The organism is Mycoplasma sp. ATU-Cv-703 (assembly GCA_004011965.1).
GTDB lineage: Bacteria > Bacillota_I > Bacilli_A > Mycoplasmatales > Metamycoplasmataceae > RYZV01.
On the sequence record RYZV01000001.1, the window covers coordinates 548,083 to 605,753 of the forward strand.

At 40.6% G+C, this 57,671-nt stretch carries 43 protein-coding genes, 5 tRNA genes and 1 other RNA gene (2 of these 49 only partly in view); 36 read left to right on the forward strand and 13 right to left on the reverse strand.

Going from position 1 to position 57,671, the window contains the following annotated elements:
• The 3 genes from CSE00_RS02580 to CSE00_RS02590 form a co-directional block, all read left to right on the forward strand.
• On the forward strand, positions 1-566 hold the 3' portion of the coding sequence (locus CSE00_RS02580) for a DNA-directed RNA polymerase subunit alpha (RefSeq protein WP_127943024.1). The gene continues 427 nt to the left of window position 1, outside the view; the window shows 566 of its 993 coding nt (coding positions 428-993); its start codon lies beyond the left edge, outside the window; its stop codon occupies positions 564-566.
• A gap of 1 nt (position 567) precedes the next feature.
• The gene (gene rplQ, locus CSE00_RS02585; protein ID WP_127943025.1) at positions 568-927 is read left to right on the forward strand and encodes a 50S ribosomal protein L17; all 360 of its coding nucleotides are present in this window, start codon (positions 568-570) and stop codon (positions 925-927) included.
• A gap of 96 nt (positions 928-1,023) precedes the next feature.
• Positions 1,024-1,728 carry a lipoprotein 17-related variable surface protein gene (locus CSE00_RS02590; protein WP_127943026.1) on the forward strand — a complete coding sequence of 235 codons (705 nt, stop codon included), beginning with the start codon at positions 1,024-1,026 and terminating at the stop codon, positions 1,726-1,728.
• Between the two features lie 3 nt (positions 1,729-1,731).
• Here the strand turns inward: CSE00_RS02590 and CSE00_RS02595 are convergent, their stop codons facing one another.
• A complete protein-coding gene (locus tag CSE00_RS02595) occupies positions 1,732-2,016 on the reverse strand; it encodes a hypothetical protein (protein ID WP_127943027.1) in 285 nt (94 codons plus the stop codon).
• A gap of 1 nt (position 2,017) precedes the next feature.
• Positions 2,018-3,373: a leucyl aminopeptidase family protein gene (locus tag CSE00_RS02600; RefSeq protein ID WP_127943028.1), complete on the reverse strand. Its 1,356-nt coding sequence runs from the start codon at positions 3,371-3,373 to the stop codon at positions 2,018-2,020.
• 70 nt (positions 3,374-3,443) lie between these two features.
• Here CSE00_RS02600 and CSE00_RS02605 point away from each other — a divergent pair, with 70 nt between their 5' ends.
• The 29 genes from CSE00_RS02605 to CSE00_RS02745 all read left to right on the forward strand — a co-directional run bounded on the left by CSE00_RS02605 (position 3,444) and on the right by CSE00_RS02745 (position 31,383).
• Positions 3,444-3,782, forward strand: coding sequence for a DivIVA domain-containing protein (locus tag CSE00_RS02605; RefSeq protein ID WP_127943029.1), 339 nt, complete (start codon positions 3,444-3,446; stop codon positions 3,780-3,782).
• A gap of 222 nt (positions 3,783-4,004) precedes the next feature.
• Positions 4,005-4,312, forward strand: an RNA gene (rnpB, locus tag CSE00_RS02610) — RNase P RNA component class B.
• 68 nt (positions 4,313-4,380) lie between these two features.
• Positions 4,381-4,884, forward strand: coding sequence for an MHJ_0274 family protein (locus CSE00_RS02615; RefSeq protein ID WP_127943030.1), 504 nt, complete (start codon positions 4,381-4,383; stop codon positions 4,882-4,884).
• Positions 4,871-5,503, forward strand: a complete 633-nt coding sequence (gene pgsA, locus CSE00_RS02620) for a CDP-diacylglycerol--glycerol-3-phosphate 3-phosphatidyltransferase (RefSeq protein ID WP_127943031.1) — start codon at positions 4,871-4,873, stop codon at positions 5,501-5,503. The genes CSE00_RS02615 and pgsA overlap by 14 nt, the downstream gene beginning before the upstream one ends.
• Positions 5,490-7,058: an alpha-amylase family glycosyl hydrolase gene (locus CSE00_RS02625; RefSeq protein WP_127943032.1), complete on the forward strand. Its 1,569-nt coding sequence runs from the start codon at positions 5,490-5,492 to the stop codon at positions 7,056-7,058. Before pgsA ends, CSE00_RS02625 begins: the two co-directional genes overlap by 14 nt.
• A gap of 25 nt (positions 7,059-7,083) precedes the next feature.
• On the forward strand, positions 7,084-7,383 hold the full coding sequence (locus CSE00_RS02630) for a hypothetical protein (RefSeq protein WP_127943033.1): 300 nt from the start codon (positions 7,084-7,086) through the stop codon (positions 7,381-7,383).
• Positions 7,384-7,540: 157 nt separating this feature from the next.
• Positions 7,541-8,494 (forward strand): ATP-binding protein, encoded by a 954-nt coding sequence (locus CSE00_RS02635; protein WP_161565548.1) that lies wholly within the window; start codon positions 7,541-7,543, stop codon positions 8,492-8,494.
• Positions 8,487-10,664 carry a S8 family peptidase gene (locus CSE00_RS02640; protein ID WP_127943035.1) on the forward strand — a complete coding sequence of 726 codons (2,178 nt, stop codon included), beginning with the start codon at positions 8,487-8,489 and terminating at the stop codon, positions 10,662-10,664. Before CSE00_RS02635 ends, CSE00_RS02640 begins: the two co-directional genes overlap by 8 nt.
• Positions 10,665-10,874: 210 nt before the next feature.
• The gene (rplM, locus tag CSE00_RS02645) at positions 10,875-11,309 is read left to right on the forward strand and encodes a 50S ribosomal protein L13 (RefSeq protein ID WP_127943036.1); all 435 of its coding nucleotides are present in this window, start codon (positions 10,875-10,877) and stop codon (positions 11,307-11,309) included.
• Positions 11,309-11,704, forward strand: coding sequence for a 30S ribosomal protein S9 (rpsI, locus tag CSE00_RS02650; protein ID WP_127943037.1), 396 nt, complete (start codon positions 11,309-11,311; stop codon positions 11,702-11,704). Before rplM ends, rpsI begins: the two co-directional genes overlap by 1 nt.
• Before the next feature lie 13 nt (positions 11,705-11,717).
• Positions 11,718-11,794 (forward strand) — tRNA-Ile (locus CSE00_RS02655).
• A gap of 79 nt (positions 11,795-11,873) precedes the next feature.
• Positions 11,874-12,788: a UTP--glucose-1-phosphate uridylyltransferase gene (locus CSE00_RS02660; protein ID WP_127943038.1), complete on the forward strand. Its 915-nt coding sequence runs from the start codon at positions 11,874-11,876 to the stop codon at positions 12,786-12,788.
• Positions 12,789-12,828: 40 nt separating this feature from the next.
• Positions 12,829-14,763: a DNA topoisomerase IV subunit B gene (gene parE, locus CSE00_RS02665; protein ID WP_127943039.1), complete on the forward strand. Its 1,935-nt coding sequence runs from the start codon at positions 12,829-12,831 to the stop codon at positions 14,761-14,763.
• The gene (gene parC / locus CSE00_RS02670; protein WP_161565549.1) at positions 14,756-17,299 is read left to right on the forward strand and encodes a DNA topoisomerase IV subunit A; all 2,544 of its coding nucleotides are present in this window, start codon (positions 14,756-14,758) and stop codon (positions 17,297-17,299) included. Before parE ends, parC begins: the two co-directional genes overlap by 8 nt.
• A 70-nt stretch (positions 17,300-17,369) precedes the next feature.
• Positions 17,370-18,476, forward strand: a complete 1,107-nt coding sequence (argF, locus tag CSE00_RS02675) for an ornithine carbamoyltransferase (RefSeq protein WP_127943041.1) — start codon at positions 17,370-17,372, stop codon at positions 18,474-18,476.
• Positions 18,448-19,869 carry an APC family permease gene (locus CSE00_RS02680; RefSeq protein WP_127943042.1) on the forward strand — a complete coding sequence of 474 codons (1,422 nt, stop codon included), beginning with the start codon at positions 18,448-18,450 and terminating at the stop codon, positions 19,867-19,869. The genes argF and CSE00_RS02680 overlap by 29 nt, the downstream gene beginning before the upstream one ends.
• Entirely contained in the window at positions 19,862-20,962 is a 1,101-nt protein-coding gene (gene aguA, locus CSE00_RS02685) for an agmatine deiminase (protein ID WP_127943043.1), read from the forward strand. The genes CSE00_RS02680 and aguA overlap by 8 nt, the downstream gene beginning before the upstream one ends.
• A 19-nt stretch (positions 20,963-20,981) precedes the next feature.
• Positions 20,982-22,826, forward strand: coding sequence for a tRNA uridine-5-carboxymethylaminomethyl(34) synthesis enzyme MnmG (gene mnmG / locus CSE00_RS02690; protein WP_127943044.1), 1,845 nt, complete (start codon positions 20,982-20,984; stop codon positions 22,824-22,826).
• An 83-nt stretch (positions 22,827-22,909) separates the two neighbouring features.
• Positions 22,910-23,734 carry an ECF transporter S component gene (locus CSE00_RS02695; protein ID WP_127943045.1) on the forward strand — a complete coding sequence of 275 codons (825 nt, stop codon included), beginning with the start codon at positions 22,910-22,912 and terminating at the stop codon, positions 23,732-23,734.
• A complete protein-coding gene (locus CSE00_RS02700) occupies positions 23,724-24,965 on the forward strand; it encodes a class I tRNA ligase family protein (RefSeq protein ID WP_127943046.1) in 1,242 nt (413 codons plus the stop codon). The genes CSE00_RS02695 and CSE00_RS02700 overlap by 11 nt, the downstream gene beginning before the upstream one ends.
• Before the next feature lie 10 nt (positions 24,966-24,975).
• Entirely contained in the window at positions 24,976-25,659 is a 684-nt protein-coding gene (gene rlmB, locus CSE00_RS02705; protein WP_127943047.1) for a 23S rRNA (guanosine(2251)-2'-O)-methyltransferase RlmB, read from the forward strand.
• Positions 25,660-25,666: 7 nt separating this feature from the next.
• Entirely contained in the window at positions 25,667-26,182 is a 516-nt protein-coding gene (locus tag CSE00_RS02710; RefSeq protein WP_127943048.1) for a sigma-70 family RNA polymerase sigma factor, read from the forward strand.
• 7 nt (positions 26,183-26,189) lie between these two features.
• Positions 26,190-26,366 carry a preprotein translocase subunit SecE gene (gene secE, locus CSE00_RS02715; protein ID WP_127943049.1) on the forward strand — a complete coding sequence of 59 codons (177 nt, stop codon included), beginning with the start codon at positions 26,190-26,192 and terminating at the stop codon, positions 26,364-26,366.
• 6 nt (positions 26,367-26,372) lie between these two features.
• Positions 26,373-26,945: a transcription termination/antitermination protein NusG gene (nusG, locus tag CSE00_RS02720; protein ID WP_127943050.1), complete on the forward strand. Its 573-nt coding sequence runs from the start codon at positions 26,373-26,375 to the stop codon at positions 26,943-26,945.
• 51 nt (positions 26,946-26,996) lie between these two features.
• A tRNA-Tyr gene (locus tag CSE00_RS02725) sits at positions 26,997-27,080 on the forward strand.
• A gap of 5 nt (positions 27,081-27,085) precedes the next feature.
• Positions 27,086-27,160, forward strand: a tRNA-Gln gene (locus tag CSE00_RS02730).
• A 51-nt stretch (positions 27,161-27,211) separates the two neighbouring features.
• Entirely contained in the window at positions 27,212-29,011 is a 1,800-nt protein-coding gene (gene lepA / locus CSE00_RS02735) for a translation elongation factor 4 (RefSeq protein ID WP_127943051.1), read from the forward strand.
• A 43-nt stretch (positions 29,012-29,054) separates the two neighbouring features.
• A complete protein-coding gene (locus CSE00_RS02740; RefSeq protein ID WP_161565550.1) occupies positions 29,055-30,344 on the forward strand; it encodes a hypothetical protein in 1,290 nt (429 codons plus the stop codon).
• A 34-nt stretch (positions 30,345-30,378) separates the two neighbouring features.
• Entirely contained in the window at positions 30,379-31,383 is a 1,005-nt protein-coding gene (locus tag CSE00_RS02745; protein WP_127943053.1) for a hypothetical protein, read from the forward strand.
• Position 31,384: 1 nt separating this feature from the next.
• Here the strand turns inward: CSE00_RS02745 and CSE00_RS02750 are convergent, their stop codons facing one another.
• Positions 31,385-38,134 (reverse strand): lipoprotein 17-related variable surface protein, encoded by a 6,750-nt coding sequence (locus tag CSE00_RS02750; protein WP_127943054.1) that lies wholly within the window; start codon positions 38,132-38,134, stop codon positions 31,385-31,387.
• Between the two features lie 55 nt (positions 38,135-38,189).
• Positions 38,190-40,784 carry a hypothetical protein gene (locus tag CSE00_RS02755; RefSeq protein WP_161565551.1) on the reverse strand — a complete coding sequence of 865 codons (2,595 nt, stop codon included), beginning with the start codon at positions 40,782-40,784 and terminating at the stop codon, positions 38,190-38,192.
• Between the two features lie 249 nt (positions 40,785-41,033).
• On the opposite strand from CSE00_RS02755, the gene CSE00_RS02760 reads away from it, so the two are divergent.
• Positions 41,034-41,840, forward strand: a complete 807-nt coding sequence (locus tag CSE00_RS02760; RefSeq protein WP_127943056.1) for an SIS domain-containing protein — start codon at positions 41,034-41,036, stop codon at positions 41,838-41,840.
• Between the two features lie 79 nt (positions 41,841-41,919).
• Here the strand turns inward: CSE00_RS02760 and CSE00_RS02765 are convergent, their stop codons facing one another.
• The 4 genes from CSE00_RS02765 to CSE00_RS02780 form a co-directional block, all read right to left on the reverse strand.
• The gene (locus CSE00_RS02765) at positions 41,920-42,453 is read right to left on the reverse strand and encodes a hypothetical protein (protein WP_127943057.1); all 534 of its coding nucleotides are present in this window, start codon (positions 42,451-42,453) and stop codon (positions 41,920-41,922) included.
• 299 nt (positions 42,454-42,752) lie between these two features.
• A complete protein-coding gene (locus CSE00_RS02770) occupies positions 42,753-44,207 on the reverse strand; it encodes a P-loop NTPase fold protein (protein ID WP_127943058.1) in 1,455 nt (484 codons plus the stop codon).
• 30 nt (positions 44,208-44,237) lie between these two features.
• A tRNA-Leu gene (locus CSE00_RS02775) sits at positions 44,238-44,323 on the reverse strand.
• A gap of 1 nt (position 44,324) precedes the next feature.
• Positions 44,325-44,398, reverse strand: a tRNA-Trp gene (locus tag CSE00_RS02780).
• Positions 44,399-45,696: 1,298 nt separating this feature from the next.
• On the opposite strand from CSE00_RS02780, the gene glpO reads away from it, so the two are divergent.
• A complete protein-coding gene (gene glpO, locus CSE00_RS02785) occupies positions 45,697-46,857 on the forward strand; it encodes a type 2 glycerol-3-phosphate oxidase (RefSeq protein ID WP_127943106.1) in 1,161 nt (386 codons plus the stop codon).
• A gap of 109 nt (positions 46,858-46,966) precedes the next feature.
• Here the strand turns inward: glpO and CSE00_RS02790 are convergent, their stop codons facing one another.
• Positions 46,967-48,097 (reverse strand): HNH endonuclease signature motif containing protein, encoded by a 1,131-nt coding sequence (locus CSE00_RS02790; protein WP_127943059.1) that lies wholly within the window; start codon positions 48,095-48,097, stop codon positions 46,967-46,969.
• A gap of 14 nt (positions 48,098-48,111) precedes the next feature.
• On the reverse strand, positions 48,112-49,401 hold the full coding sequence (gene dcm, locus CSE00_RS02795; protein ID WP_127943060.1) for a DNA (cytosine-5-)-methyltransferase: 1,290 nt from the start codon (positions 49,399-49,401) through the stop codon (positions 48,112-48,114).
• 371 nt (positions 49,402-49,772) lie between these two features.
• On the opposite strand from dcm, the gene CSE00_RS02800 reads away from it, so the two are divergent.
• Both CSE00_RS02800 and glpK read left to right on the forward strand, forming a co-directional pair.
• On the forward strand, positions 49,773-50,522 hold the full coding sequence (locus CSE00_RS02800; protein ID WP_127943061.1) for an MIP/aquaporin family protein: 750 nt from the start codon (positions 49,773-49,775) through the stop codon (positions 50,520-50,522).
• Between the two features lie 21 nt (positions 50,523-50,543).
• Positions 50,544-52,076: a glycerol kinase GlpK gene (gene glpK / locus CSE00_RS02805; RefSeq protein WP_127943062.1), complete on the forward strand. Its 1,533-nt coding sequence runs from the start codon at positions 50,544-50,546 to the stop codon at positions 52,074-52,076.
• 863 nt (positions 52,077-52,939) lie between these two features.
• Here glpK and CSE00_RS02810 read toward each other — a convergent pair.
• From CSE00_RS02810 to CSE00_RS02820, 3 genes are all read right to left on the reverse strand, one after another.
• Positions 52,940-54,943, reverse strand: coding sequence for a hypothetical protein (locus tag CSE00_RS02810; RefSeq protein ID WP_127943063.1), 2,004 nt, complete (start codon positions 54,941-54,943; stop codon positions 52,940-52,942).
• Between the two features lie 477 nt (positions 54,944-55,420).
• A complete protein-coding gene (locus CSE00_RS02815) occupies positions 55,421-56,242 on the reverse strand; it encodes a hypothetical protein (RefSeq protein ID WP_127943064.1) in 822 nt (273 codons plus the stop codon).
• Positions 56,243-56,320: 78 nt separating this feature from the next.
• Positions 56,321-57,671: the 3' portion of a hypothetical protein gene (locus tag CSE00_RS02820; RefSeq protein ID WP_127943065.1), read on the reverse strand. It continues 773 nt past the right edge of the window; the window shows 1,351 of its 2,124 coding nt (coding positions 774-2,124); the start codon falls outside the window, past its right edge; it ends in the stop codon at positions 56,321-56,323.

The window sequence follows — 57,671 nt, forward strand, 5'->3', positions numbered from 1 at the left end:
TAGAAATGTTTATTACCACCGGTCGCGGTTACGTTTCTTTTGAGGAAAACAAGCAAGTTATTAAAATGCTCTCTAACAAAATTGAGTCCAAAATTCAACTCGGTTCACTAATTGCGATTGACTCTGATTTTTCTCCGGTTGAGAGAGTGTCTTTTGAAGTGACTGAACTTAACACCTCCTTTGCGATTGTCCAGGAGAGACTAGTTTTAAACGTTAAAACTGACGGTTCAGTTGAGGCCAAAGAAGCACTTGCTCAAGCGGCTAACATTTTGATGTCACACCTAGAAGTGATGGCGCAAGTTTCAAACCTGGAACGCGAAACCGTTTTCATGTCCCACGAGGAAATTCAGAAAAAACCGGTGAACAAAACGATTCCAATTAGTCAACTTGAGTTATCGGTTCGTTCCTTTAATTCGCTCAAACGCGCTGGCTATAACACTTTGGAAGACTTGGCTAGTTTAACGGCTAAGGAATTAAGCGACATTCGTAACTTAGGCAAAAAGTCTGAGCAAGAGATCATTGCTAAGTTAGAGGAATTTGGCATTAACTTGGAGGACGGAGAGTAAGATGGCTAACCCAACCCAAGTCTTTCGCCGCGATACTACGTGAGAAAAAGGAGTCATGCGCAACTTGGCTAGTCAGTTGATTGCTCACGGCCGCATTTTGACAACCGAATCACGAGCCAAAACATTAAGACGTTACGTTGACAAACTAATTACCCAAGCTAAAACAAACACGCTTGCTTCAAGACGTCGTGCCGAAGCTTTCCTAAGACCGATCGAAGTACAAGGTCAACCGATCGGGAAATACCTTTTTGAAAAAATTGGTCCTAAGTACCAAACTCGCAATGGCGGTTACAGCCGAATCATTAAGGCGCCCAGCCGGGTTGGCGATAATGCCAAAATGGCTTACATTGAATTAGTCTAAATTGATCACTGCGCTATTTATCAACTGCTCAGTTGTATAATTTAATTACAGAGTTGTCTAGATTTTGAATGCTTATTAAAGAAAAGACGGTGAGATATGCGCAACAAACTTTTCGGTTTGCTGATGTTGGTGCCTTTTGTAAGTAGCACAGTTTTGTCTTGCGGTGGTACAAGTGGTTGGGAAGAGGATTTTGTTGATTACGCCAAACTCCGCGAAGACGCCCAAGACATGCAAGAGTTACTCAACAAAATTCCCGACAAGATTGCGACCAATTACAAAAGTACTTTACCAAGTTCAATTGGTCAAAAAGGTTTAATTGTTACTCAGGAAATGCTTGGCATTGAAGTGACCATTGAACACCCAACCATTAAACCCGAGTTCCAAATTACCCAAATTAGCAACAAAAAAGGCAAAATTTGGATCCGTCTACGACTTCATAAAAAGTGAATTCACCGCGAGAAGAGAATTGAAATTTATGACTATGACCGCAAAATTCAAATTGAAAATCCCTTCGTGATCGCCTTTATTGAGGAGTTAAAAACCAAGAAGACCAGCAAGACCAAGAGCATCCCATCGGAAGTCAGCGGCAGAGGAAAAACCACGTCCGATCAACTTGGTCTTAATCACATAGAAATTAACGAAAACTGGCACATCGAGTGAACCGTTTTAGGCTATGACGATCCGAAGGGATGCATCTTGCTTAAAATTAGTATCACTGTCAACGGAGAACTAGAGGGGCACCAACAGTTATCAATTTGTGGATACCGTAAAATGAATGTTTCCTCTGACGATTTTGAGTAGCGTTTAGGAAGACTCTTTTTTCTCACGCTCGCGAAGAAATTCGCGAGTTTTTTCGTACTGATCGCGGTCAATGATCTGGCGCTCATAAACTTCTTCGACAAGCGTTTTGTCGCTTTTAGGCATTGATAAGTAGAGAATTTGTCCGATCAGCGGCAAACAAAAACAAATCACTAGTCCTCACCAGCGACTGCGACCCCGCTCATTAGCTAGAGCCAGTCCAACTGCGCCCGAGGCCAGGCAAATCACCAGCGCTACAAAAATAAGTAAGACTATCGTGGTAATCGTCATTTTACTTGCTAACCATTTCGTAAAGCGTGCGAACCATTGGCGCTTGGGGCACTTCGTTAATTTGGGCTGTTCCTGCGATATCAAGGTGTAAAAATTCGCTGTCTTGAGCAAACTCTTTTAAAAACATCGCGGCTGAACACGAGTTACCTTTATTAGGGGCTTTGTAGTCCACATTTTTTAGGTCAGCCACCAAAGATTGACGGATGTTTTTGGCGAAGTTTTCGTGGAAAGGCATTCGTCAAACTAGTTCGTGGGCGTCTTGACTGGCGTAGTAAAGATCTTCCCAAACGCGGTCGCTGCTAGCTCAAGCTCCGGTGTAAGTATCTCCGAGCGAAATTAAAATCGCGCCTGTGAGCGTTGCGATATCAACTACTCGCGTCGCTTTAAGTTTTTCAATTGCGTAAGTGATTCCGTCCGCTAAAACTAGCCGACCTTCGGCATCAGTGTTATTTACTTCGACTGTCTTTCCGTTCATGGAAGTAAAGACTGAGTCGGCCGTGGAGGCAAAGGGCGAAATCATGTTGTCGGTGATCATCATTAATCCGGCTACGTTTGTTTTGGGTTTAAGCGTTGCGACGGCTTTCATAACTCCGGCCACTACGGCTGATCCTGACATGTCAAATTTCATGCCAAGCATGTTGAGAGAGGGCTTAAGGTTCATACCTCCCGAGTCAAACATAATTCCTTTACCGACCAAAACCGTTTTAGTTTTTTTGCTACTTGGCGCGCCGTTGTACTCTAGAATCACTACCCGAGCATCAAAAGCCGATCCAGCGTTGACCGACAAAAGCAGACCCATTTTGAGTTTTTGGATTTGACTTTTATCAAGCACAGTGACTTTGACATTGGGGTGTTTTTGAAAGTCTTTTTTAATTCGGTTAGCTAAATCGGTTGAACGCATTACGTTAGGCGGCGTAATTTGTAAGTCGCGGGTGTAGTTAACTGCTTGGGACAAAATTTCCGCGTGGTTGTGAACTTTTTTCTCTTTGACGTTAACTAGTTCAAGAGTTGGCTTGGCTTGAGTTTTTTGAGTTTTAAGCGAGAAGAGTTTGGCTCTGTCAAAGTTGTAAAGGTGGACAAAATTGTTGACTATTAATCTTTCGCTGACGTTGCTAGCAGTAAAAGACTCCACGTCAATTTGGTATTCTCGGGGCGCTTTTTTAATGATCTCAGCGGCCACTTTTTTGAAAATTTCCTCGTCGTAGGATTTGGCTTTACCAAGGTAAGCAAAAGCTACATTTTTGTTAATGTTTTCCGTGATAGATCCAACTTTAGCCGCGATGTACTTAGGCTGGTCTTTGTCGTAAAAAAAACCTTTTAAAAGCATAATTTTTGGGTTGCGTGTTTTTAATTGCATAATAATCAAACCTTCTCCGGTGTCTGACCCTAATTGTACCACCGAAAAGTTGTCTTATAATTTAGAAACCATGGCTAAAGTAATCACGCGTCCGCTGCTGAATCTTAAACACGAAACTATTTTGAAAAAAAAGTTTGCCGTCGAACTTTCGGGTTATAACGCTGGCGAAGTGGACGGGTTTTTAGACTTAGTCATCAAGGATTACCAACTTTATGACCAGCACATTGCTACGCTTCAGGATATAGTTAGCGAAAAAGTGGCCTTAGTCAACGATAAGGATGAGCAACTTGACAAACTTAAAATTGAAAACGCCAACCTGAAAGAGCAGCTTGATTTTCTTTACAAAAACAGCACCAACCAAGTTCTTCACAAAAGACTTTCTAAACTTGAAAAAGAACTCGGTAAATAGTCGGTTTAACCGCGACCGATAAGTGTTTTTAGCACCTAAATGCGGTATAATTTGGTTGGCACCAACTCAATCGCTGCCGCTGGTCAGGACGTATAAGACGTCTGGCTAAGTTATTTGTCTTACAGTGTAGTCTACAAATAGCAACTCGAACCTTTAAAGTCATCCTATTCTCCTATTAGTTTGGTTTAAATACAACAGTTGCATCTACATAACGAATAACTGATGCCAGCGCAAGACTCTTTGAGTCAGTTCTGATCAAGGTGGTAGAGGAAAGTCCGCGCTAGCACTGCCTGCGATGGCAGTAGTGTTCGTGTCAAACCCAATAAGTTTGAGCCCAGACGACTAGTGCCACAGAGACGAATCTATTAAGTTAGAGTGAAACGCGGTAAACTCCACGAGCTAGAAACTCAAATTAAGGTAGAGGAGTCCCCGAGCGGAAAATGAACTTGCTCAGGGAATGCGATGTTCAACAAACGCGCATAGATAAATGATTGAGCCTTCTTGTAAGGAACAGAACGCGGCTTACTTGGTGTCCAAATAACCCATCCGGGTTATTTTTATTTGGTAAGATTAATGGGACAACCAAGGAGACTCAGAAATGTGAGCTTGAATTGTACTGGGAAGTTTGCTCGGAACTGTGGTGGTTTTTCTGTTAATAAGTGCTTTGAAAGATAAGCGGAAAAATTACGTCGTTAAGAAAGAGACCGAAAAACACGAGGCATTAAAGGAACATGCTCGCCAACTGGTTGGTATTTGAGTGGAAATCGTTGACTGACACAACCAAAAATTGCTGGACCAGTTTGTCCCTTCAATCGGTAAAATTAGAATGAGCGAAATTCGTCACCGAGCTCGAACTGCTCTTGAACTGTTAAGCGAAAAACAAGAGTTTCAAATTATGTCCGAGTCGGAAGCTAACCAGGATATGGTTCAAGCGTTTGAAAAACTGCGCCGATCCAATTCCAACAACTGAACTAAAAATAACCGGGATGAATTAAAACTTTTCCGCTCGGCTGCTGAGCAAGGAATTAACGCTCGTCAAAATCACCCTTTTTACTACCAAGCTCAGCGTGAAATCGAAGGAGTCTACCGTGAATCTACCTAACAAGTTAACTGTTTTTCGTTTAATTTTAGTTTTGCCTTTAATTGTCCTTTTCAGTCTGGCCTTAAGCTTGCCCAGCGAAAAAGCGACTTACCAATTACAAATGACTTACATGTATTCGGCCGGAGGAGTCTTTGCTTTAGCGATGATCACCGATTGACTCGATGGTTGAATTGCCCGCCGTCGCCAAGAAGTGACCACTTTTGGCAAAGTGTTTGACCCAATTGCCGATAAGTTAGTTGTGGTAGTCAGTTTAATTTTCTTGGCTTTGCTCAAGGTAACCCCTTTCTTTGTGCCGATTCTAGTGGTGATGCGCGACATTTGTGTGGACGGCACACGAATTTTGAAAGCTCACCGTCGCGGACAAGTGGCCGCTAACATGCTCGGAAAAATGAAGACTGTCTTACAATCAGTTGGAATTTTAGTGGTCGTTTTTGTCGCGCCTATTTTAAACTGAGGATCTGGCAACCAGTTTGAATTTATCAAAGCTAGCTGACAACTTTGAATGATTAACGCAACACTTTTAGTTTCTCTGCTGCTGGCTTATGTGTCAGGTTTTTGGTACATTCATCAAAACCTTAAAACAAGCAAAGTAACACCGATGGAGCATGAAAACGCTTAAGTCCTTGAGTAAGCAAACTTTTTACATCCTTGATCCGCGCACTTTTAAGGATGGTAATCAAGATGGCTACGGAGATCTAATCGGCTTGGCCCGCCAAGTTGGTTACTTTTCCATGCTCGGCATTGACGCTTTGGTTTTGCGAGGCGTTTGAAAAGACTTGCCTTTGTCGAAACAAACTTTCACGAGTTTAAAACCCGAAGTGGGAACGATTGGTCAGTTAGGCAAACTAATCCGTCTTTTTCAAGATAAAGGCATCAAGGTTTTGCTAGAAATTTCTTTGGCCGGAATTGATCCGCGCCACATTTTTTGTCGTCCTACTTCGGAGAGAACTGTCAAGGAGCAAGACCAACTTGCTCGCCACGGCCAACTGCCAACCCGGGAGCAGTATTTGCTTGGCGACTTAACTACCGACGTAGTTTTAAATCAGCAGCGTGAAAACTTTCTTAGCAACTTAACCCAGTTAATTAATTACTGGAATAAGCACGGTTTGGCCGGATTAGTTGTGAGCGACTTTGAACAACTTTTTGATTTTAAGAAAACCGCTGTAATGGGCGAACAGACTAAAGCGGTTTTAAAACGAATTTACACGATTGTTAAAATGGTGAGCGATCAATTTTTGTGAATTGGCATGGCTCACATGCTCAGTCCTGAGCAAATCCGAACTCAAAATCCGTCTCACGATCCGCTTTTCGATTACTTAGGGACTTACGATTTTTCTTTGCTAGGCAAAGATCACGCGGTTAAAACCAAAGCGCCCAAAGTTAAATTCACACCTCATCAGTATGTTAAATTAGCTCGGAGCTACATAGATCACCGCCGCGGTCTCCACGCGCTTAGTTCGCATTTGGCAGGCAGAATCATTAGTCGCTGAGCAAGTGATTACGCTTACCATAGCGAGGCGGGTAAGAGTTTGCTTTTTTTGCTCTTACTTCACGCCGGATCAAGTCTAATTTACCAGGGTGACGAAATGGCTCAACCTAACCACTTTGCCCTTAACTCCCAAGACTTAAAATTAGTTAAACACGTTGAATTTCCGCGCACTTGGTTAACTAAGGAAAAGGAAAAAGAAGCCGAAACATTGCGTCAACTGCGCTATGCTCACCACGCTGTTCACGCTCACGGTTTAATGACTTGGGATGAAAGCGAATTTAGCGGTTTTAGCAAAACTGCTCCGCGAATTGGTTATGTTTATCCGAGCAAAGAAGTTGTGAGCGTTAAAAAGCAGTTTCAAGATAAAAAATCGGTTTGGCACTTTTTCCGTAGTTTCAACGCCTACCTTAAAAACCAAACGATTGTATCTCTTAAGATTGCTTACCAAAGTAACGGACTAATTGTGTTTCGTGGACGCAGTAACAGGGGTCGTTTCATCGTGCTAGTTAACATCAGTCGTGAGCGTAAAAGAGTGAGGCCATGGAACCGCAGAAAACATGGCACAGTCGTGTTTTCGAGTTATTCACACCGAAACTACTCAGCCTGTCCAAAGCGACTGAACGCTTTTGAAAGCGTGCTTTACTTAATTAAGTCAAGTACCAGTGAAGTGCCTGTTAGTCTTTAAAGTATAATTGAGACAAGGAAACTTTATGTTTGACAAACAGAAAAAAAAGCCTTTTAAGCCAATTGAACCAGAACCTTTAAGTTCGGCTGATGAGTTAGAGCAAGCTAAAGAGCGTGCTCGTCTTGAAAGGGAAATTGCCGCTAAACTTAAACATGATTTAAACGATTATGTTGATCATGAGAGCGATTTGCTTGAGCAGCAGCGCACTACTTTGACTGATGATGATTTAGCCAAAACAACCCAGGTTGATGTGGATGGGGTAGAAAATATTCAAGAATTCATTGAGAAGAATTTGGCGCCGGACTCTAAAAAAATTAAAAAGTAAGACACGATTAATTTAATAATTGAATTTTTGTTAAAAACGCTAACATGGGAAAACCGACCCCCTTTTTTCATATATAATCGGGTTAATTTTTATAAAAAACTGAAAATTTGTAAAAAAACAGATTTTATAAAAAAAAGGGTGCGATGTGGAAACTAACGTGAAAGGCCAACTAAGAAACGGCGTCAGCAAGACTATGCTGGGGATAATTAAAAAATTGGATAACTACCAATTTAACTATCTGAAAGAAGTGCTGAAGAATAGTTTTGACGCGGAGCAAATAAAAAAGTTTGAAGAGTATTACGCTTCCAAGCACCTTGAGGTCTACGCTACCAAGTTTAGGAGCAAGGATTGAGTTTCGCAATACTACAAAAATGAGTTGGGAAAAATAAACTATGCTATCAACAATGAAGATTTCATTAAAGAATTTAAAGGATTAAAAATTATTGTTTACGGTAAAACTGGGACTGGAAAAACATCCTTAGTCAAAAAGATAATTGAATTGAATCGTAACTGCAAATATAGAGATATTGATTTTACAAATTTAGTTTCCCCCAAAATGGGGCAAACCCAAATTAATCTAATGAGCTTAGCTTATGAATTAAACTCTTTTAAGGAAAAGACGATTGTTTTTTTAGATGAACTAGATTCAATTGTAACTTCCAGAGATTCAACAAACGATATGGGGGAACATTTTAGAATAGTGGGTACCTTTATAAAGTTTCTTGATTCACTGAATTCAAACGTAATTTTTATTGCCGCGACTAATGTTCAGAAAAATGTTGATGAAGCAATATTAAGAAGATTTAATATCGCGGTGCAATCTAGGACAATTGGTTTAGATCAAGTTATCAAAATACTAGCCAAAGAGCTTGATTTTACAATTACTACTCAGGAATTAAACTTGCTAAAAACCAACCTTGCGGATGATTGTTTCACATTTTCAGACATTACCTCGTTTATGTCAAAGTACAGGTTGGATCTAATAACCAGTTCTACAAAATATAGATGGGCCAATTTCCTTTTAAACTTCAGAAAAAAATTTAGCGAAAAACTTGAAATTTCATTAACAAGAAGAAAAGAAATTGACATCGAGAGAGTTTTAAATGGGTAACTATAGATTAAATAACGACAAGTTTGAAGTGTACAAAAATCCGCCTCGACCTATTTCTACCGTTTTTGATGAGAGGTTCATAACTTTTAATAAAGTTGTAAGACAATTTTTGGAAGAGAGTCCTTATGATCAAGACCAGCAGGGCGTGTATTTCCAGGTAGTTTATCAATACGAAAACATACCTCCGAAAACATCAAGAATAGATTTTAGAAAAAACATTTTGAGCGTTAACCATGTACCACAGAAAGATATTAAGGTTGAGATTCTGAAAAAAGATGTCAAAGAGTACAAAACAACTCTAACTTATAAAATTTCTGCCGATGAATTAGCGACATTTAAATCTTCGTTAGAAAGTATTAAAGGTAGAAAAATTAATATCGAAAGTGATTTTGCATTACTAGACACAGAACAACGAAAGTTGATAAGAAAATTGTCTTTTATATCACATTTTCAGAAAATTAAATGTAAGGACAAGGTATTAGGTCTAGAGTTAGTAAAGTTTTACAAGATGTATGAAGATATGAATGAATTTTTGCTCTCTATTGGGGTTAAGAAAAAGGTTGATGAAACTCTTTTAACGGCTTATTTGTTGCCCGATGAGTATGCAACAATAAATGAGAAGTGTCCTTGGATTATAAGCTCGGTTGGTCAAGTGGGTTTATTTAGCATCAGAATGCCACAGCATTTGACAAAAGAAATAGGTTTTGAATTGAAAGAGCGAGTCAAAGCAGTCAAAGATTTACCGATTGTTGGGGTAATAGACAGCGCAAATACCCTTGGGGGCAATTTTAAAAGTTACATACTCAAAAATGAGAAACGAGTTAACAATAAGGATGCAATCAGTGATTCAGAACACGGTAATATGGTTGCAAGTTTAATTATTGCTCATGATGAATTGAATAAAACTACTAAGGACTACCTGGGCAATTTTATAATTAAACATTTTGAAGTTTTGAGTAAAGACTCACCAAAAAGCGACGCAGCCACAATAAATTTCGATGATTTAAAATCTGTTTTAGAACAAATAGTCAAAGATAACCCCGAAATAAAGGTATGAAATTTGTCGTTCGGTGTTCCAAAAGAACCCTGGACACCCACAATTTCGTACCTTGGCATTTTACTAGATCGTCTTTCCCAAAAATATGATTGTTTGTTTGTAATTGCTTCTGGCAACGAGGGTCAAGAATTACATGAAAAATCTTTGGCCGCCCCAGGCGATTCTTTAAATGCTCTTACCGTCGGATCTGTAGAAATCAATTCCAGGGGCAAGCCAAGGAGGGCAGATTATTCTTCGTACGGAGCGATTTTGCATTTTTGAAAACCAGAAATTTCGCATTTCGGAGGTCCCAGAAACTACGATTCAAGTCCCTTAATAGTTCATAATGGCAAATCCACAGTGTCGGGCGATACTGTCGCGGGGACATCATTTGCTGCGCCAAGAGTTTCTAGAATTGCTGCGTATTTGATACATTCTGGGTACAGTGTTTTGGAAACCAAGGCCTTTATTATTGGTTATGCCGAGAGACAAACTCCTTCTTCGCAGTCATCGTCTTTTGGGCATATAATCGGAGCAACAGGACCATTTTTTCAAAAGTTACTAACTTTACATACGACCATAAAAATCACTGACAAAAAACCGCTTTACTTAGACCTTGACTTAGAAAACGTTGATCAAATCGTTTTAAGTTCTAGCAACTATGCTAATCCGATACCGTCTTTAGGAGAAGAATATTCAATTTCTAACGCAGAGATTGGTTTAGTCCAATATGACCCAAATTTTGCTTCTCATACATTTAAAGATGCTCGAGGTGAGCATCAAGTTAAAACACCAGAACAAGTTATGAAAAAACTAGTTCCATACAAAAATTCCAAGTCTGGTAAATACGAAAAGGAATGTAATCTAAGATATAACCGTGGCAAGTATTTTACCTCTAAAAAATTCCATTACAATTTGAAAAACGAAAAGAATATACTGAAAAAAGATTGAAGATACGCGCTCAGAGTTAGAAAGCAAAATTTATTTGACATAAAGGAAGAAAATTTGCCTGCTCTCGAGTTAGGAATAATTTTGAATTTACACGGCAAAAAATTGAATGAAGCAGAGTTTATAAAGAGAAACGAAAGTATTATTGAAGTTTACGCTGAACCGGCAATCCTTGTTAAAACATAGTTGAGTTTGTGACGGCATCTTCCATCCTAATTTATCAACGGGAAAATGAACTAGCCTACTTTCAAGTATTTGTTTTATAGGGTTTTTTACGCCCTACCTGGCTTCCAAACTGATTTGTTCGATTAATTTTAAAAGTACATTGACATTTTATAAAATGTAATATAATTACATGGCATTAAACCTCCCTATTTTGGGGAAGAAAGTTGATTTATGCGCCAGACAACGATTGCTAAACCCAAAGAAGTCCACCGCAAGTGGTATTTAATTGACGCCCAAGATCAAACGCTTGGACGCCTAGCTACTTTCGTAGCCAGTTACTTGCGAGGCAAACACAAAGTTGACTTTACTCCTCACGTTGATATGGGTGATTGCATCATTGTTATTAACGCAGCTAAGGTTGGCCTTAGTCCCGAAAAAGAAATCAAAAAACTTTATTACCGCCACTCGGGCTATCCCGGCGGACTAAAGACAATTAACGCTCGTGATTTAAGGGCACGTCATCCGATTCGTTTAGTTGAAAAAGCAGTTCACGGGATGCTGCCCCACACTAAACTTGGTCGTAAACAACGACTTAATCTTTACGTCTACCCCGACGAACAACATAAACACTGGGCTCAAAATCCCCAGCAAATTGAGGTTAAATAATGGAAGCAAAAACAAATTACCGTGGTCTTGGTCGCCGCAAATCTTCAACTGCTCGTGTCTTGCTGATACTTGGTCAGGGTAAGTTTACTATTAACCAAAAACCAGTTGAAGAATACTTAAAGTCGCCGCTTCTAATCAAAGACACTTTGCAACCTTTTACCCTAACTAACACTGAAAACCAATTTGATATTAAAGTTAATGTGAGCGGAGGGGGACTAGCGGGTCAAGCTGGGGCTATTCGTCTTGGCATTGCCCGTGCTCTTTTGGAAGTTTCGCCCGACTACCGTACTCCGCTGAAAAAAGCCAAAATGGTAACTCGTGATCCACGTCGTAAAGAGCGAAAAAAACCTGGTTTACGCAGTGCACGGCGTGCTCGCCAGTTCTCCAAACGTTAAAAGCACGTTACTTGCGGATGTAGCTCAGACGGTCAGAGCACACGACTGATAATCGTGAGGTCGATGGTTCGATTCCATTCATTCGCACCATATCAACGCGCCAAGCCCGACCTAGCGTCGGGTTTTTTTGTTGCTATAATGGCCTTGCTTATCAAGGGAAAGGATAGTCGTGAAAAAAACTTTTAAACCGGTTAAGAAGGCTGTTATCCTCGCTGCCGGATGAGGGACCCGCTTTTTACCTCTTACGAAAACGATTCACAAAGAATTAGTTCCAGTGCTCAATAAACCAATTATTCATTACCTAGCTCAAGAAGCCGCTTCTGCTGGAATTGAGGAAGTAATTTTAGTCATTTCACCTCGCAAGTTAGACATCATTAAATATTTCACGCTTAACGATCCACTTGAATCCGAGCTACGCGAAAAGGGTAAAGTGACTTTGCTCAAAAAAGTCGTTGAAACTAATCAGCTCGTTAAAGTGTCTATCGCGATCCAAAATAAACAACTCGGCATCGGTCACGCTATTTCGGTTGCTTACGATCTATTGCGCGATGAACCTTTTGCTGTCATTTTAGGCGACGACCTTTTTGTTTCTAAACGGCCAGCGATTGGGCAACTAATTGACGCTTATAACCAAACAGGTTCAACGATCATCGGGGTTCAAAATGTTAGCGCTGAAAAAGTTCATTTATACGGAGTAGTCAAGCCAACAGTTAACTCATCCAGAGAAGGCAATCTTTTCCAAATTTCAGGCGCAGTGGAAAAACCTTCTCCCGACAAAGCCCCCAGTCACTACGCGGTGATGGGCCGCTACGTTTTTACACCCAAAGTGATGGAGATTCTGCTTGAACTCAAACGCGGTTGGCAAAGTAAGCGAGGAGAGTTAAACGTTATTGACGCCCTTGATAAACTTCAACAAGGCCACGAAAAAGTTTACGCTTTTGAGTTAGAGGGACAGCGCTACGACCTTGGGTCAATGGAAGGATTTGTCAAAGCTAACATCGATTTAGCCCTCAAAGATCCTGAAATTGGTCCGGCCATTAGCGATCACATTCGCACTAATGCCAAGAAAATCCTGGCCTCCTAGCCTCGGTCGCCACTTTCTAAGTCAGTTATAATTGCAATGTATGGGTAAGTACGACGCTAGTAGTCTCAAATCGCTTGAAGGCTTAGAGGCAGTTCGGAAACGACCTGGAATGTACATCGGCTCGACCGATAACCAGGGTTTGCACCACCTAGTTTGGGAAATGATTGATAACGGCATTGACGAGGTGCTGGCCAAATCTGCCGACAAAATCAAAGTTGTTCTCAAACAAGACGGGTCGATTATCGTGGAAGATAATGGTCGTGGGATACCAGTTGATATTCACAAACCGTCTGGTAAATCGGGCGTTGAACTAGTTTTTAGCGAATTGCACGCCGGCGGCAAATTTGACGAAAAAGGCGCTTACCGCACAGCTGGAGGTTTGCACGGCGTCGGAGCTTCGGTTGTTAACGCTCTTTCAACCAAAGTTATTGTCAGCGTTTTTCGCCAAGGTCACCACTACTTGACCACCTTTGAAAACACGCACATTAAGCAAAAAACTCACCAAGTCGAGACGACCCACAAGACGGGGACCCGCGTTCAGTTTTGACCGGATAAAAGCATTTTCCGTTCGGTTAAATTTGATTACGACCGGATTTGGGAGAAACTGCGCGAGTCAGCCTTTTTAACTGCTGGACTAACGGTTAAGCTTCGCTCGGAAATTGATGGTCGTCAAGACGAGTTAGTGTCACACCACGGCATCGCCGATTTTGTCCACTACATTGACGAATCAAAAAACAACCTCACTAAAGCGTTTGTGTTTAAAGGCGGTCAAGACCGAATTGAAGTAGAAATTGGCTTTCAGTACAACGCCGATTACGCTGAGACAATCGTTTCGTTTGTCAACAACATTAAAACAACTGGTGGCGGAACGCACGAGCAAGGTTTTAAAGTCGCTTGAACCAAAGTGATTAACGAGTACGCTCGTCAGCAAAACCTGATCAAAGCCAAGGAATCTAACTTGGACGGGAGCGATATTCGTGAGGGATTGACGGCGGTAATTTCGCTTCGCGTTCCGGAAAAGATGCTTGAGTTTGTCGGCCAAACCAAAGAATCATTGCGAACGCCGGCCGCCAAAGGCGCCGTGGAAAGCGTGATTAACAATAAACTTGCTTTTTGACTCCAAGAACAAAAAGAATTGGCTCACAAAATTATTCAAAAATCACTCGTCGCTTCGCGAGCTCGTAAAGCAGCTCGTAAAGCTCGCGACGAAGCTCGCAGTGCCAAGAAGACGCTCCAGCAAACGCGGATCATTTCGGGCAAACTAACCCCTGCCCAATCGAAAAACCCGCTTGAACGCGAACTTTTTTTGGTTGAGGGTGATTCGGCTGGTGGCAGTGCCAAGTCGGCGCGCGACCACCGTCACCAAGCTATCTTACCTTTGCGAGGTAAAGTGATTAACTCTGAAAAAGCGCGTTTAGTGGACGTTTTAAAAAACGAAGAAATCGCGACTGTTATTAACACAATTGGCGCCGGAGTCGGGAAAGACTTTAGCATCAAAGATTGTCAGTACGGCAAAGTGATCATTATGACCGACGCTGACACTGACGGAGCGCACATCCAAACTTTGCTCCTCACCTTCTTTTTCCGCTACATGCGACCACTAGTAGCGGCTGGCGGAGTTTACATCGCTTTAGCACCGCTTTACCGCGTTGCCTGGAATGAAAAAGGTCAGAAAACTCACCGCTACGCTTGAACTGACCAAGAACTCTCGACGCTTTTAGATGAGCACCCTAACTCCGAGATTCAACGTTACAAAGGATTAGGAGAAATGAATCCCCACCAACTTTGGGAAACGACCATGGATCCATCAACCCGAACTTTAGTGAAAATTAAAATCGATAACGTGGCCCAAGTTGAGCGCCAAGTTTCGGTTTTAATGGGCGACAAAGTTGAACCGCGCAAAAACTGAATTAACCGTCACGTCAAGTTTACGATGGAAGACGACTTTGCTAAGTCGAAAGGACGCCGTGTTTAATCCGCGCGACGAGCACATTCTCAACCAGAGTTTGGACCGAATTTTGTCCGACCGCTTTGGCCGCTACTCTAAATACATTATCCAAGACCGAGCGTTGCCCGATGCTCGCGACGGTCTTAAACCAGTCCAACGTCGGATTCTTTACGCGATGTATACTCTTGGTCTAACACCCGATAAAGCTTTTAAAAAGTCGGCTCGCGTCGTCGGGGAAGTGATTGGTAAGTATCACCCGCACGGCGATAGTTCCATTTACGACGCGCTAGTTCGAATGGCGCAAGAGTGAAAAACCAACTTCCCACTGGTTGAAATTCACGGTAACAAAGGTTCAATTGACGACGACCCGCCCGCTGCCATGCGTTACACCGAAGCGCGCTTAAGTCCTTTGGCGTTAGAAATGATGCGTAACATTGACAAAGAAACAGTTAAGTTTACGCCTAACTTTGATGACTCGGAAATTGAACCGACAGTTTTACCGGCCCTAGTTCCTAATTTACTAGTTAACGGCGCGCTGGGAATTGCCGCCGGTTACGCGACCGATATGCCTCCCCACAATTTAAAGGAAGTTTTGGAAGGGGTAATCGCTCGAATCCGCAATCCTCATCTCAGTTTGCGCGAACTTAACAAAATCATTAAAGGTCCGGATTTCCCAACCGGCGGAATTGTGCTTGGGAAATCGGGTATTCATGAAGCGTTTGAGCGCGGTTCGGGCAAAATCGCGCTGCGCGCTAAAACCCAAATTAGCCCGCCTGACAGCAAACACCCCTACATTAAAATTACCGAGATCCCTTACGGGGTAGTCAAGTCGCGTCTAATTCGTCAAATTGACGAAATTCGTCTTGACACCAAGGTGGCCGGACTTAAAGAAGTGCGCGACGAAAGCGACCGCCATGGCATTCGGATTATGGTGGAATTAAACAAAGAGAGCGACCCGTCTAAAATTTTGGCTTACCTTTTTAGTAAAACTGACCTTCAAGTTTATTACCACTACAACAACGTTGTCATCGCTAACCGGGCTCCGGTTAAACTCGGCCTAATCGGTTTAATTGACGCTTACCTAGTTCACCAGCGCGAAATACTGCTGCGCGCACTTGAGTACGATTTGGCTAAACACGAGCGCCGACTGGAAATCGTTAAAGGACTAGTTAAAGCGAGCCAAATAATTGACCAAATCATTCAGTTGATTAAGGAGGTGTCTGGCTCCAAGCAAGCTGTGATTGAAGCGCTAGTCGCCAAGCATCATTTTAGCCAACTGCAAGCTCAGGCGATTGCCGAACTGCGTCTTTACCGTTTATCAAACACCGACCAGAGTTTGCTGAGCGAGGAGAAAAAAGAGTTAACTAAACTGATTCACCAAAAACAGGAGCTGATTAATTCCCGGTCTAAGTTTGATGAGTATTTAATTAATTTACTGACCAAGCTCAGCGATCATTTTGGTCAAAAACGTAAAAGTCAAATTGAAGCTCACATTGACACTACCAAAGTTGATTTAGAAGCGCTAGTTAAACACGAAGACGCTTACCTGGGAGTGACGCGCCAAGGTTACATTAAAAGGGTCGGCGTCGCCGAGTACGGAGCCGACCAGTTAATTGATTATCGTTTAAAAGAAAACGACACGCTAGTTTACTTTCACCAAGTTAACACGGCTGACAAACTGCTTGTGTTTACTAATTTGGGTCGCTACATTTTCTTGCCGCTTCACAAAGTTGAAGCCTCTAAGTGGCAAGACTTTGGAAAACATATCAACGACTTTGCTCTAATCGATCCGCACGAAAAAGTCGTCGATGCGATTGCTGTCCACGATTTTAATCTCCACGCTTACATCGTTCTGGTCACCCGCCAGGGCAAAGGCAAAAGAGTTCGTCTCAGCGATTTTCTAGTCACCCGTTACACCAGTCCGCTCCGAGCGATTAATTTGGAAAAAGATGATGAGTTAATTAACGCCCGACCTTCTAACGGTCACCACCAAGTCATCATCATCACGAAGGTCGGCCGGGCTGTGCGTTATGCTGAAACGCAGTTAACGATTTATTCTCCACGTTCAAGCGGAATTCGTGCCGTAGCGCTTAATCAAGATGACCAGGTGGCCAGTTTAGTGATCGGTAAAGGTACCGACGTGATCGGACTCGTTTCTAGTCGGGGTGGTTTAAAACGAATTCGGATTAAAAGCATTGAACCGATGGGGCGTAACACCAAAGGTAAGCCGATTTTCCTCATGCTCAAAAAAACTCCCCACTTAGTTTTAGACGCTAAAATCGTGCTGGCCAAAACGTTAATTTACGTAAGACGCGGGGAAGAAAAACGAATCATTGATTTTAAAGAGGCAGAAATTACCACTAGTCAAACTGGTTTCTCGCTCACTAAGTTCAAACATTTAGATGATGCTTCAATCATGCATTACAACCGTCTCCACCAAGGTTCGTGACTTTTTAGCGAATCGCAAAAAGATAGTTTTGAGGCTGACTTTGCTAAGGCTGAGGAAGATCTTGATAAAGCTAGCCAACTATCGATTGATGACATTTTAGACAGTCTTAAGTAGTTCAGATAGTTTCGCGCTTAGCTGGCTCGGTTATAATTACAAAATCTAATTGAAGAAGAGGTTTGTCCTTATGAATAAGCTTTGTCACTTTGTTGATACCCAAGATTTGTCGCGCCATGACATTTTGGCTCTGCTCAAACTTATGAAGTATTTCAAAGACGCTCGTTACAACGGAGCCGTCCCTGAACTACTTAAAAACCGCACTTTGGCGATGATTTTTGAAGAGCCCTCAACTCGCACTCGCGTCTCGTTTGAGGCTGCTATGACGCTTTTAGGCGGTCACGCTCAGTATTTAAAACCTGGTGAAATTCACCTGGGCGAACGCGAATCACTCTATGACACGGTCAAAGTGCTTTCCCGCATGTGCGACGGGATCTTTTGCCGAGCTCTTAAACACAGCACGATTTTGGAAATTGCCAAGTACAGCGACGTACCTGTTTTTAACGGTCTTTCTGATTACAACCACCCCACGCAAGCAATTTGCGATTTATTCACGATGCTTGAACACGCAGACCCTAGCAAAACTAAAAACCTTTCTTTTGGTCAGTTAAAAGTTGTCTTTATCGGCGACCGCACGAATGTGTGCAGTTCTACTATGCACATTACGACTAGAATGGGAATGAACTTTGTTCACATTGCGCCCAAGAAATACCAGTCGCCCGCCGAGTGAATTAAAATCGCTGAGCAAAACATCACCCAAGCTAAGAGCGGCAGTGTTAAAGTAACCGACGATATGAACGAGGTTGCCGGTGCTGACTTTGTTTACACCGACTTATGGTGGTGAGTAGACCAAGAAAGCGAAGCCGGAGAGCGCGTCAAGGCTTTTAAACCGACTTACCAAGTGACGCCGGCTGTCCTCAAAAAAGCCGGCCCTCAAGCTCGTTTTATGCACTGTCTGCCCGCTTCGCGCGGCGTTGAAGTGTTAGACAGTGTGATGGACGGTCCTCAGTCGATTGTCTTTGACCAGTCGGAAAACCGTTTGACGGCTCAGTTAGCGCTTTTGGCTTACTACATCTATCCGCGTCTTGACCAGGCCGACCATGCCGTGCGGGCTTACCACCGCGGTCTAATTGAGAATTACCTTAACGATCGCCACCGTCCTTGAAAACAGCGCTACACTTACAACCACGCCGTAAGCGAGCCGAGTCATGAACCAAAAACCCGTCAAAAAACTTAAAGTTAGCGACATCGTTCTTTTCACTTTTGCCGCCGTTTTTGTTTTGGATTCTTTTGCCGCGGCAGCGGCAATTGGTTGACAGTCGATCGTTTGACTTTTAATTTTTGCCTTAATTTACTTTTTGCCCTACGGTTTTATTAGCGCCGAACTCGGCGCGGCAATTGGCGATGAAGGCGGCATTTTTGCTTGGGTAAACCGGGCCTTTGGTCGGCGCTGGGCAATTCGCAGCAGTTGGTATTACTGAATTAACGTCGCGCTTTGGATGCCTTCGGTTTTTATCGCTTTTTCCAGCACTTTGTCTTACACCTTCTTTGGCAACCAACTAACGCTTTGAACTCAAATTGGCATCGCAATCAGTTTAATTTTTTTAACGACTTGTTTTAACTTTCTCAGCATTGACAAACTCAAGTGATTGCCCAACTTAAGTTCGATCGCCAAACTAATCGTGACAATCGCTCTAATTGGCGCGGGAATTGTTTGGCTAGTTCAAAACCGCTCGGTTAGCACGCCCGTTCTTGACCCCGACTTTGGTTTTATTCCTAGTTGATCCAAAGGTGTGATGTTTTTGCCAGTTATAATCTACAACTTATCGGGCTTTGAACTATCTTCCAACACATCAAGCGAAATGGATAACCCGAGCCGGGCAATACCTAAGAGCATCATTATCGCTGGTTTAACTACCATAATTGCTTACGTGCTTGGTACCGCCGCAGTTAACATTGTCTTAGATGTGAAGGAAATAGATATTTCAAACGGTCTAATTGACACGATTAAAACCGCTTTCAACTTGCCATGGATAGTTGAGATTATCGCGCTCTTTTTACTTTTCACCTTTTTTGGCAACATGATCACTTGAACCGCCGGTGCCAACCGCACGATTATTGAGTCAGCCCAAAGCGGCGCTTTTCCGGCACTTTTTGCTAGCCGTATTCGCGCTACGAACGGACCGCTTTGGTCTTCCATCATTACCGGTCTAGTTAGCACGCTCGTCGTTCTTTTGGCCGGATCACTTTCAAGCGACGGTAAAATTAGCGACTTATTTTGGTCAATTTACGCTTTTTCGGCCGTCGTCTTCTTACTGCCTTATTTGTTAATTTTCCCGGCGTACCTCAAACTACGAATTCGTGAGCCTGACTTAGCAAGACCTTTTAAAATTCGCGGTCCGCTCTGAGTTCAAGTTATCATTAGCGTTTTACCGACATTAATCGTAGTCTTAAGCATTTTTCTCTATATTTTTGGTGCGGTTGTTGTCGGTGAAAAAACGCTGACTCTAGATGATGGAGGGATGCAAGTACTCTTTTGTCTAGTTGGCACAGCGCTGACAGTCGCGGTCGGTGAAGCACTCATTTTTTGGCAGTCCCGCAGCAAACCTCAAGGAGTTAGCAATGAGTAAATTACTAAAAACCACCCCTTTAAAAGACGGCTTTTACATGCCGGGCGAGTTTGAACCCCACGTTGGTTGTTGAATGGTTTTTCCCGAACGTTTAGACACGTGGCGCGCTAAAGCCGGACCGGCTCAAGCGACTTTCGCCCAAGTGGCTAACGCGATTAGTCAGTTTGAACCAGTTACGATGGTAGTGAGCAAAGCGACGGAAAAAGCGGCTCGCGCAATTTTAAACTCTAAAGTGCGCATCTTGGTCTACCCATCGGATGATTCTTGGATGCGAGACATTGGACCGACTTTTGTCCGTAACAAGGCTGGCGATGTGCGCGGAGTAGACTGAATTTTTAACGCCTGAGGAGGACAAGCATACGAGTCGTGAGACCAGGACGATTTGATGGCTAAAAATGTCTTAGACTATTTAAAGATTGATCGCTACCGAGCACCACTTATTTTGGAAGGAGGTTCAATTCATTCCGACGGCGAAGGAACGATTTACACGACTGAGGAATGTTTGCTTAATCCTAACCGCAACCCCAACCTAACTAAGCAGCAAATAGAAAATTACCTCAAGGAATACTTGGGAGCTGAAAAAGTGATTTGAATTCCCTACGGAGTTTTCAAAGACGAAACGAGCGGTCATGTGGATAACATTTGCTGCGTAATTAAACCCGGCCGGGTGTTCTTGGGATGGTCGGACAACCCCGACGACCCTCAGTACGAGCGAAGTCAGAAAGATTACGAGTACCTTAGCAAAATGACCGATGCTCGCGGACGGAAAATTGAAGTTGTCAAAATGCCTATGCCAACTAAACCGCTTTACCGTAGCAAAGAGCAAGCTTTGGAAATTGAAACGCAACTTGCCAAAGCTCGACCAGTTGGCGAAAGATTAGCGGCTAGTTACGTTAATTTTTACATTGCTAACGGCGGGATTGTCATGCCAACTTTTGGTTTGCCGAGCGACCACGCAGCGATTGAATTAATTAAGCGGGAATTTCCCGACCGCAAAGTAGTTCCGATTCCTTCGATCGAAGTTTTACTCGGCGGCGGAAACTTCCACTGCATTACCCAGCAAGAAATCAAAACACCGCGCCACAAATCTTAAATTTTGTAGAATAAAAAAGATGGAAAAACACTTTGAAGCGATCGTTATCGGCGGAGGCCACGCCGGCGTTGAAGCCGCTTTTGCTTTGGCCAATTCCCGCGTTAAAGCTGCTCTGATTACTCCTAACTTACGTCGCCTGGCTAGCATGCCTTGCAACCCGGCGATCGGCGGTCCGGCCAAGGGGATTTTGACCCGCGAAATTGATGCTCTGGGCGGAGTGCAAGGTTATTTCAGCGATTTAGCGATGATCCAAATTAAAATGCTCAACCAGAGCAAAGGACCAGCCGTGCGGGCTTTGCGGGCTCAAATTGACAAAGATAAGTACAGCCAACTGATTTACGAGGCGGCCAAACGTCATCCGCATTTAAACTTGATGGGGTCCATGGTTGAAGACTTAATCGTTGAGCAGGGACAAATCCAAGGAGTGGTGCTGACTGGCGGCCAAAAGATTTTGGCCCCTGCAGTTTTAATTACGACGGGCACTTACTTAAACGCTCAAATTTTGCAAGGTTTGAAAAAAACTGCCAGCGGCCCCGACGGAGAAAAAGGCAGTTATGGCTTGAGTGCCGCCTTAGCGCGACTTGGTTTTTCACTCCAGAGACTTAAAACCGGCACTCCGCCGCGCATTTTAGCCAGTTCGATTGATTTTAGTCAAGTCCAAGAGGAAGTGTTGCCACCGGAAAAGCACGCTTTTTCTAATCGTTCGGGTCGACAATTAGACGAGCAAATTCACTGCTACTTAACTCACACCAACCAGAAAACTCACGCGGTGATTCGGGAAAATCTGAGTAAGTCGTCGCTTTACAGCGGTTTAATCAAAGGAGTGGGACCGCGCTACTGTCCTTCGATTGAAGACAAAGTTTGCCGCTTTCCCGATCGTCCGAGGCACCAAATTTTTTACGAACCCGAAGACGCTGCCTCCACCACTATTTATTTAAACGGCCTGTCAACTTCTTTGCCGCCCGAAGTGCAAGCCAAGGTAGTTAAAACTTTGCCAGGTTGCGCAAACGCTAAAGTGCTCAAATGGGGTTATGCGATTGAATACGACGCGGTTGACCCGCTGGAATTAAAAGCAACTTTGGAAACTAAGCGCGTGGCAGGTCTTTACTTGGCGGGTCAAATAAACGGCACTTCCGGCTACGAAGAAGCAGCCGCTCAGGGACTGATCGCTGGAATTAACATCGCTTGCAAACTTAACCAGCGCGAACCAGTTGTGCTGGGTCGCGACCAAGCTTATATCGGCGTTTTGATTGATGACCTAGTTACGCGCGGGACACGCGAACCTTACCGAATGCTTACTTCTAGAGCCGAGTACCGCTTGCTTTTACGTCACGATAACGCTGACCAGCGGCTGAGCGAAATCGGCTACCGAGTCGGACTTATTTCGGAGCAAGAAATCAAAAAAATTCGGGCTAAGTACGAAGAAATTGAACAAAGCGTTCGACACTTAGAATCCACTTACCTTTCAACCAAAAGCCAGTTGGCGCTCCGAATTGGCCTGAGCGAATCAACGAGTTTGGCTCAGTTGATTGTCCGCGGGTTAGTTGACCCGAGCGAACTAATTAATTCGCCTTACTTAAGCGAAATTACCACGCGAGTTAAACTGGGCGGTTACATCGCCAAACAAAACCGCGAAGTGAGCAAAATGGTCAAACTGGAAAAGATTTTAATTCCCGAAACTATTAACTACCACGAAGTTAGCAATTTAGCTTCGGAAGCACGTCAAAAACTCAGTTTAATTAGACCGCGTACTATCGGTCAAGCTCGGCGGGTAGCAGGGGTTAATTTGGTTGATATTCAAATGTTAACTTTTTACCTTGTTTCGCAAGGTAAAGTGCGACCCTTTGACCAAAAGCGCTCCTAACTTTAGTCTTAGCTAGGCCACAGTAGTGCGTACTAGGGTGACTAGATTGGTTTAGCGGTGAAATTAGGTACAATTTGGTAGTCATGTGAGTATTTTGAAAGTCGGTCAGAATTCGGGCTTGGAACATCCGTAAGATCGCCTTTGTTTCCATTTTAATTTCAACTTCGGTCACATTCATTTTAATTTTTTCGAGCGTCATTCCGATCGCCGCTTTACCCTCTTTTAAAATCACTTTGGCCGGACTACCAATTAAACTGACTGGCTATATTTTCGGTCCTTTTATCGGCGCGATTACAGGAATTGCTAGCGACATTATTTCCTTCATGTTTCGGCCCACTTTTTTGCACTGGTGGTACACCTTAGCTTTTGCTTTGGTTGGTTTAATTCCCGGAGTGATCGGTTACATCTTCAACCGCCGCTGACTTAACAAGCAAGACGTGGATAAACTTTTTACCCGTAAATACATTGACTCCAACTTTTTGGTCACGGTAGTTATTTTGCTGCTGATTTTAGTGGGAGTGACAACTTTTGTGGTTCTCCAAGGCGACCAAGTTTTTGAGCGTCAGGAACTGATCACTAATAAGTGGGTTTTTCTTGGCATTTCCATGTTTGGAATTTCGACGATGCTAATCGGAATTTTTGTTTTTCGTTTTGCCCTCAAACCGCGTTCTTTTAACGGCGTAATTCCGATCATCGCTTTTTCGGCGATTTTAGAAATTTGCACCACACCGATTTTAACGCTCGGTGACGTGGCAGTTTGGGGATACGATATGAAGCAGTTTGTCACGCTTTTAACTGGCCACCTAATTTTGACTCCGGCTAAAATTTGGTTTAACCTGTTTGTAATTTACTTCGCCTATAAAATCGTTTCGCCTTTAATTTATAATAAGACCAGCAATGGCTGGTAACGAGCTTTTGATTTATGTTTGTGGTCCGACTGTTTATGATGAGGCTCACGTCGGCAACTTTCGCCCCATCTTAACGTTTGATCTTTTTGTTAGGGCTCAAAAAAGTCTGGGTAAAAAAGTCCATTTAATTCACAACATAACTGACATTGATGACAAAATTATCGCCCGGGCCGAACGGGAAAAAACTAGCGCGTCGGAAGTAGCCCGTAAATACACCAAGTTATACAAAGATTTACTGAAGTTTTATAACGTGACTTGCGTCAGCAAAATGCCGCTTGTCACCCGCCACGTCAAAGATATGCAAAACATAATTCAGCAGTTATTGGACAAAAAAAGCGCCTACCAATCTGAGGGCAACGTTTTCTTTAACGTTGAGCGCGCCCGGAAACACTACGGAGAAGTTTCGGCTCAATCTTTTGAACAAATGGTCAGTCCGACTGAATCGTCTGATCCAAGCAAAAAACACCCGTCTGATTTTGCCCTTTGAAAAAAAACTTTGACCGGCCAGCGCTGAAATAGTCCCTGGTCCAAAGGGCGCCCTGGTTGGCACACTGAGTGCGTGGCGCTAATTGAGCGCTGAGCCCAGGGCCATAAACTTGATTGACACGGTGGCGGAGTGGACTTAATTTTCCCCCACCACGAAAACGAAAACATTCAGTTTAGAACTATCCACGGAAAACCAATTACCACCGAGTGAAAACACGTTGGTCTTGTCAATTGGAAAGACACCAAAATGGCTAAAAGTCTTGGTAATTGAGTCAGTGCGGTTGACTTTGGTCAAAAACACGGTTTTGACACGCTCAGAATGATTTACTTAATGACTAGTCCAACTAGTCCCGTCGATCTTGGCCCAGAATTAATTGACCAAGCTAGTTTGCAAGTCAAACGCTGACACCACGTTCACTTACAAAGTCAACTAGAGCGCTCAACCGGTTTTGCCAGCGAGCAAGAAAAGCAAGTTTTTGAGCAGATTAGCCAGCAAATTAGTCAGTGGAATTTTAGCGCCGCGCTCAAAGTGATTCACGCCCAACTCAAACTTTTTCACGAAAAAAAAACGAGCGGTTACTTAATGCGCAAGATTTTTGCTTTGCTCGGTTTTAAATTTTCCGTGGAAAAACTAACCGACAAACAGCGCCAGCTTTATCAGCGGTGAACTTTGCTTCGCACTAAACAAGATTACCAGGCCGCGGATAAAATTCGGGCTTTACTAATTAAACAAGGACTAATTTAAGAAAACAAAAATGGCAAGTGATCCAAAATTAATTTACGGTAAAAACACGGTTTTAGAAGCGATTAAACACGGCTATCCGTTAAAGCTAGTTTACGTTCAAAAACCGCTTTCCAATCACTTAACCAAGGGCGTGCCGGTGCAAGTTAAATCAAAACAGTTTTTAGACCAGCTAACTAGCGCTAACCACCAAGGCTACGTGGCTCTAGCCAAAAATTATCCTTATGCCGAATTGGAGTCTTTTTGAAAAGACCAGCCGCGCCGCGTCTTGGCGCTGGATCACCTCCAAGACCCCCATAACTTAGGAGCGCTTTTAAGGACTGCTAATGCACTAGGTTGAAAACACGTGCTCATTCCCAAAGACCGCTCAGCCCAAGTTAGTCCCGCGGTTTTAAAAGTCGCGAGCGGAGGTCAAAACGGTCTTAAGATCGCTCGGGTTAACTCGCTCCAAAGCGTTTTAGAAAAGTTTAAAAAGCGCGGATACTGAATTTACGGAGCAACGCTGCAAGGTGAGAATTACCGCGCTGCACCCCTCAACTGACCGTTAATTTTGGTGCTGGGCAGCGAAGCGAAAGGGATCAGCACCACTTTAACTAAACAAGTTGATTTTAAAATTAAAATTCCGATGTTTGGCTCGGTGGAATCGCTCAATGTTTCAGTCAGCGGCGGAATTTTGATGAACCATTTAAGCGAGTAAAACGTTAATGGAGATTGAGAAAATCACCGCGTTAGTTAGTTCGCTTTACGCTCGCACTTTGGAAGTCGTCATTCACCAAGTTTTAGCGCTTTACCGGCAAGTGCCGCTCACTTACGAAGACGCCCACTTAGCGTTTTGCGCCCAAATACCTTGGTTAATTTTTCGTTATCGTCCCCAGTTTGGTTTGAGTTTTAAAACTTTTCTAGCTTTAAAATGCAAGTTCATGGTTCGCACTTTAGCCAAAAGTTACTCAACTAAAAACTACCGACTGCTCAACGAAGCTTACAGTTTAAACGACTCAGAAAGCGCTCAGGAATTTGTCTTAAACTTAGACGAGTCAGCCGAACTGGATTTATCAGTTTTAAGCGTTTTGGAAAAGCAAGTTTACGAGCTCCACTTTGTCAAATCACTCAGTCTTAAAAAGGTTGGTCAGACGCTTGGACTTTCTTACGCCAGAATTAAAACGCTAATTAAATCGCTCAAAAGTAAAGTCAACCTTCAAGTTAAAAGTTTGTATAATTAACGAAGTTATGCAAAGAATCAAACGTTTTATTAAGGAACTTAAGCGTGTGCGTTGACCAACGCTTGGTCAGACGGGCAACACCTTTGTCAAAGCGGTTCTTTTCATCGCGGTGAGCGCTTTATTTTTGCTCGGTTTGGCGCTATTTTTTGCGTTTATATGACGCCACATGGGAATTGGATTGTAGGTTAAAATGGATAAAAAGTGGTACATGATTACGACCATTTCAGGTAAAGAAGATAAAGTGATTGAATCGCTCAAAAACAGGGTTGTTTCTGAAAATATGCAAGATGATTTTGACGAGTTTAAAGTGATGCGCATACCTCACTTAACACCCCGCGAGTTAGCTAAAAAAACCGCTAACCAACCGCACCGCGTTCGCGAGGTTAACCTTTACCCCGGTTACATTTTCATTCGCATGCGAATGGGTAACGAAGCGTGGTTTTTAGTTCGCAACACCGAGTACGTGACTGGTCTAGTGGGCTCATCGGGTCAACGCACTAAACCGACCCCAGTTTCAAATTTAGAGATGCGCAAAATGATCAAAAGAGTCGAAAAAATTCGCCACGATTTTGATGCCGGTATCGTTCGCACTAACTTTGTACCAGGCGTAATTGTGGAAATTATTGATGGACCAGCCAAAGGTCAAATTGGTCCGATTTTAGAAAACGATGACCAGCGTCAAGTGGCTATCGTGGAACTGATCATGTTTGAGCGCAAAACTCCGACCGAAATTAGTTACAAAGATTTAAAAATCCGCAAGTAGGTCGGGCAATCGCAGTCGCACTGTTATATAATATTTTCGTTTCCAGTAGGCGGAGAGATAGTGAAGTGGCTAAACACGGGTGGCTGTAAACCATCTCCTTCGGGTTCGGGGGTTCGAATCCCTCTCTCTCCACCAATAATAGCCCATTAGCCAAATAGGCAAGGCAACGGTTTTTGGTGCCGTGACTGTTGGTTCGAGTCCAACATGGGCTGCCATTCCACCCTAGTGACCGACCTTTTTAACCGAGTAAGGCCTACTTATCGCACATGGATAAAAGCAAAATACGTAATTTCGCCATCATTGCTCACATCGACCACGGCAAATCAACTTTGGCCGACCGGATTTTGGAACTTACCCAAACCGTCAGTCAGCGCGAATTAAAAGCCCAGCACCTTGATTCGATGGAACTTGAGCAAGAACGTGGCATCACAATTAAACTCAACGCGGTTCAGATAGTCTACCAAAGTTATTTGTTTCACTTAATTGACACGCCTGGTCACGTTGATTTTGGTTACGAAGTTTCTCGCTCCTTGTCGGCTTGCGAAGGAGTGCTTTTAGTGGTTGACGCGGCTCAGGGCATCCAAGCCCAAACTTTAGCTAACGTTTACTTAGCGATTGAACACAACTTGGCGATCATCCCGGTGATTAACAAAATTGATTTGCCCACGGCTGATCCAGAGTCAGTTAGTCAGCAGTTGAGTGAGACTTTGGGAATTAAACCGCAAGACATCATAGCCATTTCGGCTAAAACCGGTCAAAATTTACCCGCGGTAATGGAGGCGATTATTCAGCGCATTCCGCCGCCGGCCAACGCCGACAATCATTTGCCGCTTCAAGCGCTTGTCTTTGACTCTTACTACGATACTTACCGGGGAGTGATTTGTTTAGTTAGAATTTTCGGCGGACAAATTAAAGTGGGGGACAGTTTTAAATTTATGTCAACCGGCGAAAAGTTTGACGTGACCGAGCTAGGAATCAAAAATCCCCAGGAAGTAAAGCGCGAGCGTCTCCAGGCGGGCGAAGTCGGTTGACTCGCCGCCGCCATTCGCTCGGCCCAAAGCGTGGCGGTTGGCGACACGATTACTTTAGTTGCTAACCCGTCCGAGCAAGCTTTGCCCGGTTTTAAAAAACTCAAACCGGTCGTTTTTACCGGTTTTTATCCGCTTGATAACGGGCAGTACCCTCAACTGCGTGATAGTCTGGAAAAAATTGCTCTCAGCGATGCGGCCATTGTTTACACGCCCGAGACTTCCCAGGCGCTTGGTCACGGCTACCGAATTGGGTTTCTCGGCCTTTTACACATGGAAGTTTTACAGCAACGTTTAGAACGCGAATTTAAACTTGATTTAGTGACAACCGCTCCGACTGTGAGTTATCGTCTTAAACTAACTGACGGTCGGGAGTTAACGATTGAGAACCCGTCTGTTTGACCCGATAAATCGCGGATTTTAGAAACGCTAGAACCTTTTATTAAAGCCGAGATTATCGTGGTGGAAAAATACCTCGGGCAAGTTTTGGATTTATGCCAATCGCGCCGCGGCACTTACTTAAAAATGGAATACCTTGATCACTTGCGTCGGAAAGTGATTTACCGTCTACCGCTCGCCGAAGTGATTTTTGACTTTTTTGACCACCTTAAATCGCTGTCCAAAGGTTATGCGACTTTTGACTACGAGTTTGATGCTTACCAAGTTAGTAAGTTAGTTAAAGTTGACATTTTACTCAACGGTGAGCCTGCCGATGCTTTTGCGTTCATCGCCGAGAAAGATCGCGCTTATGCTCGTGCTCGTCAACTGGTTGAGAGACTTAAGGAAGTAATTCCGCGCCACAACTTTGAAATTCCCGTTCAAGCGGCAATCGGAGCGAAAGTAATTGCCCGGGAAACAATTAAAGCTTTTCGGAAAGATGTGACGGCAAAGCTTTATGGAGGGGACCGGACCCGACGCGATAAACTGCTTAAAAAGCAGAAAAAAGGTAAACAGCGCGCCCGGCAATTCGGAGTTGTTAACGTTCCGCAAGAGGCGTTTTTAGCCGTGCTGAAAACTGACCACGATAAGCACCGTTAACAAAAATTGACATTTAGATACAATTCTATGACATAATAGAAATATGAATTTAGTTAGGAAAAAGTTGCGGACCTTGTTTAATCGTAATAATGGCTCTTTTGATGTCTTTTGCTTGCTAGTTCAAGGACAAAGTTTGGATGCGATTAGTCAGAAACTGAAAATACCCAAACCGATCGTCAAAAAAATGCGCGAAAGTATTTACCGGACAGTTTTGTCCGTTTTAACTAACCAAGTTAAAATTTTTAAGAACACTACTTATGAACAACTTTTTAACTTGCAGCAAGTGTCAGTTGACAAACTTGATGATTACACTACCATTGCTTACTTAGCCCGCCGTTATAAAATGATTAACAACGTGCTTTACAAGCGCTCTTACTTTCGCCAAGAAGTTATTAAGCAGCGGAAAAAGTTTTCCGAGCAGGGTTTTATCAAAATTAATCCCTTTTGAATGCCGCCGCATCGATCGGTTAAAGTTGACGGATTAATTTTTGGTAACGCTCAGTACTTAATTCGCCACTGACTCACGACTTCAGACTTAGAATACATCACGATTAACCAAAGTTTAATTGAAAAACTTAACCGGATAGGTTATAAATCATCGCGCCGTTCTTTAATTGCAACTTTAGAACGTCAAGAGTGACTTTTGAAAATTGACTCCAACAAATTTCGCTTAGCGCGCAACCAAGACGCAGATTTGGCCGCCCAAATTTACGCCCTCGTCAGCGCGGTTGAACACCACCCTCTTTTAACTAAAAACAAGTTTATGAAGCTAGTCGCTCCCGTTATAACTGAGAATGACTTAGTTTGCGACGAACCATACTACTTACTCAAAAAGTTTTATGGTCAAGTTTTGCGTTTTTCAGTTGGTAATTCCATGACAATTTATCTAGACGCTAACTTAGATAACAACGCTCCGCTATTTAGTCGACTAGTCAACTACTGCGGACGCCGTCCGTCGGTTTTTCCCAGCGATGAATTTTTCCGTCTCTTTGGAGGATCACCCTACGTGGTCCAAAACAACAACTTTTTGTGGCGCGCCCGAGGGAATCAAATCGCTTACTTAGATTTGACTTATAACCGCAAAAAACTACGTACCTTAATTAGCAATTGGTTTACCGAGCAAGGCGGTCAACGACTGACGCTAAGTAAATACAAACAGTTTTTGAAAAAATCCGACGATCCTTACTTGCAAGTTCTCTACCAAATTCCCGAGTACTTAAGAATTTTAAAACGCGTTTTTGGTCGTGAAGTGGAAATTTTAAAAACAGGATCCATCGTGTTTTTACCAATTCAAAAACAAGTTTTGTTGGACAAACCAGTTTTGAAACATTAGCTTTAACGAGCTCCGCAGTTATAATTAAAGTTAGATGGCCCAACAAGTTCCGTTCGATTTAACTTACGAAATTGAAAAATGTTTACGAATAATTGACCGAATTAGCAATTACACAGTTGATAGTTTTAGTGCTGATGATGTTTTTAAACACACCCAAATGATTTTGCGTTCTGACTACGCCAAGTATCTCCGCCAGTCGTATTCCGAACCGAGCAATTTGCTAGACGTTTTTAAAATCAACCAAATCTTGCTTTTAGTGCTCAATTTATTTACCAAATTACGCGAGCAGAAAGTGCTGGACGATTGATTTACCCAAAGCAAAGATTACCAGTGGAAGTTTTTTGTACTTCAAAACATCATCATGATGGGCAACGAAATTCAAATGAACTTAGAACTTAATCTGGCTTTTTCTTCGCTTGCTAAAATTCGTCAGTACTTTGAACTTTACGCTATCCACTATTTAATCGAAAAGTACGGATCGCACGTTTTTGACCATTTTCTGATCCACGGCATGAAAAACATGCGTAAATTCGCCGAGTTTTTTGCTCCATGAGCTCAAAACGGCGCGGGCCTTTTTGGCCAACTTGGTCGCCAATTTTTCTCACGCAAGCAAGTTCGCAGTCCTTACGGATGAATGCAGAAGATTAAAAACCTAGACCGCGAAGACCGCAAAATTAAACTGATTATTCAAAATGGCATTCGAGACGATAAATACTTGAAACACATTTATTTGCAGTCTAACTTTCCCAACCACGCCTCTTCCTTTATGTTTGCGACTTACGCCAGCCAAACGACTTATCTGCAACTTAGTCGTTACGCGAGTCAAATGGTGTTTCACGCCTACTTATGATTGCTAGGCGTTTTTAACCAGACGATCAGAAATAATTTTGCTAATCTGGCTAGTCAGCACAAAAAAACCGAACTCAAACTTTTACTGAAACTTTTTGATTTACTGGGCGAATACATCGGACAGGTCGGATTAACTAACCGTCAAAAACTGGAAAAAAACACTTTTACCGAAACCGATTGAAAAGATTAACTTACGCTTTTTTAAGACCTACCACGGTGACATTTTTAAGGCGGTAAGCTAACGCGTGAGTGGCGTGAACACGCAAAATTGCCGAACCGCGCGTGTTGTTTGGGTAAATAATTTCGTAAGTCACTTTGACGCTATGGTGGTGCTCAATTTTTATGTCGATGCCCACTGTAGCAAGATCTTTAGGTCGGCGAAACTTCATGTGGTAGTCGTAAGGAAGCATATCTTTAATAGAAGTTTCAACTTCATCGGGTAGTTGCGCAATTACGGCTTCTACGGCTTTGAGAGCGGTTAAGAAACCTCGCAAAATGGTAATCGTTCCCAACACGAAAGTTGCACCGTCTTTTAAAATTGTAAAACTAGTGCGGACATTTCCGGCTACGTCATCGGTCGCGTAAATTTCTATGTTCAAGACTCAGTTGTCGGGAATGTAAAGTTCCTCAAGTCCTAAATCCTTCAAAGTCACTTTGGCACGATAAGCTCCAATATCTGTCGGCATATCATTGGTCCGACTGGTAGTTTGTTTTTGAATGAAGTCCATGAACCACGTTCTGACTTCACCAGATGTTTTATCGTTAAGCGCTTGAAAGCCGCCGACTGTAATTTGTTTTTCTTTCTTAGCTTGACCTTTAGTAATTTTTACTTTGACGTTAACTGAACCGGTGAAGTTGTCCACCAAAGCAATTTCGTATTCCACTTTGGCGCCGCTCAATTCTTCCTTAGTGGCAGCGGTGATGCCGAGCAGTTTTTCGTCCACGAGATCTTTGTTTTTGAAAAGTTCGCGCGGATACTTTTTGTTAAATTGGGTTTTGGCGTCAATTATCGTGTTACGGGCTAATCTTTCCACAATTTCTAAGTCATGGTGGTAAGTGTCTTGGTAACCGCTGAGCGTAATCTCGTGCTCTTCAATCACCTTTTGACCGCGTTTAAGCACCATTTTTAGTTTTAGGATTCCTTCATCATCAAACGCTTCAAGCGGCACGAATTCGGCCGTTCAGCCAGCTGGTAGTTTTGGCATTTTAAGACCAATTTCTTCCGCTGAGTGACTTTGGTCTTTTGCAAACGAGGAAGGCAAAACGTCGTTTCTTAAACTAGTTTTGGTTTTTTTAATTTGCTCAACTAGTTTGACAACGATTTCTTTCTCGTAGGCTAAGTTAGTCTTGAGTCCTTGGACAAGAATTCTTTTCTCTTCCGCCGCGTCGGACTTAATAACGCGCACGATCAAAGTTAAAATTCCGTCTTCGTTATCTTGCTCGGCAATTATGTAACGCAAAACAACATTTAATTCCTTGGCGCTTGGAACAGTCGGTAAGCCGAGTTTTTGGGGGTCTACTTCCTCGCCAACGTTGCCTACGTCAAGTGGTCTTAAGTTAGCAAATTCGCCACTTACTTTCCAATCTTTTATTTCTTTTAGCACCAATTTGACATCGTCTTGGTCTTGTTGGTGACGAGTTTTAAAACCGGAAAGAGTGAAAGTGTGCCGAAAACTTTCCCGTTTTAGTCAACGAAGCGAAGCTTCTAAAGTGATCGTTCCGGTTTTGTCTTCGATGTCGGTGATGGATAAACTAATTTTTCAACCGATCGGAACAAGCGGCATTAGGATTGCAAGATCTATGGGTTCGACCGGACCTATTTTAAAGAGCTGACTCGCCAAATCTTTGGCAAAGATTGTTTTTCGATCGTTAAGAAGCGGTCAAATTTTCTTGACGATTCTCGCTTGGTACTCTAAGTTAGTTTCAAACCCACTAACAACCGTTTCTCGGAAATTTTTGGTTTGACCTTTGCTAACGTTAACTTGAACTTTCATAGTTCCTGTTTCATCGTCAAGACTGAGCACCTCTAAATCAATGCTTAGCCCGCGCGGATCAATCGCGGCTGGCAACTTAGCGTCCAAGTCAGCCAGCGTAATTATTTGGTGCAGTTTGAAAATTTCACCGGCTCTTTTTTCGTTAAGCTTAGGACCGATCTTTATTGACTTAAGCGCGTCTAACACGGCGCTAACATCAATTTGATTTTGTTCGGCTTGAGTGCGAAAACCGCTAATTTGAACTTCGACAGTTTCAAGCAATTTACCGTTTTTATAAATTTCAACTTCCAAGTTAATTGTGCCTTGCTCGTCGTCAAAAGTTTTCACTTTGTACTTGGGATCTAGCCCAGTCGGTAAAAGCGGCGGACTGCTCACGCCCAGCGCGCTCAAGTCTTCTCCAAAAAGTTTGCTAGCCGCATTAGGCATCAAATCAACTCGACTAGTTTGGACGCTTTCCCACTCGGACAAAAACTTCTTAATTGCCAACTGATCCCGGTCTTGTTCGGTTTGAAAGCCGCTCACTTTAAATTGACGACTAGTGTTAGCTTGACCCTTGGTAATTTTGACTTCAATTAACACCTCACCGTTTGAGTCGTCGATCTCAATTACTTGGTAAGTTAAGTTAGCGTCGCCCACTTTGGTTGGGTCAAGATTTTCAAAACCTAGGTCAGCCGGGTTAATTAGATCACCGACTTTAGTTATTTTGCTAAGTTGAGTGTTGCGAAAACTGTCATTCGCATTTTGATCTTGAACTAGTGCGGCGATCTCTTCAACGTCTTCTTGGTCTTGCTGAGCTTGTTTTTTGTAACCCTTAACTACAAATTGGTGTTTTATGGCTGGGTGATCGCGTCACTTTAGAGAGGCCTCAAAATGAACCTCACCGCCGGGATTATCTAACTTAAGTACTTCCCAAGTAATTTCTCATTCCGGTGGCAGCTCGGGTTGTTTAAATCCAAGTTGGTCGGCCTCCACCTCGCCCAGTTTGAAAACCGATCCTGGCGTTTTGTCCTGGTCGCTGGTGGTCAAATTCTCGAGTTGTTTCCAAACTTGCTCAGCTACTCGGTTCTGATAAGAGCTGTTGTCATCAAAACCGGTCAAAACTCTTTCGCCGTCGTCAGTAATTTGACCTTTAGTGACGGTGATTTTAACTTTGGCTTCGCCGTTTTCGTCGTCAAGAGTTAAAATTTCCAACTCAATTTCTACTCCGCGTCGATCAATAGTTTTCGGCCACGGGAAATCAATTTCTTCCAAAGTGATTTTTTGCCCAATTTCAAAAACTTGGCTCGGTCTTTTTTGACTAAATTTATCGCTAACTCTAATTTCCTTGAGCAGTTCCAAAATTTTGCTCACATCAAGTTGGTGTTGAACCGCGGTGGTTCGAAAACCTTTGACCACGACGGTGACTTTTTGAACTAACTGGCCTTTTTTACTAATCTCTGCTTCCAGAGTAATCGTTCCGCTTTCGTCGTCAAAAGTTTTGATCATGTATTTGACGCTGAAGTGCTCGGGTAACTGAGGATGCTCATCCACGCCAAGGTCGGCTAAGCTAGCATCAAACATCTTAGCCGCGTCACGTGGTAGGTAAGTGACCAAGGTCGTTTTGACACTTTCCCAGGCGCTTAAAAACTCTTTAATCGCGCTTTCGTCGCGCTGTTTCTCGGTCTGGTAACCGGTCACTTTGAAAATGCGTCTTTCCAGCGATTCGCCTTTTTCAATGGCCGCTTCAAGCGTCAGTTCGCCGTTTTCGTCATCGATTTTAACGACGCGGTAAGTGATTTTAGCACTGCCGATTTGCTCTGGACTTGGCGATTCAAAACCAAGGTCGCTCGGGTTAACTAGCTCATCAACTTTGGCAATTTTGCTTAGTTGACTTTGACCAAAGGAGGCGTGAGCGGTTTGATCCTTAATTAGCGCGGCGATTTTTTCAACATCTTCCTGGTCTTTAGTTGATTGTCTTTTAAAACCACTGACAGTGAAGCGGTATTTTAGAGGCGGAGTATCACGTCATCGCAAAGTTGCTTCAAAACCAACTTGTCCGCCTGCATCGCGAATTTCAACCACTTTTAATTCCATTTTTCATTCAAAAGGTAAAATCGGCAACATGAAACCAATTTCATCTAGACCAACTGGTCCAAGTTTAAAAATTTGGCTAGGCACTTTGTCGCTGGTTTTGACTTTTAAATCGGTTAATAAGTCGCTAATCCGTTGTCCCTCGCGTTGACGGTAGCGCTCGTTAGTGTCAAAACCACTAATGATGGATTCGCGCTTTTTGCTGTGGACTCCTTTGCTAACGGTAATTTCCACTTTGGCTTGGCCGTGCTCGTCGTCAAGTTCTAATATTTTGACTTCCACTTTCATGCCAGCCCGGTCGATGTCACGTGGTCAAGGAATGTAAAAATCTTCTAGTTCCGCTGTTTGACCTTCTTTGAAAACTTGACTCGGACGCTTATCTGCTAGCCTTTCGCCGGCCGTTAGCTCACCTAGTCCGTTAATAATGCCGCCAATGTCGATCAGGTGTTGTTCAGATGAAGTTCGGTAACCGCGCACTTTAACTTGGGCAGTTTTGATTTCTTTGCCTTGTCGGGAGATTATTACGCGTAAGTTGATGATTCCGTTGTCGTCGTCAAAATTTTCAATTTCATAACGCGCTTCCAAACCACCAGTCAGTTGGGGAGGATTTTCTACGCCCAGCTTGCTTAGTTCGCCTTTAAAAATCGCCGCCACTAGTTTGGCTAAAAGACCGCTGGTACTAGTTTTGACGTTTTCTCAATCTTTCAGAAACTGAGCAATCGCACTTTGGTCGCGTTCGTTTTGGTTTTGGAAACCGCTCACCACAAACGTGATCCGACGTTCTGAGTTACGCTTTTTCCCGATTACTTCCACGGTTAGTTTCCCATCGGTGTCATCAATTGAGAACACGCGCAGTGTCACTTCCACGCCGTTTAGTTGATCGTTGCTTGGCAATTTGACACCGAGTGCTCGGGCGGAAACAACTTGGCCTTGTTTAAACATTTCGCTAACTTGCTTGTCGCGGTTAGATTCCTGGGTAACTTGGTCTTGGAAAAGACCAACCACTTTGTTTACGTCTTCTTGGTCTTGTTCAACCAAAGTTTTAAATCCAGTTATACGGGATTTACCTTGGGCGATGACTTGGTTATCAGCGTCACGAAGTTCCAAAAATAAATCAATCCGACCTTGGTCTTCTTCGTAAGAATCCATATTAATGATGAGTTTTAAGTGGTCGGGCAATTTTGGTCATTTGACACCGAGCGATTCAGGCGTAAAAGGTTTGTTTTTAATGATGTCACGCACTAAAATGTCAGTTTTGTCAGTTTGAGAAACTTTGGTCTTTTGGATAAACTGGTGCGCGATTTCGTGGTCGAACTGCTGCAGAGTTTTCAGTCCTGATAGTTCGATTGTTTTGCTTGCTGTTGAATCCCCGTACTTGAAGTCAATTTTGATTTCAATCGTACCTTTTTGGTCATCATGGGAGACTACGCTGACTAGACCTGAAAGTTTTTTTCAATCAAGGTTAGGAATCGGTTCAAAGATTAAGTTTAGTTTTTGGTAGTCAAGCGGTCAGTCCGGTTTTTCCCTTCACTGACTTGGCAATTGTTCAGCTCAGTTGGCGTGAACTTTTTGATCTTTGAGCGAGTCCAGTAGTTTGTGAAGTTGTTTTTTTTCAAAATTAATCTCGTCAAGAAAACCGCCGATTTCCACGCTGCGGCCGTCTAGATTAGTGTCTTCGTGGTAGACGCTAACTAAAAATGTTGCGCTTCCTTTGACATCGTTAATTTTGGCCACCGTCGCTTCAAAACGTCATTTATCGGGCAAAGTCGGTCAGTTAATGCGAATTTTTTGCAGATCCGTTTGACCTAGTTTGAGTATATCGCTCGCTTTTTGGTCGCCGTGGTCAGCCCGCAATTTAAGCGCTTTGGCAAAAAAATCGTCAATCACGCTTTTACGGTAAACACTCTTAGACAAAAAGCCGTGGATTCTGACCACTTTTTGGTCACTAATTTTGCCGCGGTTAATCGTAACTCTCACGATGATTGCGCCAGTTTCATCGTTTTTTTTGAGAGTTTCGTACTGCAAATCTACGCCGTTATTTTTTTCTAAATCCCAAGGCTTACCACCAATGTTTTCCCAGTAGGTGTCTTGCTCGGTGAGATCAATTTCGGAAGGCAGAAGAGATTGGTTAGAAGGCTTAGTTTTTTGGTCCACTAACAGCGCTTTAATTTCTTCAACGATGATTTTATTGTGGGTGTTATGGTTTTTGAATCCGGCAACTTTGTACTTCTGCTTGTGCTTAGCTTGCCCGTTCTTTTTTAAAGTCGCTTCAACCACGACATAACCTTCGTCGTCGTCAACCTCTACCACGTTAAGATCAACTTCTCAACCGTGGGATAAGTCGTATTTGTTTAGACCGATTTTATCAAAGTCGGCGGGACCAATTTGACAACTTTCGCTCGGCAGTTTTTGCTCGTGAAGCGTTTTGTTAGCACTAATCATGTACTCGGACCATTTTTCAACTGCTTCGCGATCGTGGTCGGTTTTTTTAGCGAAGTTAATCACGTTAAAATTGCGGACAATGTGACGTGACTCATGACTTAACTTAAGTCTTACGCTGACTAGTCCGGTGTGGTCATCAAGGTCGTCAATCGTTAAAGTTGTGGTGAACTTATCAAGCGAAGGCGGCAAAGTGATGCCCAGATCATCGGCGCTCACTTCTTGGTTAATTTCAAATGTTTCCGAAGGAACTAGGTCGGTATGGTATGTTTCTATTTCTTCAATTTCGTTGAGTTCTGACTCAACCTCTTCCAGCGAAGAAGTTTTTTGGGGTCAACAACTGGCACAAGCAAACACGCCACCGCCGAGCGACACTACGGCACCAAGCATTCAAAACGCTTTTTTCAAACGCACTATACCAACTGACTTTCTTTTCAAACTAATTATAACGCTAAGCGCCAACTTGTTAACTAGTTCTTAGTTGTTAGCAAGTTTAAATTAAGAAGTTGACTAAGCCCCATTGGGGTCAAAACATTTTTTGGTGACGGAAATTGCTTAAGGTTCGTGACGAACGTAAACTGGTGTCGGTGAAAGTAAAACTTGGTCCAACGTTTAAAATTCGCAAGATGATTTGCCGCCTAGGATTGCGGTAAAAAGCGCTCACGATTAAGTTTTCGTTTTCAACTAGCGCCGGAATTTGTCACGTGTGAGGATCATCGTGCTGACCGCGGTCGTAGTGGGCTAAGTTGGACTTTCAGTGCAAAAGCGGTTGGGCCCACTGACTTGGGTTAGGTAAGTAGTAGTTTTTGTAAAGAAGGTGTTTGGAATTTTGAAACTGCTGAGCGAGTGTGCGGTAGTTGTAGTCAACTACGAAAGAATAACTTAACTTACTTTGGTGGAGTTGGCAGTCGGCGCTAGGACTTTCAACCATCGGACTAGGTCCAGTTCGTCACGAAAGTTTTCCGGCGCTAATTTTGCTAAAACTGCGTAAAAGCGTAAAAGCAAAGTAATGCTTTCCTTCCCAGACTAACAGTTCATGCTCGCGAGTTCCTTGGGTGAAGATGGTAGCGGTGTTTTGGTAGTTGCTAACAAAGTGGTGGTGAATGCTTTGGCTGCCAAGGTACTCAGGACGGCGGTAACCAAACGAGTCGGGCGTTTTGAGCGCGTCTAACCCAACCGAGTTAATTTGGTTTTCTTCAATTCCAAAAACTTGGTCGTGTCACCAGCGATCTTCGCCGCTGTTAGCATCAATTAAAACTACTAGTCTGGTGTCTTGCAAAGCGTTAATTAAGTTGACTTTGAAAAAGACGCGATCTTCAATTAAAACGATGTTAATTTCAATGTTTTGGCGCTGAGCTTCTTTTTCGGCTGACCAGTTGTCGATTCCGCTCGGCACAAACCCACTGGCGATAATTCTGAGCGATTGGTGATGAGAATCGCTGGCTAAAACTTTGTATTCGTCAAAAAAGTAAGCGCGGTCGGCTTCCTTAAGTGGCGAGTGGGTAAAAGTGTCGCCAGCCGATGGGTAAGCACAAATTTGCCAAAAATTAGTTCAAGTTTTATTGCCCTTGGTTAGCGTTAGCCCGCGGCGACCAACTCTTACTTCTAAGTGTTCGTTGCGGACAAAGTTTTCTAAGGGCGGCAGAGCTCGCGGTTTTTCGTGGTATTTGACAGCGATCAGTTTGTAGTTGAAGGCGGGAATACGTACTTCGTGGAGCAAAATTAAGTAAGAGTGATCGGGGTAAGTTTTGATAACGCTAAATTTAAGCGGCGTGTCTTGGTCCCAAAAACTGAAGTGACCAATTTGGCGGTCATCTTTGAGGTTAATTTTGATTTCGTAAGGACCTTCGTAAATTTTTAGATCGTAGTTAAAAAGAATTAGTTTTTGGTAAGCGTCAATTTCCTCGCGGATAAAGCGCTGGGAAAAAATTCGCGATAGCATTGCTAAGACGTTGCGACCGAGTCTAATCGCGCTGGTCAGACGTTGACGGTTTTTTTGACTAACGTGGTCAATGCTCACACCTGCGTAAGAGTGGTAGGCAGCTGATTTAAGGTACTGTTTTCAAATCAGTTCAATCATGGCCCAAGGAACGTCAATTTTTTCGATTTGACACATCACGCTCATCGGTTCAATCATGTCAATTAAGAGCGACTCTAGTTCGTAATAAAGCTGCTTGAGATCAATTCGCGTTGATGCTACTCCGCGGTGAACAGGTTTGGTCACCCCTTCTTTTAGCGGAATGTCAACCGTTGGTAAGGTCGTGTTTTGGCGTTTGAGAGCATGCTTGATTTTAACGAGCGCGGATTCATAATCTCCGAGCTCCAAGTTTCAGTCTTGGTACTGACTTTTTAGACGAGTGACGAGCTGTTTCACTTCGGGTTGATAAGGGTGCTGGTCAGCTCCAACGGGCACGATAATTGGTAGCTCCTGGTTTCTTTTAAGGTAAGACTTGATTGAGGGGTGAAACTGACCTGGTTCGGGATATTCCTCAACTAAATAAGCAATTCAGTCGTTTAAGTTAGCCCCGAGCGTGCTCGGGTGACTAGCGTAATCAGTTAGTCACGTGCTAAAAACTTTACTGCCGTCAGGACTCTGGAGCCAAAAGTAAAGGTTGTTGCCAATTAACGAGGGATTAATCCCGCGCGAGAACAGAAAACTGTCAATCCCGTTCATGCGTAAAATTTGACTGGTTTGCTGGGAGTGGCAAAAAACATCGGGTAAGTAACCGACTTTCATAGCGTGGCCCATTTGCTGGGCTAAGTCAATGCCGATTTCTAGGTTGCGCACAAGTGCTTCGCCGCGAGCTTGGTAATTATCCATTTGGGTGTAAAACGGCCCGATCAGCAATTTTCGGCTCTTGACAACTTTTTTAAGGCGCCCGCGTCAGTCGGGGGCAAAGCGGAGAAAATCGTCAACGATGACGCTCTGTCCGTCAAAGGTAAAGGTGTCGCGCGTACTCTTCTCTAAGTTTTCAATTAGGTACTTGAGATGGTAGTAGAGCAAAGTGCGACTGTCGTCGCTAGTGAAGTACCACTCGCGGTTTCAGTGGGTGTGGCGGACAAAGTAGACGGTCGGTTTTTTAGGCAACTCACTCCTAGATACAAGTTTTAAATCTAATTTTATTTTAGTCTACTTGTCTAACAAGTTGATTTTTTCGACCGTTTTTATCTTGAAAATGCTTAGTTCGACCGGGAGTTAAATTTATGGTTTGGGCGCTAAATAGGACTTGCGGGAACTTTAGACGGCCAAAATCGCTCGTCAGACCATTAAAAACCGACTTGGCCATACAAGTTCTTGGACTTTGGACACTTCGCACTGGACTAACATTTTTTTAAAGTGTCCAAAAGAACCGGTTTTGAAAATTCTTGCCACCAAAAGATTCGTCGCCTTTTGTCAGAAGGCACCCGGCTAGATGTGCACATTTCCTCTAGGTTAGTCAGCAACAAAGCTTGTGGTCGTTTTGCGACGATTAAGCAGCTGGCCAGTTTTTTAGAAGCACCTGTATCAACTTGTTCGCGCTACGTTCAAAAACTCGGTTATAAGTCTTTTCGAGATTTTTACCTTGAGTATTCGCGTCACTGCGTGAGCAAACTAAGTGGAGGTCACACTTTCTCTGAGCCGAGTACGGGCGGTCGCAAAACGCTTGACAGTAAAATGGAACGAATTAGCCAGCACTCTTACCAAACAATTTTTGTGCTTAGTTCCAGAAGATCACATAGTTTAGCTTTGTGAATGTCTTCTCGTCTAGGCGAGGCGAAAATTAAGCACCAGATTTTTGAAGAGGAAAAAGAAAAATTAATCGATTGACTTGGTCACGTTGGATCAGAAGATTTGGTAGTGTTAGTCAGCATCACGGGCGAATCGTACCGAGTTGACAAAGCGTTGCGGTATTTTAAGACGCGCAAGAAAGATGTGTTTGGGGTATTAGTTAGTTCGGTTAGCAATGTTAAGCGCGTACCCTCCCATTTTATTTACTTTAGTTCGCCCGGTAGGTCATCCCATCACTCTAAAGCGAATAACTGACTTGAATACAACCGAGGGCAAGAAAACGTCGTCAAAACGCTCGTGTCGTTATTGAAAACCATTTTTGAGGCAGTTAAACTAAAAGACACTTCTGAAATTGAAGATCATGACGCGATTTAGATGAGTAAAACGTTGGGCAAACCCAAAAGTTTAAAAACTCAAAGAAATTTTTTATCAAAAAAATAGGTCAAAACGCAAACTAGAAGATAGCGTTTTTAGTTAGAAATATTGAAAATCAACTAAGTCACGAGGGCAATCAAATTAACCCGACTGTTAATGACAAGGTAATGATAAAAGCTGTGGAGTCTTCTGTTAAAAGCAGTTGGGAAATAACCATGAAAGCTCCAAAAATCATTACGAAAAAACCTAGAACTCAAGCATCTCGTTTGATATTTTTTCAGATTTTTTCAAGACCACCTGGGTCTAGTTGCGCCTTTTCTTGCAAATCGTCAAACTTTTGCTTTTTAAAAATTAGGTAATTTCTTATTGCGATTAGCTTTGGGTCCTTACTAACGGTTTTCTTGAAGCGGTAACCGACGATCATTAGGTAAACTATGTAGACAAATACCAAACCACCCGCTGTCCAAGCGAGCGCATCATTTAAAGGACTAGAATCACTGGTTAGCATTGCTTCTAGGCAATAAGTTCAAACTGTGATTGAAGTGAAAAGCACAATCATTAAACTAGAAAAAACAGCTCACCAACAATTGCGAAATTTTTGGATTTTTGACATTACGAATGCTCCTTGGAAAAATCAATGGTATAAACCGGGATCCAAGCAAGTTTACATGGTTCATTTGGCACAAGACTTAAAACCCTTTTAACATTATACTTTACCAACTCAGCATTATTTACTTGTGGAAATACGAATGTATTAGTAAGCAATTCACACGATATTGGTCAAGATTAGTGCTAAAAGTTAATTTGTTTAATGTCATGGAAATAAGGCGTTAGTTTACTCGTTCATAAAAACTGTCTTTTAAAACAGGCGAACAATGTTGCAAACATTTTTTAAAACCTATTTCACTACAATTAAAATTTCTTCGTTATGCGTTTCAATAAATGGGGTCAAACTTCAGTTAAACGCAAATAAGATTCGTCATAATATTTACGGAAGATATCCACCAGTATTTGGTTTTTGTGAACGCTTTTCGCCTTTAGGAGAATTTTGTTGTTTGACAAATCACCGGAGATACCACCGTGAATAATTTGTTTTTTTAACGATTTTACTTTAACAGTTTTGCTAGGGTCAAAAAGAAATGCTTCAAAGAAAGTTCAGTGAATAGCAACCCCGTTTATTAACACGATAAAATCACAACCAAAACCCATGGGAGTTCTTTGTTCTTCAAATAAATTTTTATCAGTACTCTTTGTAAAAGATATGTTTTTAATCAGAGCACTTTTATGAAAGTTGTCTGTTAGGTTAAACTTTGATTTTTTAGTTATTTCTACAAACATGGCAATATCATTCTTTTCAACAAAAATTAAGTAAAATAAGAGAAATTGTAAGAATAAGAAAGTCTTTGCGGTTTCTATCATTGTCCTGAAAATATAATTTGCAAGAACAGGGTCTTCGTCTTCTAACAGATTTTTAATTCTCAAAGAAGCATTTTTTAAAAAACGGTAGTTACCTTTTAACTCTTCTGTTTTGTTTATAAAATTAGTTATTAGCGGGTTGTTCGTTAACTCAATATATTCGGACCTCATCTGGAATTGTTTTAGTTGAGTAGGAATTTTTTTTATTTCATTGTGCTCATCAAGGTTCAAGACATTAGAAAATATTTTATCGACATAATTTTCACAGAACCTATTCCCTGAGGGGTACATTTTCTGCTCAATTGCTTTAATAGCTTCGTTATTTGTGCACGACATAATAAAACAGTTTTTGAACTTGAGCATGATTCGACTGATCAGAGAGAGCAATTCGACTATTTTTTGTGGATTACACCTATCCAATTCATCAACAAGAATAAGGTATTTCTTTTGAGAGTTAACGATAGCGTCGTTTATAACTTTAACTATTTGCTCACTTAAACTTTCTTTGTTTTGAATTTGGGTTTCATCTCGTTCTAAAGAGATCCAAAAATCTAGACCAAAAATCCCCACACCCGCTTTAATTTTTCAACCCATTTTCTTGAATTGTTCTTTCAAATATTTTCCGTCAATACGCATTTTGGCTAACATGTCAGTCAGAACATTAAAGTAAGGATTAGATGAAAATTCATACTCTCACAAGTTCAAATGAATGCATTCAATTGCATCATCATTTGCAAATTTGTTAAGAACGTTGTGGGCAATTGTAGTTTTACCAGTTCCCCAGCGACCGTTTATGTTGAGGTGATTCACACCGTTTTCGTCTTCTAGTCACCTTTTGACATATTCAGCAGCCATTTCTACAATTAATGTTCCATTACCTAAATCTGTGCTTTCATCAAGTGCTAGTATTTCATCTTTTGTGTTTTTCGTAACAGTATTAATTTGTTTCATTTAGTTCTCAGCTTTTGGCGATTATACACATGGTGCCCAAGATGGGACTCGAACCCATAAGACTCGGAAGTCAGTAGATTTTGAGTCTACCGTGTTTGCCATTTCACCACTTGGGCTTGGCAGGAGCAGCAGGAATCGAACCCGCACTAGTAGTTTTGGAGACTACAGTTCTACCATTAAACTATGCTCCTATGCATTGGTATTGTATATCACTTTTTATTTGTGATCGCCCATTTTCAGATAAACCCATGGTCATTCTCTAAATTTAACGGATGTATTTTAGACATCTCAATTTTATCGTTCATTATAAAACTGAAAGAATTTGTTCAGCAATATTGTGCTTAGCATTTCGTAACTTATTTTTTCGTTGTTCAGTAGAAAAGAATAGCGAGGACTGTTAAACGCCGTTATAAGATAGGACCATCCGCTTAAGTAGAGGTTAAAAACTAGGACAATGTTTTCCGGTCGCCCGCTAGTTTTCACCTTTTTAACTCGTCTCATGAATTTCCTATCTTGGAAGTTTATAACCTTTTGATATTTGCTGGGTTTATTGTCTTTTGTGATGGTTAATTTTTGCTGATCTTCAATTTGAAGACTTTTCTTTTTCATGTAATCCTGGTTTAACAGAACGAATCTTTTAAATGCAGTTTTCAACTCGTAGTACCCAAAGTTTTGAATTTCTCTCTGGTACGTGACTGTTTTAACAATCATCACTCCCGTAAAAAGACAAAAAGTAGTTATAAAGGGGATAAGGTACCAATAATTTTTTCAAACTAAGATCCAAAGTCACAGAAAAAAAGAAAAGAATACCAAGTGCAGTAAAAAGAAGAGGTAGATAGATCAAAAATATGTGTGCTTTTTCTCGGTTATAAAAAAACATCAGTTTGATAAGTTAAATGTTTTTTGTGGACTGACAGCGAGGTATTTTAAATTGAACTTACGAGTGTAAGTGATTCCTCCAAGAATTGAACTGTTGCTGGAAATGTAAAGAGCATAGATTATTAAGAAGTGTAGAAAGGTTTCCATTGTTTTTTACAAACGCCAATTGAATATAGTGCACTCTTGACAAACACAATTATATTATTCACAGTGTAATCCTGCCGAGATTCTAAAAATGCTGTCTCATGAATTTTGAAAAGAAACTGGTCAGCAAAAAACTTTTTTTGGCAAACAATCGCATTTAGAGTTGTAAAAACAAATTATATTGTTTGCCTTTATTGCTTGTCAAGTTAACTCAATCAGAACGTAAAACAATCGTGTTTTCAATCAGAAAAATCATTCCTTTGTATTTCTCAACTATTAAAAATGTGATGTTGACGGTTTTTTCAATGCCAATTTCCGTTTTTGCATTAATGATAATTTGGCAAAGTAACCATGTAAAAAGATTATTGAGCTATAAAGTGCCAGAGAGTCGTTTGAGAAATGGATGTTCATTATTTTATGTTTGAAACAACCAAACAAGTTAGGTAGAATTAGAGCAAGGTGATTTATGTCGCTAAATAGATACGACATCATTATTATTGGTGGCGGAATAATCGGAGCTACCATTGCTTATCGTTTAGCTAGGTATAAACTTAAAATCTTGGTGCTTGAAAAAAACCCTTATTTAGCCGAAGAAACTTCAGCGTCAAATTCGGGTTTAATTCACGGAGGTTTTGATCCCGAGCCGGGCAAATTAGAAGCTGGTTTGAATGTTGAAGGCAATAAGATGTGACAGAGCGAAATTTTTCCTTATTTGGATTTTCCGCGTCGAAAGATCAATTCAGTAGTAGTTGCGTTAAGCGATGCAGAGGTTTCGGAACTCGAGATGCTTTATCAACGCGGACTTACTAATGGTGTCCATAAGAAGGATTTGAAAATTGTCGGAAAAAAGGAACTTCTTTTGAAGCATCCGTGTTTGACTAGTAAGGCAAAGGCCGCTCTTATTTGTACTTCTTCTTGGTTGATTGATCCTGTGAAGGCTAGTTTGGCTATGTTTGGAGCTGCTGTGCAAAACGGAGTGGAAATATTAAGATCTAGCGAGGTTGTAAACATTAAGTGAAAAGATAAATTTTGAGAGGTAAAAGTTCGTGATAATTCCAACATTTTTAGATCTAGAAACATCATAAATGCAGCTGGGCATTATGCTGACACAATTGCAAATTTAGCGGGTCAAGGTAATTTTGAGTTGATTGCGCGTAGGGGTGAATACAAAGTTTTGTCACGCAGCGAATCTCAATGTTTGAGGGCAGTTTATTTTATGGTTCCCACAGTTCATGGGAAAGGCGTTTTAGTTGCGCCACTTTTGGATGGCAAAGTGTTGGTCGGACCAACGGCAGAAGATGGTGTCACAAAAGAAGATACACGTCTAGTTACAGATGTCAAACAATCTGAAATTAAAAAAATTGGTCACCGCTTAATTCCTAGTCTAAACATGGATAAAGTTGAAATGACTCTAGCTGGTTCTCGTCCCATTGACAAAGATACAGATGATTTTATTATTTCTTATGGAACAACAAGCAATAATTTTATAAATGTGGCGGGTATGCAGTCTCCGGCTATAGCATCTGCGCCTGCAATTGCACTTGAAGTGCAGAAGATGTTGAAACAAAATTGTGATATCTTACAAAACAACCTTAAGTTTGTCCCTTACTACAAGTTAATTTACTAGTACATTAGACTATAAACAGTACACTGATCAGATTTTTTCTTTACCATCTCTTGCTTTTTTTCAACTTTTTATCCAGTTTTTTCATTTTATAAACGAGTCTAGTCAATTTTTACCTAATACTATCGCTTGATTCCAGTTTCATTTTGGGTTTTTGTCAAAACTTACTTGAATAAAACTTACGGGGATGTTTTTGGCGGAAAATTCTGTTATGAAATTTCAAATATCTTATATGTTCTTTAGACAACTTAACCAACGTTTGATCTTTCTTCAAGTTAAAAAATTCAATGTGATTTTTCATAATCCTTGAAGATACCAATTTTCCCTCATTATCAAAGGTAATAAATAGTTTGTCAAAAAGCGCATCATGATTGGGACATAGCAAAAAACCATTAAAAGGATCTGAGATTTCCTTTCTCTTTTGTTTTTCTTCAATGCTATTATCGCTTTTTATTGCACTCACTGGTTTTATGTGGGATGCTATAAGCAATTCAATAATGTTTACTTTGCAACCAATTATCTCGCATCTAATTCCTCGAGTATTTATTAGGAGTTCTCTGAAAATTTTTCTACCACTTTTTTCAAAATCATCTTTGCGAATGTTCTTGTCTACAAAATTATTTCATTCTTCTTTAACCATTTTTCTGTATGCTCTTTTCAAATAACTATCAAAGAAACTTTGAATTTTTTTTCAATGCACGAGGTGTACATTTTTCTTATCGTTGGCTAGCTGTCCTTCACTTTCTATTACGTTTAAGATTTGTTCAAGAGTTACTCAGCGCGAAGAGGCGTTTTTTTTATCGTTATTAACAACTTTGGATTTATAAATCTCTTTAGGATCTACGATTAGATAAACTCTATTTAAATAGTCTATTTCACCATTTTTAGTTTGAGGTAGGTAAACGTTTATAACGAGCACTCTTTCAAAATTTTCAATTAATTTTTTAAACGCCTTAACATGAAAAGGTATAGCTACCTTCTTGCTTGTGCTATTGTGATGTATGTCTCTACCTCCGCCGTCAGGATGCTCTATGAATATGTTGTAATACGAGTCCTTGTAATAGATTCTGAATAAGTTTTCTTTTTCTTCCGATATGTCGTTTATCGTATTTTCAACCGATTCTAAATCTTGTAACAAAAGGTTCACAAACACTTTCTTTTTTTTCTCTCCGTCCATGGGATGTTTGTCAGTGTTGGTTATTTCATTATTTACTATGTGTAAATAGGGTTTGATTTCATTCATTTTGATTTCACCGGTTAATAGTTAGATAGCATTTGTTCTTGTATGAGAGACACTATTTTAACGTTTACAGCATTTCCCATTTGTTTGTACGAAAAAAAATCTTTGTTTTTGTCGGATATTTCGTTATATATCTTGTAGTCCTTAGGAAAACTTTGAAGATTTGCCGCTTCCCTAGGTGTCAAATATCTTCAACTTTGTTTTGCGTCATCGTAAATTATGGGTATTTGAACCATAGCAACAAGTGTCGGAAATTTTATTGGTTTTTTGCATCTTATTCCGGATTGCCTTAATTGAATAAATGTGTCTTTTATGTCATTTATTTCCTTACCTGCTTGTCACTCAAATTTCCTTTCTCTTTTTTTTCATTTTTCTGTGTTGTGCTTTTTCATTCAAGAGTTTATGAATTTTTTATTATTCTTGTAAATTCACCTCATTTCTGAAACATATTTTTTCCTTCAACCCGCTAAACCTTTGAGAGAATAGTTTTTCCCAAATTCATCCACTCATATTACCGGAAGAGTTTTATCGTCTTTTTTGACAACGTTTTTTAAGAATTCATCTCAAGCTGTCAAAACTTGAATCAAGTAGTTGTCCTTTTTGTTCCCGGGTTTGAGAAAATATTTTTCCTCAGCATTTTTTTCTAGGTATTTCTTTCAAATGTATTTCCTTATTTTTTGGGAATCTTTTTGCAAGAGCGGGTTATTCTTTTTAAAATCACTAAAGTTGAAATCAATAAATTTACTTTTAATGTTTGCTTTTGCTTTTAATACGCCGGGAATGAAGACCCTGCGCCTTTCTTGAGGGATACCAAATTCGTGAGGAGATAAAATCAATGGATCTTTTGGAGTAATATAACCAATTCCGTTAAGTGTTTCAACTATTTTTTTTCAAGTTTTTCCGTTATCGTGATTAACCAGGTGCTTAACATTTTCCAACAAAATGTACTTAGGTTTTTTATTTTTTAGTATTTTTGCAATATCAAAAAACAGAGTCCCTCGGATTTCATCTAAAAAACCCTTTTTCTTCCCCGCGTTTGAAAAAGTCTGGCATGGGAATCCAGCAAATAAGAAGTCGTGATCGGGTACCTGTGAAGATTTTTCATCCAGACTTCTTATATTGACAATTTTCTCCTTGTCAATCAGAAAATTGTTAGCATAAGTTTCAATTGCCTCATTGTCTATTTCGCTAACAAAAACGCATTCTATTTTGTATTTTATTTTTTGAGAAACCAGTTCCAAAGCTTTGTGAAATCCACCAATTCCAGCAAATAAGTCAATAAATCTAATTTTCTTCTTCTCATCCATCTTAACCATTGTAATACATTGTGCTCGTCGCGATGCATTTTAACCATTGTCAATAATGCACATAACCCTCGACCATAGATAAGTTTTTAAGTGATTTGTTACAAGGGAAAAGTCTCTTTCACAAGGTAAAGTAAATTTTCAACGAAAACTAACTTGCAAAATTGTCTACGCAAGTTAGATAAACGACAGTTGTAATGGAAAAAATGGCATAAAAGTTGAATGCTATTAATTTCTAGAAAAAAACAACTAAATCGTAAAAACTTACCCCTTTTACAAAGATTTAAATTTTTAAATTGAATTTTATTTCAATATCTACAACAAAAGTGTCTAAAATTAAATTCACTAACATCAGTTAATTTGAAGGAGATTCAGTGCACTTATATTGACAAGTTTTACTTGGCGAATTTGTTGGAACCGCTTTTTTAATTATGATGGGCAATGGAGTCGTTGCCAATGTAATTTATAAGCGCACGAAAGCAACTAACGCCGGTCCCTTTTTTATTTCCCTAGGCTGAGCTTTAGCGGTATTTTTAGCGGTGGTGCTAGCAAATGTTTGAGAAACGGGTGGTCACTTAAATCCAGCCGTATCAATAGCTATGCTTACGCGCGGAACCATAACTTGAACCCTATTTGCTATTTACATTTCTAGTCAATTTTTAGGGGCTTTAGTGGGGCAGTTAATAGTTAGTGCAGTTTACTGGAATCATGCCAATGAACCCGATAACAGCCAAAATGTTATCCACGCTCACGCTACATCACCTACCCATCCCGAACGAGTGTTTTCTAACCTAATCACAGAAATAGTCGCTACAACAGTTCTAGTTACGTTAGCCATGATAATCGTGATCTCTTATCAATCTGAGCAAAACGACGTTATGAATGACATGATGCGTTATGTTGGTCCGCTGACTATGGGACTAGTTGTTTTGTCAATTGGTTTATCTCTAGGTGGAGTAACCGGTTACGCTATCAACCCTGTTCGAGACTTTGTGCCGCGGCTTGTCTACCAATTAAGTCCGTATAAGCAAAAAACTAGCGCTAACTGAACTTACAGTTGAGTACCCGTTGTAGGGCCGTTGATTGCAGGCGTTATTGTTGGGGCTTTTGGAAGATTGATATAGCTTCACTATAAAGAGGTAACTATGGAACTTAAACCACAGTACGTTTTAACTTTAGATGCCGGAACCACTTCTGTTCGTTCTTTAATAAGCGATAAAAAGGGAAAGGTTATAGCAGTCTCGCAGTTAGAGTTTACTCAATATTTTCCCCACTCGGGATGGGTAGAACATGATCCAATTGAAATTTGAAACGCTCAAAAAACCACCATGGTTAACGCTAAGCGTCAACACGGCTTAAAATCAACACAGTTAATAGCTTGCGGAATAACCAATCAACGCGAAACAATTGTGGTGTGAAATAAAAAGACAGGGTTACCAATTTACAACGCAATTGTTTGACAGGATCGTCGCACTAGCGACTTCTGCGACAAATTAATTAAATCTGGCAAGGCTAGTCTTTTTCAGCGCAAAACCGGCTTAATCATTAACCCTTACTTTAGCGGCACAAAACTAAAATGAATTTTAGACAATGTATCCGGTGCTCGTCAAAAAGCACAAAAGGGTGAAATATTGGCCGGAACAATCGACACTTGGTTAATTTGGATGCTGACTAACGGAAGAGTTCATGCCACTGATGTCTCCAACGCTTCAAGAACTTTGCTCTTTAACATTCACACGCTTCAGTGAGATCAAGAACTTTGCAAAGTTCTTAACATACCGATTCAAATTTTGCCGGAGGTAAAAAGTTCCAGCGATTTTTACGGAACAATTGAGCCAACCCATTTTTCTCAAGCAGCCATAGGGGAAGTGCCTATTACTGGAGTTTGCGGTGATCAGCAATCTGCTTTATTCGGGCAACTTTGTACACAAGTCGGGCAAGTTAAAAACACCTACGGCACAGGTTGCTTTACTTTGGTCAATACAGGTAATAAAGCCGTAACTTCACGTAACAAACTGCTTACCACTATCGCTTGAAAAATTGGCAAACAGAAAACTGTTTACGCCTTGGAAGGCTCGGTCTTTGTGGCTGGAGCTGCATTGCAATGATTGCGTGATGGCCTAAGGATGATTTATGATGCTCCGATAAGTAATTACTATGCCCAATTAGCTGATAGCAAGGAGAGTGATCAAAGAATCTACTTTGTGCCCTCTTTTACCGGACTGGGAGCTCCTTATTGGGATTCGAATTCACGCGGAGCAATTTTTGGTTTAGAACGCGGAACTAAACGAGAGCACATTGTACGGGCTGCTTTAGAATCAATTGCCTACCAGAGCAATGATCTATTAAAAGCAATGGCTAAAGACTTAAAACATCCAATTAAGTTGCTTAAAGTTGATGGAGGAGCCGCTAAAAGTGATTTTCTCATGCAATTTCAAGCAGACATATCAGGACTAGAAGTAGTCAGACCACAAAATACTGAATCAACTGCTATGGGGGCAGCTTTTTTAGCAGGATTACACGTTGGTTTTTGAAACTCAGTTGAAGAACTCCAAAAACTCGTAAAAGTTGATCGCCACTTCATTCCCGAGCTTAATTCCCAAAAAACCAAGCTGTTGATTAAAGGTTGAGACGAGGCAGTTAAGCGCACTTTAAACTGAACAAGTTCGATCAAATAATTTCCAATTTTGGAAAAATGTTCCCTTTTTTCTCAATTAAAAACTTTAAAGTTATAATTAGGGCGAAAGGTGAGTAATGTGACATTGACTATTTACGAAGTCAATAAAATATTGAGTAGTGAAAACAAATCGAAGATTATCGCTCATTTTTGAAGATGTCAGTGCGAAAGAAACTGCGTTGAACAGATTGGGCACCTGCTGGGAATAAACCGCGTAAACCTTTCAAAACACTTAGGTAAGTTGTTAAAATTTGGCGTACTAAAGTACAAACAAGTTGAAGAAAAGCGTGTCTATTCCATCAATCCTAAATGAAGAAACGAATGGTTTACAATTGTAGAACCAATCCTCCAAGTTCGTGAAAACGCTCCGTACGCGTGTTCATGTTCGCCGAAAGGATAAGAATGAAAAACCAACACGATCGTGACCACGGTTCACACTCTAACATGAATGATGGTAGAGACAACCGAGGAGGACACGATAATCGAGGAAACCACCACATGCACCGCGACAACCACGGTAGTCACAATCATGGACATGGTGGCCACCACGATAAAGAAAAAGGAAACCACGGAAACCATGATGGTGGACGCGGTAACATGGGAGGCGGCAACGACTAATAAATCCGATGACCGGGTAGACAAACGTCACCGCTGTCCTTGTGGTTGTGAACATATGCAAAGTTGCTCTTGCGACCACCAGTTAAAAAAATAAAATACTTTTTGTTCAAAATATACGCCCTAACGTTCTAGCCGACGTTAGGCGTTTTTTAGTTTGGTTTTTTTATTTAGTAAGGTGTTTTTTAATGATTAGTTATTTTACAAAGACCGGCCATCACAAACAAAAGCGCTTAACGCTAAGATCCTTTATTTTTGACTTTTATATTTGTTTTTGGTCATTATATAAAAACTACAAACATGAAAACAATCATTTATTTGCAGCGACAAAGTGAATTTGTTGGGAGAATCAGCACTACCACTAATTTTCCAAGAAAGATTAATTTTTTTTAACAAAGTAAGTTTTTCCTTAGTAATGAAATCTCTTAAATGGTTGTTGATTTGTTTAATAACTATATGCCCATCATTTTTTTTGATTAGTTGTTTTAGTTTTTTAAAATAACCAAAATCTTCAAGTTCTTTGAAGACTTGCTTTTTGATCTGAATCAAAATGTTTAGTGCTATTTCTTCTATAACGGTCATGTATATAGTGAAGAGAGAGAATTTTGTATCGTAACTGGCTAAATCTTTTTCAAACCATTCTCCATGTAGCAATTTATTTCTAACTTCAAGTCCGTTATCTATAAACGAAGCACACATATAATAGTGTAGAAATGATTTTGTATTTTCGCTTAACGGGTATTTTATTCCGGTTTTATTGTGTTTAGCGCTTACTTGTTCTTGGGTTAACAATGCTCCTAAACTTTTGTAATCTTTTTGCATTTTGTCGTTATCTTTATGAAAATACATGAATAGATTTTTGACAAGTTTTTCAATAGCAACACAAGTGAACATGGATTGCTTGAGATTTTCTATCTTGGTGTATTTTTTTGTATTCAAAAATCCTTCAAACATATCTGTTACTGCGTAAATATCAAATTTTATCTTCTCTTTTTTAACTTCCATAAAGTTAAGACAAAGATTTAATAGCTTTTTTACTCTTTCCAAATATTGTTTCTGCCTTTCTCTTAATAGCATTTGTAGAATTTGTTTTTTTATAATTAGCCCAGTTTCAACCGGAAATATAAATGAATGTTTGTACTTGCTTGTTGAATCACTTTCAAAAATATCGGCAAGATTGTTGCTAATCAATGCTTCATCGGTAATTGATTTGAATTGATCTGTTTCTAGGAATGTTAGTATAGGTCCAAATCCATCCATAGCGTCGCTCACTAATTTTAAAAACTCTTCACGATCGATGTTGGGAACGATATATTGCAACGTTTCTAAATGTATACCTTTTTTGCTTTCTTCCTTGATTAAAGAATTTATTTTGTTGATTTGTTCCTTAATAAGGTTTTGTACTGAAAAATTATCTCCAAATTTTTTGATATTTTGCTTAACAACCTTTAGTAGTTTTTTATAAGATTCATAAGAAAAGAGAATAAAATTTGGTGCTACAACTCATTCATAAAATTTGTTTAAAATTTGTTTAATAAACTCACTTTTTGTCTCTAAATAGTAAGCATCCAAGTTTTCTATGTAACAAGTAAGTAATTCCAATTTGTTTGGCATATACTGGTTTTGTGAGAGAAGATTTTCCATTTCTTGAGTAAAAGCTTTTTTTAATGTAGCATCTTTCGTTAAAAAAGTGTTTTTGCAGTATCAAAATACATTTTTGGAAAAAAGTCTAGAAATGCTTGGATAGTTTTTGTTATCTATAAAATTTCAATTTTTAGTAACTAGATTAAGCAGATCCACGTGAGACAGCGATTTGATATTTTTATTTTTTACTTGATCTTCTATTAAGTCAAGATTGCTATTTAAGTATCGTAGCATTAGATTTAAATTTTTTTTGATGTTTGTTTTTAGATCTTGCTTAATTCTTCTTAGGAATGTCCCATAATCGCCCTCTAGTATTTTTTGAAAGTACTCGTCGGTAAAAGTATCTTTTTCTCTGTCTAAAATATCTCTTTCCATTGATAGTAACTCGTTTAGATAAAAGGACAAAAGAAAATCTGCCAATGTTCATGAGTTTGGTAATTCTTTCAGATTAGATTTAAGGTACAGGAGGAATATATCTTTAGCATTATTCATAAAATGATCTATAAATGCATTTATTCCTAAGTCACGCAACCCATAATATCGCCTATTCGCTATTTTGTCATCAATATTAATTACTTGAAGAAATTCTTCTGATGTTTTCGTCGCCATTATAATTAATCATTATATTTCAAGAAACACCATAATCTCTTAAATCACAAGCAAATTTGTAATTGTGTCTTTTAAATACTAAAGTTTTTGTGCGTTGAAAGGTTTTTTATGAAATAAATTCATTTTAAGTTTTACAACGATCTACTTACTTTTTAAGTAACCAACCACCCATCATTGAGAACAGTTTTAACTGATTAAGGAGACTTAAAATTTAAAGATGAGAAATAGGCAGTTTTGGATGAAGCGTTATCAATGATTTTTTAGTCAATACTAATTATCAGTACGACTTTTGTCATAGAAACCATTTTGAATTACCTTTTTAACTAAACATGTGTTGATAATTAAATTGTGGTATAACCAGTGTTTGAACGCATGAAAAAATAAAAAAATGGAGAAACAACTTCATCGTTTTTCATATGAGTGTTGTTTTCTTTGTTATGGTAGTTATGTGCTACTCCCGAGCAGTATATTTTAGAGTTAAGAGGTTTTTAATGATTGTTTTTTTACGTAGTCATTGTTTAAATTTTTTTGTTGATTTTTAGAATTTATTTCAATAAATTTTTCAATCAAAGAAGCATTCAGTGCGAAATTGTGCGCTATATCAGTTATTGTTAATTCACTGTCACTTTTATGACCTTTAACTTTATCCACTTTGTTTGCTAGGTGTTTAGAAAATGTTCACACATGTTTATATAAATTTTGATCTGTTTGGTTTAAAAACTTTAGGTCATTAGGTTTAATCTTTTCAAATCCACTGTAGATACTACAAATTAAACCGGACAACTCTATTTCGCTTCTATTAGGACTAAGCAATTCAATGATGGGTGTGGCTTTTTCTTCGCTGATGTTTTTCAGATTTTCTACAACTGGCGTAAACTTACTGTATTCAAATGGAATAAATGCGTTTTGTTCTGTCAGTTTTTCTCATTTTATTTTGTAATCTGGTGAATACTTTTCTAATATGTTCTTTCATTTACTACTTCTTTCCTCAAGGTCAGAATTATGGCGAAAATAATGCGGTTTTTTTATGTAGATTAAGCGTATCAACGAGATAGTGAACAATATTTGTGCCAATAGTCATTCAGGGTTTTGTTCATCGCTAGTAGAGTTTTCCCCGTAAAAAAATTTCACACAATTTTTAAAATTTTCACAATTTAAAGTATAATCAGCACGAAGTTCTTCAAGAGCAATTGCTCACGCATAATTACCAGACCCGAACATAGTTATTTTCAACTTATTAAGAAGATCGTTCAATACCATTTGGCGCTTCTGATCAAATGACAGGACTTTTAAAGACATGGCAAAATTATAAATCAACATTTATTTTTTTAACTGATAGCACGTCTAAGTTTTATAAAAACGAAAATACATTTATTGCTATTTCGTAACTTTAAGTCAGTTTTGGTACGCCCACACCGTTTTTTGAGGAAAATATTCACGTAAAATGGAGATTAAATCAACTTCTTCTCCCCCAGGACGATTTATCCTTTTCTTAAGATTTAAAAGAAATTCCACCATATACATTTTCTTTACAGATTTATCATTGGGTGTATTGATTTTCAGTTTTGACAAAAGATTAATTATGAAGTTTTTCATATTTCTTCTGTCGGACTCAGAACCACAATTAAGTATTTTTTCGCTGATTCTGGCAACAATACGATATTGATCTTCAATACTCCAATTATTTACTTGGTTCACCAGTTTAGCGGTTATATCTCCGTATCACGGTTCGGTTTTCCTTATATATTCCAAAAAGTAATAATAATCTTGGACAATTCCCTTTAAATTGATAGAGTCTGCTATCCTTTGGAATTGCATTGGCAACTTCTTTTCATAGATGAATAGTTCGCTGTAAATATAGGAAATGAAATACGCGGTACAAGAGTCCCCAAATTCTCTTTTAAATTTTTTAACAAATTTTAAAACATTTTTTTCTAATTTCGGTTCAAGGGTTTCTATGATTTTTTTTGCAAAAGACATTTGTTTAAAATATTTTTCGCTAACCAGAGTTTCTTTCACATCAACGACCAAATTTTTAAAATGAACGAAAAGGTCAACAAGTTTCGGGAGATCTGGATTCATATCTGTCAGAGGTTCAATAGCTTTTATCATTTTTAAGATATCTTCTTTAGCAAAGTCTTTGTATCGCATTAGGCAAGTTTTTACATGATGATTTTTAAAATAATTTTCAATTATGTGCCCAAAACACCATCATAGTAACTCATGACGCTGTAACTCGCTTGTTAAGTAACGATATCCTAAACCTTGGTTATGTTGAATTTCCTCCAAATATTTATTGAATTTTTGCAAAGAATAAACGTCAGCTGGAAGTATGTTCAAACCAAGCACCTCAACAATTTTGTTTATGTCAAAATCTGTTATCAAATCCCCTTTATACAAAATTTTGATATCGCCGAAAACGTTAGCGTTAGGAGGTACAAAAAAATAATATGCCGAATTATTTTCTTTCTCGGTTTTAATTTTAAAATCTTCTAAATTTTTTCCCATGCACTCTAAAAGGTTTCTAAGTCTATCTATGTGGAAATCGTTCTCGGTTTTTATAGTTAAATATAGTGAATATGCTTTTCGCATTTTTGATTTTAGTTCTTCATTTTTTAGTTTTGGAGGCATTATTTCGTTTAGGTAACTGTCTGCTTCCTTAAAATGCCGCAAATTAACATTTTTAAACATTGTAGTAGGCAGAAATATTCTTTCTCTGACGATTTTA